Below are 57671 nucleotides of genomic sequence, written 5' to 3'. Positions count from 1 at the left end.
GAAATCGGACGGCAGACCTCAAATGCTTGTCTATGCTGGCTGGGCCGAAGCTGAGCCAGAGTTGCAAGGGCGGGCTCACAGGTTGACCACTACTCAAGGAGAGTTCATATGGCACTGCACCGTATCAAGCGCAACAAGGACGTCGACCCCGTGTTTGGTTCTTCCGCGCTGGCTCATGCCGCTGCGATCAAGCTGTTCCCCGAGTCTGAGCAAGCGCCGGGGGAGGTCTATCAGCTGGTTCACGATGAGTTGTATCTGGATGGTAACTCCCGGCAGAACCTGGCGACCTTTTGTCAGACCTGGGAAGAGGACGAGGTCCACAAGCTGATGGATCTGTCGATCGACAAGAACATGATCGACAAGGATGAATACCCGCAGTCTGCAGAGTTGGAAAACCGCTGTATTCATATGCTGGCGGACTTATGGCATTCGCCGGCGGCAGCCACCACCATCGGTACTTCCACTGTTGGCTCCAGCGAAGCCTGCATGTTGGGGGGGCTGGCTGCATTGTGGCGCTGGCGTGCGGTGCGCAAGGCGGCAGGCAAACCGACCAGTGCACCGAATATGGTGTGCGGCCCGGTACAGGTGTGCTGGCACAAATTTGCCCGTTACTGGGACGTAGAAATTCGTGAAGTGCCGATGTCCGAAGGGCATTGGTTTATGACGCCTGAAGACATGCTGGAGCGGGTCGACGAAAACACCATCGTCGTAGTACCGACCTTTGGCCAGACGTTCACCGGCTTATATGAAACCGTAAAACCGTTATCCGATGCCCTGGATGATCTGCAAAAAAGTACCGGCCTGAACGTTGACCTGCACGTCGACGGCGCCAGTGGCGCGATGTTGGCACCCTTTTGTGCACCGGACATTCTTAGGGATTTTCGCGTGCCGCGGGTCAAGTCGATCAGTACCTCCGGGCACAAGTTCGGCCTGGCGCCACTAGGTGCGGGCTGGGTGGTGTGGCGCGACGAGAAGGAGTTACCTGAAGGGCTGGTGTTCCATGTGAATTATCTGGGGGGCGACATGCCGACTTTCGCCCTGAACTTTTCACGTCCAGCCGGGCAGATCATCTCGCAGTACTACAACTTCTTGCGCCTGGGGCGCGAAGGTTATGAGCGTATTCATTCAGCCTGTTACCAGACGGCGCAGTTTCTCGCGGCTGAACTGGTCAAAGTCGGACCGTTCGAGATGCTCTATAACGGTGACCCGCAGTTGGGGATTCCGGCGTTGACCTGGCGTTTGAAACCGGGGGCGAAAACCTCTTACTCGCTCTATGACCTGGCAGACCGGTTGCGCACGCGTGGCTGGCTGGTGCCAGCCTACAGCTTGCCGGCGAACGTCGAGAATGTAGTGGTGCAGCGGATTCTGGTGAAGCAGGGCATGTCGATCGACATGGCCAAGCTGTTGTTGGAGGACTTTGTGCGCGCGGTGCAATTCTTTGACGAGCATCAGCCCCACGGCTTTAAAGGCCGTGAAGCCGAGGCGGGTAATCACGCAGGGCGCTGATTACGCGCCCCAGTAGTCGCACTTAGTGCAGTTTCAGGCGCGGCTCGGTGCCGCGTCCGATTCTGCTGCCCAGCATCAGCATCAAGGTGCGGAAGGTGCCGTACAGCGCCATTTGGTGCATGCGGTACAGCGAGATGTAAAACATGCGCGCCAACCAGCCTTCCAGCATTACGGTACCCATCAGGCTGCCCATCAAGTTACCCACAGCCGAAAAACTCGACAGGGAAATCAGCGAGCCGTAATCGCGGTAGGTGTAGTCCGGCAGCTGATTTTTACCTTCAATACGCAATTTCAGCGACTTGGCCAGCAACGACGCCTGCTGGTGAGCGGCCTGGGCGCGAGGCGGCACCAGCTTGTCGGTGCCAGGTTGCGGGCAGGCCGCACAATCGCCGAAGGCAAAGATATTGTCGTCACGGGTGGTTTGCAGGGTAGGGCGTACCACCAACTGGTTGATGCGGTTGGTTTCCAGCCCGGCAATTTCCTGCAAGAAACCTGGAGCACGAATGCCCGCAGCCCAAACCTTCAAACTTGCAGGAATCACCTGACCATCTTTGGTTATCAAACTGTCAGCTGTGACTTCGCTGACGGCGGAGTTGGTCAGCACCGTGACTCCGAGTTTTTCCAGGGTTTTATGCACAGGCCCGCCGATACGGTCCGGCAGGGCAGGCAATACCCGTGGGCCCGCTTCGATCAGGGTGATATGCATGTTTTCCGGCTTGATCCGGTCCAGGCCGTACGCTGCCAGTTCGTGGGCGGCATTGTGCAGTTCGGCAGCCAGCTCGACTCCAGTTGCGCCTGCGCCGACAATGGCCACGCTGATCTGTTCGAGCGTATCACTTTGCCCAGCGTGGGCACGCAGGTAGTGATTGAGCAGTTGCTGATGAAATTTCTCGGCCTGCTTGCGGGTATCGAGGAACAGGCAGTGTTCGGCCGCGCCTTTGGTGCCGAAGTCATTGGTGGTACTGCCCACCGCGATCACCAGGGTGTCGTAACCCAACTCGCGGGCAGGCACCAGTTCCTCGCCGTTTTCGTCGAGGGTTGCCGACAATGAGATCTTTTTCAGTTCACGATCCAGCCCGCTCATGCGCCCCAGCTGGAATTGAAAGTGATTCCATTTGGCCTGGGCGACGTAGTTGAGCTCGTCTTCCGATGAGTTCAGCGAACCGGCGGCGACTTCATGCAGCAGCGGTTTCCAGATGTGGGTCAGGTTGGCATCGACCAGCGTGACGCTGGCCTTGCCGCGCTTGCCCAGAGTCTTGCCCAGGCGGGTCGCCAACTCCAGGCCGCCGGCGCCGCCTCCGACGATAACAATACGATGGGTCATGGGTATCACTCACAAGGCTTGAAAAGAATTCTGTGCCTGAGCGCACTTGGGCGAGCGCAATGCAGCTCATAGCGCCAGGTAACTCAGGAGGCGGCTCAAAAGGCCCATGCCGATTACCGCGATCACCACCACCCCAAGGAGCAGCCAGGGCCTGAATGGCCGGCGCTCAACCTGGTTTTGCGGCAGTTGAAGGTACTCTTCGACACGCTTCAGATCATCGGGGTTCAGACGGCTGGGCATATTTTTGGCCTCGTCAAATAGACGTTGCAGGGTGTGTAAAAGCTACAGCATTGATCAACCGGGATGAAAAGAAGCATAGCCGTGCGGCCCCAATGGCTCGACCCGCAGTTCGTCGTTTAGACGAATGATCCCGCTTTCGATTACCCGGGCCGTGATCCCGCCATGGCCACGTACCGCCTGAAAAGTCCCCGGGCCCAGGCGTTGTTCCAGTCGCGCGCAAGGCTGACACCAGCCCGTGGTTTCGAGGATGGCCTGGCCAACTCTGAAGCGCCGGCCTTTGAGGCTGAACAGGTTAATCCCGCTGACCACCAGATTGCGCCGCAAATCCTGCGCCAAGATCGGTTGATTCACCGTGCGCCCCAGCAGCGAGCTGATAACAGCCAGATGTTCCCATTGTATCAGTGTCACCTGGCGGGCATTGCGGGCGCCGGGCCGGGCATGATCGCCGGTCAGTCCGGCTTCGCGGCGGGCTTCAACCGCTTCGAGTTCGAGCATGTCTGCCCGGGACTCGGGGCGCACGCCGATCCAGCACACGCGGCCGGTTTGTGGCACATCGGCAATAAGCGCCTGCAGCGGGCTCACAGGCTGATGCCCACATCAAAAATAATGCTGCGCCCCAGGTTGTTGCGTAAAAAGTCCGGTGCATCGGGTTGTGCAAACAGCACCCTGGCAAAGGTCGGGCCTACCAGCGACAGCGAACGCCAGCCCTGGCGCAGATATTCAGTCGGCGGTGGAAAGTGGCTGTTAAGGTCCAGTACCTCGCGCTTGAGGCTGGAAAACGCAATGATATCCAGCTGCCCCAAGTCGATATCGCGTTCTTTGTAGTTGGTGGCTTTTTTATGCAGGGTGGGGCCCAGGCGCTGCAACAGCTTGCTCGCCGGGATCCGTTTGGGCCGCGCTTCACGACGGACCAGCTGGCTCAGGGAATAGGCACTGCGCCTGCGCTGCAGTTCTGCGCGCCATTCATCGTTCAGGCGTCGGCCTTCATCGAGCACAAAGAACACTTCAAAGCGTGCATCGCCGAACAGCACGTCGGGAGGTTCCTGACCCGCCTGCAGGAAATCTTCACTGTGGTAGGGGATATTCAGGCCTTGCAGCAGGCGCTGGCAGACCCAACGCTCACGCTCCCATTTGCGGGCATTGGATAAAAAGGCATTGGCTTGCTCGGCCTGGATGGTGAGCAGGCGTAAATAATCTGAGTCGTCCATGCACGCAGCTTAGCCTTGAAACAGGTGTTACTGAAAGTCCGGGTGTAGACTCTGGCGCATTCAACAGGGAGGGTTGAGCGGTGTGTTTTAAACAGGCAGGGCAAGGCAGATGATAAGTACCCAGGTGTTATCCACACAAACGCTGGTGATCGGCTGGCTGATCTATGTTCCCGTTGTGCTGTGGGCCATCTGGCGCGCGCCCTGGGTTGAACTGTTTAGCGACACGCGTCGCCAGCACCTGTTGTTTGGCACGGTATTCGGGCTGTTTTTGCTGTGGCTGGTACGGCGCGACTTTGAAGGTGGGGTGTCGTATCACTTTATAGGCCTGACGGTGGTCACGTTGCTGCTCGACTGGCCGCTGGCGGTGGTCGGTGCACTTCTGGCGCAAGCCGGGCTGGTGTTGTTGGGTCGTCAGGATCTGACCGCCATGGGCGTCAATGGCGTGTTGCTGATTTTGTTGCCAATCGCCGTGACCGAAGGTTGTGCGCGCATGGTCGAACGGGCGCAGCCGCGTAATCCCTTTATCTATATCTTTTGTTCGGGTTTTTTTGCCGCAGCATTGGCGGCGTTGCTGTGCGTAGGGGCGGTGCTGGGTGTGTTGTGGCTGGACGGGTTGTTCGTCATGCCGTTCTGGCTGGAGGACTTTGTCGGCTATCTGTGGCTGATCATCTTTCCCGAAGCGTTTATCAACGGGATGCTGGTTACGGCACTTGTGGTGTTCTGCCCGGAGTGGCTTGAGACCTTTAACCGCACTCGCTACCTGGCGGCGCCATGGAAGGATGAAAACAAAGACCTGTAGTCGCTGCCGAGGCACGAAGGCTGCGAGCTCTTTTGCTCCGGTATCAGCATAAAGAGCTCGCAGCCTTCGTGCCTCGGCAGCGACTACGAAAGCTTGTCAGTGCAGGCGTTCGCTCAGGTCTTCCGAGAACAGATCATCTTCAGCATCTGGGCTGACCGGAATCTTGTGTTCCTCGCTGGCCCAGGCCCCCAGGTCGATCAGTTTGCAGCGGTCCGAGCAGAACGGGCGAAAAGCATTGGTGGTATCCCATTGCACGGCTGTGCCACAGGTAGGGCAGTCGATGGTCATGGGTTTGGTCATGGTTGGCCTCCACGTAAAGTTAAATAAAAGTGATGCAGGCGCTCGACTTCAGTCTGCAGCGTCTTCAGATCCTTGTCATTGACCAGCACATCGTCAGCGTGGAGAAGGCGGTCTTCGCGGCTGGCCTGTGCCTTGAGAATGGCCTGGACTTGCTCTTCGCTGGTGTTGTCGCGCAGCAGGGTGCGCTGCATCTGCAATGCTTGTGGTGCATCGATCACCAGTACACGTTGGGTTGTGGTGTACTGGCCGGACTCGATCAGCAGCGGCGAAACCAGAATGGCGTAAGGCGATTGTGCCTGCGCCAGATTGTTCGCGATCTCTTCACGAATCAGCGGGTGCAGCAGTGCCTCAAGCCAGCGTCGTTGCTCGGGGTCGGTAAAAATCAGGTGGCGCAATGCGCCGCGATTGAGTTGCCCGTTGGCTTGCAGCACCTGCGCGCCAAAGTGTTCGGCAATTCTGGCCAGCGCCGGGCGCCCCGGCTCAACGACCCAGCGCGCCGCATGATCGGCGTCCACCACATGTATGCCCAGCGCGGCAAAGTGCTCGGCAGCGGCACTTTTGCCACTGCCGATACCGCCGGTAAGCCCGAGAATCCAGGGTTTGGAGGGTGGAGTCATCACGTCAAACCGAAATCTGCCAATAGAGGCCGGTTATTTGACCACCCCAGAGCAATGCAATCCAGCCGGCAATTGCCAGATACGGTGCAAAGGGGATCGGCGTGCTGGTTCTGGCCCGCCGTAAGGCCAAAAGCCCAACCCCTGCAGCGGCCCCCAGCAGTGAAGACAGGAGGATGGTCAGCGGCAAAACCGCAACCCCGCCCCAGGCCCCGAGCACGGCCAGTAGCTTGAAGTCGCCGTAGCCCATACCGTCCTTGCCGGTGATCAGTTTGAACATCCAGAACACCGACCACAGGCTTGCATAACCCAGCGCCGCGCCCCATACGGCCTGCTCCAGAGTGGTGAACAGGGAGAAGCTGTTGAGCAACAAGCCCAGCCAGAGCAGAGGAAAAACCAGGAAGTCAGGCACGATTTGATGCTCGGTATCGATCAGGCAAATAGCGAATAACCCCCAGGTCAGCAGAAGCATCCAGCACGCCTGGGCGCCAAAACCAAAATGCCAGGCGACAAAAGCCGATAATGCCGCGCAGGTCAGCTCCGTCAGGGGGTAGCGCAGGCCAATAGCACTTTTGCAGTGCGAGCACTTGCCACGCAAAAACAGGTAGCTCAGTAGCGGAATGGTTTCCCGGGCGCGCAACGAATGTCGGCAATTGGGGCAGTGGGAGCGCGGGTGCAGCAAGTTATACACAGGGCCCTTGGTCAGCTCGGGCAAGTCCAGCACATCGCGGGCCTGGGCCTGCCAGTCCTGTTCAAGCATTTTGGGCAAGCGCCACGCCAGCACACTTATAAAACTGCCTGCCAGCAAGCCGAGTATCAGGGCGCAGACGATAAAAGCGTCGGGGTGACGGTTCAGCAAGTCAATCATGCTCAGATTACCCGGCCCAGGTTGAATATCGGCAAGTACATGGCGATGACCAGTCCGCCAACCATGACTCCAAGTACCACCATGATTATCGGCTCCAGCAACGTTGTCAGGTTGTCGACCAGTGTGTCGACCTCGCTTTCATAATAGGTGGCAACCTGCTCAAGCATGCAGTCCAATGTGCCGGATTCTTCGCCAATTGCTGTCATCTGAATTGCCATGCCCGGGAATACTCCGGCAGCGGCCATGGCCACATGGATCTGGCTACCCGTTGCAACCTGCTTTTTCAACCGTAGCACTGCGTCTTTGTACAGGCTATTGCCAGTGGCGCTGGCTACGGAGTTCAGTGCTTCGAGCAATGGCACTCCGGCAGCCAGGGTCGTTGATAGCGTGCGGGCAAAGCGGGCCATGGCTGACATATGTAGCAGATTGCCCATGACGGGCAGCTTTAGCAGCCAGCGATCAATGCGCTGGCGCCAGGTTGCGCAGTGTTTGTAGCGATGGCGAAGACCGGCAAGGGTAATGCCGCAAAATAACAGCAGCCACAGGCCATTTGCCTGGAGGCCATCAGACAAGCTGATCACCCATAAGGTAAGCACAGGCAGTTGCGCGTCGAATGAGCGGAAAACGCCCTGGAACTGCGGCACCACTTCGATCAACAAAATGCCGCACACCACTAGCGCCACTACGAGGACGGCGCTGGGGTAGGTCATGGCTTTTTTGATTTTCTTTTTCAGAGCGGCGGTCTTTTCCCTGTAGGTCGCCACCCGTTGCAGCAATACGTCCAGAGCCCCGGCCAGCTCGCCAGCTTCGACGAGGCTGCAAAACAGCGGATCGAAATATGCCGGTTTTTTGCGCAGCGCCGCCGACAGACTGGTGCCTGCGCCGATGTCCTGTTGGAGTTCCGAGACCTGCTGGCGCATGGCACGGCCCTCGAAACCGTTGGCGATAACCTCCAGAGCTTGCTGCAAGGCAATACCCGCGCTGATCAGGGTCGCCAGCTGGCGGGTGAACAGGGTGATATCCAGTGCCGTGACAGATTTGCCCGCATTGAATGTGTGACCGCAATGGCGGCGGATTTTACTAACGGTAATACCTTGGCGGCGTAGTTGGACCCGAATCATGGCGTGGTTGTCAGCCGTGATTCGCCCGCAGGTTTTAATGCCATTTCGATCGGTACCCTCCCACCGGTAAAGGTTGTTTTTAACGGCCTGTGTTGCCATGCATCGATCCTTGGAGCGCTACGCGCCCGGCTGTGCTGTAAGCCCAAAGACTAGATGCACCGAACCTTGGCCCGGCAAGTTGAGAGTGACCAAAAGTGTCAGCGATGCAGTTGTGGAGCAACAGCCCACTAACCTTGATAGCCTGTGCGCACTTTTTTGCCTGCACAGCACTGCCTGGCACCAGTGGGTGCCCCTTTTCAGGAGACTTCATGTGAAACAACAACAAGGCTTCACCCTGATCGAACTGATGATTGTGGTTGCAATCATCGGTCTGATTGCTTCGTTCGCATTTCCGGCCTACCACGACCATGTGATGAAGACCCGTTTTGCCGAGGTGAACACCATCAGCAACACTTACAAGACAGCTGTCGCCCTGTGTTACAGCCAGACCAATGACCTGATGGCCTGTGATGCGGGCACCAATGGCATCCCGGGGCCGGCCGAAGCCACGGAAAACCTGGCAGCGGGCATGACGGTGGTCGATGGTGTGATTACCATGGCGGGGACCCAGGCAGCAGGCGGTTGGGTCAGCGTATTGGTGCCTACCCCGGGCAATTCGGGTAGCACCCTGATCTGGACGCAAAACGGCACTTGCCTGGCCAGCGGTGCTTGCAAATAGCCAGTAGTTGTTGCAATGCCGAGTGTGTGGAGCCTGCTCGCCAGAGACTTGAGAGCATCGCGATGAGCTAACGACTTTCGTGATCAGGCTCGCTCCCCAAATGGCACGCATGGGGCAATTGCCGGGTTTTGCCTGCGGTGCTAGTTTTAAAGGTACCGCCGGTGTAGCTCAGTCGGTAGAGCAGCGCACTCGTAACGCGAAGGTCGCAGGTTCGATTCCTGTCTCCGGCACCATTTCTAAAGCCATCCGGTCAATGCCGGGTGGTTTTTTTCGGTTCTGGCGCAGCGCCAGGCACATTGACGTCCGAAAATGGCGAGAATCGGCCAAAGCGCGATGCTATTCTGCGGCCCATGACCCCAGATAACAGCCTGTCCACACCCAGCACCGCAGCCTGCGAAATCGCTCGCCTGAGCCGCGATGCGCGATTTGACGGGGTGTTTTTTACTGCCGTGCTCAGCACCCGGATCTACTGCCGTCCCGTGTGCCCGGCCCGTGCGCCAAAAGCCGAAAACGTGGTCTATTACCCCAGCGCAGCAGCGGCTCAGGCCCAAGGCTTTCGCCCCTGTTTGCGTTGTCGGCCCGAGCTGGCACCGGGCAATCAGTTTTGGCTGCAGGGCGAGCATCTGGTGTCGCGAGCCTTGAAGCTTATTAACGAGGGTTACCTGGCCGAGCACTCCCTGGAAGGGTTGGCCGAGCGCTTGAATATCGGTACGCGGCAATTGCGCCGCCTGTTTGTTCAGTATCTGGGGGCGCCGCCGATGGCCGTGCATTCCACCCAGCGTCTGCTGTTTGCCAAGCAACTGTTGACCGAAACCGACCTGTCGATCACTGAGGTGGCAATGGCGTCCGGCTTTGGTAGCCTGCGTCGTTTCAATGCGGCCTTTGCCGAAGCCAATCATGCTGAACCCCGTGCCTTCAGGCGCAGCCCTAAAGCCCGGGAAGACAAGGCGCTGGTGTTGCGCTTGGGGTATCGCCCGCCTTATGACTTCGCGGCCTTGCTGGGATTTTTGCAGACCCGGGCCTTGCCCGGTATCGAACAGGTCGATGAGCACAGTTATCAGCGAGTGTTTGGCAGTGCGGATGCCCCCGGCTGGCTGAGGGTCAGTGCCTGGCCAGGTGAGCAACATGCATTGCAACTGGAACTGCGCAATGTGCCGCCGGGGCAGATGCTGGCGGTGGTCACGCGGATCCGGCGCATGTTCGATCTGGATGCCGACCCGCTGGCTATCGCCCGTACCTTGAGCGCCAGTTCGCTGCTGGCACCTGTGATCGGGCGTTATCCGGGGCTGCGCTTGCCGGGTGGCTGGGACGGTTTTGAAGTGGCGGTGCGGGCCGTACTGGGGCAGCAAGTCAGTGTGGCTGCAGCACGCACCCTGGCCAGTCGAATCGTGCAGCGTCATGGCATTGCCATTGAAGCCGACAAGGGCTCGGGGCTGGATCGGCTGTTTCCCGGCCCCGAGCAGCTGGCGCAAGCTGATCTTGGGCAAATGGGCATTACCCAGGCGCGGATCAACACGATTCAGGGCATAGCCCGCGCTCTTGCACAGGGACGCGTCGACTTCGCCGTGGAGCAACCCCTGGAACGTTTTATCGAGCGTTGGGTGCAATTGCCCGGCATTGGCGAATGGACTGCACATTACATCGCCATGCGCGTGCTCAAACACCCGGATGCGTTCCCGGCTGCCGATCTGATTCTGCGCCGCGAAGCCAACCCCCAGGGTGAGCCGTTAAGCACTAAAGCGCTGCAGGCACTGGCTGAAAGCTGGCGCCCGTGGCGGGCCTATTCCGTGATGTATTTATGGCGCGCAGCTACCGATTCGGCAACTGCCCGCAAGGGGTGAACATGACGCAGATTTACTACGAACAAATGCCATCACCGATTGGGCCGCTGTTTCTGGTCGCTGATGATGAAGGGTTGCGCGAAGTGCGTTTCGAGCTGGATCGCCGGCCCCATGCACCCCAGGATGGGTGGGTGCATTCGCCACAAAAGCTCGCCGAAGTTCGACGTCAGCTGGAGGAATATTTTGCGGGTGAGCGTCAGACGTTCGACCTGTTTCTCAAGCCGCTAGGCACCGATTTTCAGCAGTCGGTATGGCAGGCCCTGACCACCATTCCCTACGCGGTGACCACCAGTTACGGCCAGATTTCACAGCAGATCCATCGGCCCAAGGCGTCTCGGGCAGTGGGGGCGGCGAACGGGCGCAATCCGATCCCGATCATCATCCCGTGCCATCGGGTGATTGGCAGCAATGGCACCTTGACCGGTTTTGCCGGAGGTCTGGCAGCCAAGCAATGGCTGTTGGGGATGGAGGCAGCGACAAGTTTCAAGCTACAAGCAGCAACTGTGCGGTAACTCCGCCTTGCAGCTTGCAGCTCTGGCTAGAGGCTCAAGCGCATCGACAGATCCACGGCCTTCACATCCTTGGTCATGGCGCCAATGGAGATGTAGTCCACGCCGGTTTCGGCGATCGGGCGCAAGGTCGACTCGTTGATACCGCCGCTGGCTTCCAGCATGGCCTTGCCCGCATTCAGGCGCACCGCTTCGCGCATGTCCTCCATGCTCAGTTCGTCGAGCATGATGATATCCGCGCCTGCTGCCAGCGCTTCTTTCAGTTCTTGCAGGCTTTCCACTTCGATTTCAACCGGCTTGCCCGGGGCTATCTTGTGCGCGGCACTGATGGCTTGCGCGATACCGCCGCAGGCCGCGATATGGTTTTCCTTGATCAAGAATGCGTCATACAGGCCAATACGGTGATTGTGGCAGCCACCGCAGGTCACCGCGTATTTCTGCGCCATACGCAAACCCGGCAGGGTTTTGCGGGTGTCCAGCAGTTTGACCTGAGTGTCGGCCACCTGATCCGCGAGGTGCTGGGCATGGGTGGCGACGCCTGACAGCATTTGCAGAAAGTTCAGCGCGCTACGTTCACCGCTGAGCAGCGAGCGGGCCGGGCCTTCAAGGTGGAACAGTACCTGGTTGGGGCTCACGCGCTCGCCATCGGCGACCTGCCAATGCACGGCAACCCGTGGATCAAGCTGGCGAAACACAGTGTCGACCCAGGCTGTACCGCTGATCACAGCCGCTTCACGGGTAATGATCGTGGCTTTGGCCAGGCGCTCGGCCGGGATCAGCCGTGCAGTGATATCGCCGCTGCCAATGTCTTCGGCTAACGCACGGCGTACGTTGGCTTCGATTTCGGCAGTGAGGTCGGCCAAGCGTAAATTCGGCATAACGAGCTCCACAAACAAAGTGCGCCGATTATAGGGGCATGCCACCGGTGAACCCAAGGTGTGCGAAGAGTCACATGCAAATACCTGCAATGTGCTGTTTTCGGCACTTTGAGCATTAATTTGCACCTGCATTCATTCAAATGAAGAGTCCGCTGGTACAAGCGCCATCTTTTACAAGATAATCCGCCTTGCAATTGGCGCCATAGCTTTGACGTGATGCCATTGCCCTAAATTTCGATTTACCGGCCGGTGCCCAATGCACTCGCTGGTTTCTGTTAGTGAGCGGCAAAAATGGCTCTGACCACGCGCGTTCACTGGCAAGCGAAGAAACCCTTCAGGGAGGCCAGGATGCAAAATGACGGGAAAGTGGGGCCTGCGCACAGGACCGCCACGGAGTTGGCGATGCACTCGCCGCTTGCCCGCCTGCCTGTGATCCTGCTGCAGGTTCATGACAAGGCTGCCCAGCAGCTCAGAAACGATCTGCAGGTGCTGTTTGAAAACGCTGACGCCACCCTCTTCAAAATGGCAGACAAGGCGCAGAACAATACCGAGCAAAGTCTTTTTTTTGAGGCCATGCGTGATGTGCGGCTTAAACGCAAAAGCATTGAGCGCGGGTTTCTTGAACGTCTGTTTGAAGCCTTTGTCCGGCTGACCCAGCCCGATGTGAGTGAGCCAGCCCTGCCGGGAATTGCTCCGGTGCAAGCGGTGTTCTCGTTGATGGCCAATGATCTTGAGCGCACTCAAGTCACTCATGCGATGGTGACGCGGGTGCTGACCCGCAGCCAGTTGGCCTTGTGCCAGTTGAGCACGCGCCTCAATACCCTCAGCTGTGTGCCGCTGGATGAGCACAACAACCCGCTGGGCCCGGCGATGCTATGTGAGTATTTTTTGCAGGCCAAGCGCGACCGGGGCATGGATATCAAGGTCAAGCTGATCATGATGCGCTTGTTCGAAAAGTACCTGCTTGACCAGACCGGGCAACTGTACGCCGATGCCAACCAGCTATTGATCGCCACGGGGGTGCTGCCTGATCTGTCTGACCGGGCTTCGTGCTGCGCCGCCAAAGTGGGCGTCCATGCGCAAGCATTGCCGGAGGCCAGCGAAGACGCGAGCAAGCTGGTGGGGCTTATATTTGAGTACATCCGCGATGACAGCAATCTCTCGCAACCGTTGCGCAATTTGCTGGCGCTTCTGCGTGAGCCGATGCTGCAGATCGCCCAATGCGATCAGAATTTTTTCAGCTGTGACAGCCACCCGGCCCGACGCCTGCTCAACGTGATGGCCGATGCTGCCATCGGTTGGGATGCCTGTACCGATAGCCGCAACGACCCGCTCTATCGCAAGGTCGAGCATGTAGTGCTGCAGTTGACCCGCTATGCGGGCAATAACCCGGCGTTGCTTGAATCCTTGTTGCATGACTTTTCGATATTTACCCGCGGTGAGCGCAGTCGCGCCGAGTTGCTTGAACAACGCACCCGCGACGCCGAGCAGGCGAGCCGCCGTTTGGCGCAGCAACCCGATCCGGTACAGCCCTGGCCATTGCCTGCACTCGACGAACAGGGGCATCTGGGCTTGCTGTTGGTCAGCCAGTTACGTATTGGCAGCTGGATCGAGTTGCAGGAAGAGGACAGCACGCGCCTGCGTTGCAAGCTGATTACGATTCTGGAGCCGGACGGAACGCATATTTTTGTAAACCGTATCGGGGCCAAGGTACTGGAAAAGAGCCGCAACGATTTAATCGTGCAACTGCGCAATGGCACTATCCTGCTGGTCGATGACCGCCTGTTGATCGATCGGGCGCTGGAGTCGGTGATAGACAGTTTGCGTCAGGCTGGCGGGGAGTAATCGCGCAGAGCGCAGATTGCTCCCCATCGATGCGCACATCGCGGCATACTGGGCCTTTGGTTTTGCCTGTTGAAGGAGCCTGTATGCAAATGGACCCCGCGAGCGGCTGGTTTCAAGGCGTGCGCCATTGCCCGTCACCCAACTTCAATGCGCGCCCGGGCGATGAAATCTCCCTGCTGATCATTCACAACATCAGCTTGCCGCCGGGGCAGTTCGCCACCGGCAAGGTTCAGGCGTTCTTCCAGAATCGACTGGACGTCACAGAACATCCTTTTTTTGAAGGCATCAGTGCCCTGCGCGTGAGTGCACATTTTCTGATCGAGCGTGACGGCACGGTTACCCAGTTTGTCTCCTGTTTTGATCGCGCATGGCATGCTGGCGTTTCGACCTTCGAAGGACGTGAGGCCTGTAATGATTTTTCTCTGGGCATTGAGCTTGAGGGCACCGATGAGCTGCCTTTTACGGATGCCCAATATCAGGCCCTGACAGCCTTGAGCCGGCAGTTGCAGATACAATTCCCTGCGATTACCCGGCACAGGATCTGTGGCCATAGCGACGTGGCGCCAGGGCGCAAGACGGACCCGGGGCCGGCTTTTGACTGGATGCGTTTTCGCAGCGCGTTGCAGCACACAGGAGAGAAGCAATGAGTTTTGTGGTGTTACTGCTGGCGATTCTGGTCGAGAAATTCTCGGGGTTGCGTCAGCGTCTGCAGCGTGATGGCGGCTGGTTGCGCGAGCTGCACAAGCTTGAAACCAGCCCAAGGCTTGGCAGCAAGCCATGGTGGGTGCTGTTTATCCTGATTGCCTTGCCTGCGGCAGTGCTGGGTTTGCTGCTGGTCGTACTGCATCCGGTGGCTTATGGCCTGCTGGCATTGCCGATCCATCTGCTGGTGGTGATCTACAGCCTGGGCCGTGGAGATTTGCTGGGTGGACTTGGGCCGTTTCGTGATGCCTGGCGTCGTGGTGATTTGCAGGCCGCAGCCCATGTTGCCGAGCGTGACCTGAGCATAAAAGCGGACAGCGGCGAGCAATTGCTGGAGAACGTTCAGGGGCATTTGTTGTGGCAGGCCTACCAAAGCTTCTTTGCGGTGATTTTCTGGTACTTCCTGCTGGGGCCGGTGGCGATCTTGAGCTATCGCCTGCTGGCCCTGGCGCAGGAGCACAGCCAGAACCCGGCGCTGGTTGAACGTGCCGGGCAATTGCGCCATGCCTTTGACTGGTTGCCGGTGCGGTTGCTGGCGGCGAGTTTTGCCCTGGTGGGTAATTTTGCGGCGGTCAGCCGGGTGATGTTGCATGAGTTGCTGAGCTGGGACATCAGCGCTGCACAGTTGATCAACAAGGCCGGTTGTGCGGCCGCAGAAATTCCTGCACCCCAGGTCGGGCCTGAGGGCGTGAGCAGCCTCGACACCCTGTGGGCTTTGCTGTTGCGGGCGGCGGTGCTTTGGTATGCGTGCTTCGCGGTGTGGGCGTTGTTGCTCTGATAGCAAACGATCCCTGTGGATGTTCTGTAGCCGCTGACGAGCCGTGCGAGGCTGCGTTCGAGCGCGAAGCGGTCGCAAACCCTGTAAACGCGGTATGACCGAATCACCGGGGTGGCATGGTTTTACGACTGCTGCGCAGCCGAACGCAGCCTCGCACGGCTCGTCAGCGGCTACAGGTCTGGGGCCAGCCAAAGACTTCGCAGGCATTGGCTGTTGTCGCCTTTGCCAATTGCTCGGGGCTGATGCCCATTAGCTCGGCCAGCGCCCGGCAAATATCGGGCAGGTGTTGCGGGCTGTTGCGCTGGTTGGGGTACATGGCCGGGGCCATGTCGGGGGAGTCGGTTTCCAGCACTATGGCGTCCAGTGGCAGGTCGGCGATCACTTTGCGCAGACGCAAGGCCTGTGGCCAGGTCGCGGCGCCCCCCAGGCCCAACTTGAAACCCAGCTTTATATATTCGCGGGCTTCCTCTCGACTGCCGGCAAATGCATGCACAATCCCGCCGCGCTGTAGCTTGAAGCGCTTGAGGGTGGCAATCACCTGCGCGTGGCTGCGTCGAACATGGAGCAGGGCGGGCAGCTTGAAATCAGCAGCCAATTGCAATTGTGCGTCGAACAACTGTTGCTGGCCCTCGCGGTCAAGCTCGGGCAGAAAGTAGTCCAGGCCGATCTCACCCACGGCACACACCTGCGGGTGCCCTGCCAGGCGGCTCAACCATTGCTCCAGTTCCAGCACATGCGCCGGGCAATGCTCGTTGAGGTACACCGGGTGCAGGCCAAACGCGGCATATAGCTGGCTGTCGGTTTGGACCAGATCCCACACGCGCTGCCAATTGCTCTGATAGACCCCCAGCACCACCATCTTCTCAACTCCCAGCGCCCGGCTGCCTGCCAGTAGTTGCGAGCGGTCGGCGTCAAAGTCCGGGAAGTCGAGGTGGGTGTGGGTGTCGATCAGTTGCATACTCAGGCCTGATGGATGCGCTGTTTGAAGTTACGGGCAATGGCATGGATGCCGGGCACGTAGATCTGCTCTTCAATCGCTGCCAATGCCAGGTTAAGGGCTGTTTCGGCGATCAGCTTGTGTTGCTGGCCCATTGCATTGACAGGCAGCGGCAGGAAATCCAGCAACTGTGTGTCACCAAAGGTGGCCAGGCGCAATGGCGGGCGCTGGGTCGGGTGCTCCAGCAACGCGTCGAACATACCCTGCAGCAGTACATAGGAGGTGGTGATCAAGGCCTCGGGGAAGTGACCCTGGCGTGCCAGCAGATCATCAATGATGCGTCGCCCGCATTCGCGGCTGAATGCGCTGCCGTGTTCGATCAGGACTTCGCCCTTGAACCCTTCAACCGCTTGTTTGAAGCCCGCTTCACGGGCCTGGCTGACGCTCAGTTCAGGGCGCGCACCAATCAATACAATCTGGCGCGGCAATGGCTGCAGCAGGCTGCGGGTCAGTTGCAGGCTGGCTTCGCAGTCGTCACTGATGACCGAGCAAAAACGCTCCGGCTCCAGGGTCCGGTCAATGGCAATGATCGGCATGCCCAGGTCTTGCAACTGGCGGTAGCTGTCATCGTCTGCAGGCAAGCAACTGGCCACGAACAGGGCATCGCAGCGACGGGCGCGGAACAGCTTGAGCAATTGGCGCTCGCTGTCGGGCGCATCGTCGGAGCTGGCGATCAGCAGCTGATAGCCGCGGGCACGGGCACCTTGTTCAAGCTGCTTGGCCAGGCGCGCATAACTGGGGTTTTCCAGATCCGGCAGGATAAACCCCAAGGTGCGCGTATGTCGGCTGCGCAGCCCGGCTGCCTGCGGGTTGGGCGTAAAGCCGTGCTCCTCAACCACCGCACGTACGCGCTCGACCGTGCTGCTGCTGATGCGCTGCTGTTCGGCTTTTCCATTGATGACATAGCTGGCAGTCGTTACGGAAACACCTGCCAATTGAGCGATATCACTGAGTTTCACGCCGAAAATTCCTTATTTTTTGTAGTACATGTCGACATTCTGGCCAATCCTAACCGATAAAGGCAGCCGACCATCGTCTGCCATGGGTGTGCTGTATTTATTTGCGACATCTGCCCGCTGCCGCCAGGCAATACGACACGTTGGACTTCAAGCGCGGGCAATTATGCAGTAACGTGCCGGGTATTCTTGATTAAACGTTTCAGCCTTCGTATTTAAAGGCCCTGATCCCGGTAGTGATGTGCTTGCCACGCCTTCAACTGACGCAGTCCGGGATGAGCGACCTAAGCTGACTTAATTCAAAACAATACCGGGTGCCATTGAGCGCCGGAAAGGAGAATGCATGCTTGAGCTCACCATAGAGCAGATATCCATGGGCCAGACGGCTGTGGACAAGTCTGCGGCGCTGCAATTGCTTGCCGATAAACTGGTTGCCGACGGCCTGGTGGCCGAAGGTTATCTGAGCGGCTTGCAAGCGCGTGAGGCTCAGGGCTCGACCTTTCTGGGCCAGGGCATCGCCATCCCCCACGGCACTCCTGAAACCCGCGAGCTGGTATTTACCACGGGCGTGCGTTTGCTGCAGTTCCCCGAAGGGGTGGATTGGGGCGATGGCCAGATGGTGTATCTGGCGATTGGTATTGCGGCCAAGTCCGACGAACATTTGCGCTTGCTGCAACTGCTGACCCGTGCCCTGGGCGAAACCGATCTGGGCGAGGCCCTGCGCCGCGCGAGCTCTGCCGAGGCTTTGCTCAAATTGCTGCAGGGCGCCCCGCAGGAGCTGGCGCTGGATGCGCAGATGATTGGCCTGGGCGTTTCTGCCGACGATTTTGAAGAGCTGGTATGGCGCGGCGCACGTCTGTTGCGCCAGGCCGATTGCGTGAGCAATGGCTTTGCTGCCGTGTTGCAACAAGTCGATGCGTTGCCGCTGGGTGATGGCCTGTGGTGGCTGCACAGCGAGCAAACCGTCAAGCGTCCGGGTCTGGCGTTTGTGACCCCGGACAAACCGATGCGTTATCTGGGCCAGCCGCTGAGCGGCCTGTTTTGCCTGGCCAGCCTGGGCGAAGCGCATCAGGCCTTGCTGGAGCGTTTGTGCGCGCTGCTGATTGCCGGTCGCGGCCATGAGCTGGGCAGTGCCACCAGCCGTCGCGCGGTACTGGAAGTGCTGGGCGGTGAGCTGCCTGCTGACTGGCCAAGTGCCCGTATTCCCCTGGCCAACGCCCACGGTCTGCATGCGCGGCCGGCCAAGGTACTGGCGCAGCTGGCAAAAAGTTTCGACGGCGAAATTCGCGTGCGGATCGTCGATGGCCAGGATTCGGCCGTCTCGGCCAAGAGCCTGAGCAAACTGCTGAGCCTGGGCGCGCGTCGCGGTCAGGTGCTGGAATTTGTTGCCGAGCCGAACATCGCCAATGATGCGCTGCCTGCCCTACTGGCTGCGGTCGAGGCCGGCCTGGGCGAAGAAGTCGAGCCGTTGCCGGCGTTAGCCGACACCGTGCCAGCGGTGGCCGACATTGCCACGGTACTCACCGCTCCTGCGGCTGGCAGCACGGTGCAGGCGATTGCCGCCTCGCCCGGCATTGCCATCGGCCCGGCTCATATACAGGTGTTGCAAACGTTCGATTACCCGCTGCGTGGCGAGTCTTCCGTGGTCGAGCGAGAGCGCCTGCAAAAAGCCCTGAGCGAAGTGCGCAAGGACATTGAAGGCCTGATTACGCGTAGCCAGTCCAAGGCCATTCGCGAGATTTTCATCACCCACCAGGAAATGCTCGATGATCCGGAGCTGACCGATGAAGTGGATTCGCGGCTCAAGCAGGGTGAAAGCGCTGAAGCGGCGTGGATGTCGGTGATCGAGGCCGCTGCGCGTCAGCAGGAGTCCTTGCAGGATGCGCTGCTGGCCGAGCGGGCAGCCGACCTGCGGGATATTGGCCGCCGTGTGCTGGCCCAGTTGTGTGGTGTCGAAACCCCGGCCGAGCCTGATGAGCCTTATGTGCTAGTGATGGATGAGGTCGGCCCTTCGGATGTGGCACGCCTTGATCCGGCACGCGTGGCGGGCATCCTGACTGCCCGTGGCGGTGCGACGGCGCATAGCGCGATTGTCGCCCGCGCGCTGGGCATTCCGGCCCTGGTCGGCGCGGGCGAAGCCGTGCTGTTGCTGGCTCCGGGCACGGAGTTGTTGATCGATGGTCAGCGCGGTCGTCTGCATGTGTCCCCTGACGCAGATGCCTTGCAGCGCGCCACGCAAGAGCGCGACAGCCGTGAGCAGCGTCTGCTGGCAGCCTCTGCCCAGCGCCACGAGCTGGCCGTGACCCGGGATGGCCACGCGGTTGAGGTATTTGCCAATATCGGCGAAAGCAAAGGCGTCGCCACGGCAGTGGAGCAGGGTGCCGAAGGCATTGGCCTGCTGCGCACCGAACTGATTTTCATGGCCCATTCGCAAGTGCCGGACGAGGCGACTCAGGAAGCCGAATACCGTCGAGTCCTCGATGGTCTGGCCGGTCGCCCGCTGGTGGTGCGCACGCTGGACGTGGGCGGCGATAAACCGCTGCCGTACTGGCCGATCGAGAAAGAAGAAAACCCGTTTCTGGGTGTACGTGGCATTCGTCTTACCCTGCAACGTCCGCAAGTCATGGAAAGCCAGTTGCGTGCCTTGCTGCGCTCGGCTGACAACCGTCCGCTGCGCATCATGTTCCCGATGGTGGGCAGTGTTGCTGAATGGCGTGCCGCACGCGACATGACCGAGCGCCTGCGCCTGGAAATTCCGGTGGCTGACCTGCAATTGGGGATCATGATCGAAGTCCCGTCCGCCGCCTTGCTGGCGCCAGTGCTGGCCAAGGAAGTGGACTTTTTCAGCGTCGGCACCAACGACCTGACCCAGTACACTCTGGCCATCGACCGTGGTCACCCGACCTTGTCGGCCCAGGCCGACGGCCTGCACCCGGCGGTGTTGCAACTGATCGACATCACCGTGCGTGCCGCCCATGCCCACGGCAAATGGGTCGGCGTATGCGGCGAACTGGCGGCCGACCCGCTGGCTGTGCCGGTACTGGTCGGTCTTGGGGTGGACGAGCTGAGCGTTTCGGCGCGTAGCATCCCCGAGGTCAAGGCGCGGGTGCGCGAATTGAGCATGGAACGTCTGAAAACCCTGGCCGCCGAGGCGTTGAGCGTTGGCAGCGCGGATGACGTGCGTGCATTGGTGGAGGCGCTCTGATGGCCCGTATTCTGACCGTTACCCTTAACCCGGCACTGGATTTGACGGTGTGCCTTGGTCATCTGGAGCCGGGCGAGGTCAATCGCAGCCCGCAGATGCTGACCCACGCCGCCGGCAAGGGCCTGAACGTCGCCCAAGTGCTGGCTGATCTGGGCCACACGCTGACCGTCAGCGGCTTTTTGGGCGAGGACAATGCGCAAGCGTTCGATGCCCTGTTCAAGCGTCGCGGCTTTGTCGATGCCTTTGTCCGCGTGCCGGGTGAAACCCGCAGCAATATCAAGCTGGCCGAAGACGATGGCCGCGTCACCGACCTTAACGGGCCGGGGCCGCAGGTGGGCGCACAGGCGCAGCAAACCTTGCTCGATACCCTTGAACGCATTGCTCCCGGCCATGACGCGGTGATCGTGGCCGGCAGCTTGCCCCGAGGCGTCAGCCCGCAATGGCTGCACAATCTGCTGCTGCGCCTTAAGGGCATGGGCCTGAAAGTGATCCTGGACACCAGCGGCGAGGCCTTGAAACAGGGGCTGGCAGCGGGGCCATGGTTGATCAAGCCCAACACCGAAGAACTCAGTGATGCCCTGGGCAGCGATATCAGCAGCCTTGCTGCGCAGATTGCTGCGGCGTCGCGCTTGCAGGCACAGGGCGTTGAGCATGTCGTTATTTCCCACGGTGCAGAAGGCGTGAACTGGTTCAGCCGCGCACCAGCCTTGCAGGCGTTGCCGCCCAAGGTCAGCGTTGCCAGCACGGTGGGTGCAGGCGACTCGCTGCTGGCGGGCATGGTCCACGGTTTGCTCAGCGGCCATAGCCCCGAGCAGACCCTGCGCACCGCCACGGCCATTGCGGCAATGGCCGTTACCCAGATTGGATTTGGTATCAGCGATGCGGCGCGATTGGCGACGCTCGAAAGTGGCGTTCGCGTTCGCCTCCTGACAGAAGAATAAAAGGAAATCACATGAAATTAGCCATTGTGACGGGCTGCCCCAACGGCATGGTGACCAGCGTGCTGTGTGCCCGCCTGCTTGATGCTGCGGCGCAGCGTCAGGGCTGGAGCACCAGCGTTGAAGTCCACGACCCCAAGCACCCTGAGCGTCAGTTGTCGGCGGCGACCATCGACGAAGCCGAGTGGGTGCTGCTGGTCAGCAGCACGCCGCTGGATATGCAGCGTTTTATCGGCAAGCGTGTGTTCCAGAGCACCCCGGCCCAGGCCCTGCAAGATGTAGAAGCGGTGTTGCAGCGTGGCGTGCAGGAGGCCGAGGTCTACGTTGCACCTGCGCCAACGGCTGCAGTTGAAAACACGCAGAAAGCTCCAAAAATCGTCGCCATCACCGCTTGCCCGACAGGTGTGGCCCACACCTTTATGGCAGCCGAAGCCTTGCAGCAAGCGGCCAAGCGCTTGGGCTACGACTTGCAGGTCGAGACCCAGGGCTCGGTAGGGGCGCGCAACCCGTTGAGCGCCGAAGCCATCCGCGATGCCGATGTGGTGTTGCTGGCGGCAGATATCGAAGTGCCGACCGAGCGTTTTGCCGGCAAGAAAATCTACCGTTGCGGCACCGGTATCGCCCTCAAACAGGCCGAAGCCACGCTGAACAAGGCGTTGAGCGAAGGCCGGGAGGAGAGCGCTGCCGCTGCGGGCGGGGCGCCTGCCAAGCAAGAAAAGACCGGCGTCTACAAACACCTGCTGACGGGCGTGTCCTTTATGCTGCCGATGGTGGTGGCGGGCGGTTTGCTGATCGCGCTGTCCTTCGTGTTTGGCATTGAAGCTTATAAAGAGCCTGGCACGCTGGCGGCGGCGCTGATGCAGATCGGTGGTGACGCTGCCTTCAAACTGATGGTGCCGTTGTTGGCGGGTTACATCGCTTACTCGATTGCCGACCGCCCAGGCCTGGCGCCGGGGATGATCGGCGGGCTGTTGGCGAGCACCTTGGGGGCCGGGTTTATCGGCGGGATCATTGCCGGATTTATCGCCGGTTACTGCGCCAAGGCGATCAACCGCTATGCGCGCCTGCCGCAAAGCCTTGAAGCGTTGAAACCGATTTTGATCATCCCGTTGTTCGCCAGCCTGTTTACCGGTCTGGTGATGATTTACGTGGTGGGCAAGCCGGTTGCCGGAATGCTTGAAGGCCTGACCCACTTCCTTGACAGCATGGGCACCACCAACGCCATCCTGCTGGGTGTATTGCTGGGCGGGATGATGTGCGTTGACCTGGGCGGGCCGATCAATAAAGCCGCCTATGCGTTTTCGGTGGGGCTGCTGGCCTCGCAAAGTTATGCACCGATGGCGGCCACAATGGCGGCTGGCATGGTGCCGCCGATCGGCTTGGGCATTGCCACATTCCTGGCGCGCCGCAAGTTCGCCCAGACTGAGCGCGAGGCTGGCAAGGCTGCGCTGGTGCTGGGGCTGTGCTTTATTTCTGAAGGTGCAATCCCGTTTGCTGCCAAAGACCCGCTGCGGGTTATTCCGGCGAGCATCGTCGGTGGCGCGTTGACGGGGGCATTGTCGATGTACTTTGGCTGCAAGCTGATGGCACCGCACGGTGGTTTGTTTGTGCTGTTGATCCCGAATGCGATCAACCATGCGCTGCTGTACTTGCTGGCGATTGTGGCAGGTAGCTTGCTGACGGCGGTGGTGTATGCGCTGATCAAGCGGCCGGAGCCGGTTGAAATGGCGCTGGAGACGGCCAAAGCCGCTTAAGTCAAGAGCCCCTCACCCTAACCCTCTTCCGGAGGGAGAGGGGACAGACCGAGTTGATGCCGGATTCACCTTGATAGCTTGAAGACCGCCGATATTCTCAAATATCCCCCGCTCGGCCCCCTCTCCCTCCGGGAGAGGGTTGGGGTGAGGGGCTCTTGAGTAACTGCTGCGATTTAACCCATATCGCCTACAAAACCCCGCCCATCTCCTGCAAAACCTGGCGGTTATCAAACCGCAGTACGACAATTCCAAGCCCTGCCAGATACAAGCTTCGACGCCGGTCATAAACCTGTTGCTCAGCTGTGAAATGCTGACTGCCATCCAGCTCGATGGCCAGTTGTAGCTCAACACAATAGAAGTCGATGACATAGGGCGGGCAGGGATGCTGTCTACGAAACTTCAAATCGAGCAATTGGCGGGCGCGCAGCTTTTGCCATATCAGCCATTCGCAGTCGGTTTGCCTGGCCCTCAATTGTCGGGCGAATTGACGGAGCTCTGCCGTGGGGCGAGTCATGGGCACGCTTCACGTCCTTGTGAAAATGAGTGTCCGACTCAGATTAGTTGCGGGAAATGGGCAAGCCCGAGGCTCAATGGTTAAACGATATTACCGAGCATCACGCGATCAGCCCCCTCTCCCATTGGGAGAGGGTTGGGGTGAGGGGAAAAAGGATCAATACACATCCCGTCGATAGCGCCCTTGCTCGATCAGCATCTCTACCGCTTCAGCCCCCAGCATGTCGATCAGCGCCTGATCCACACCCGCCGCCATCCCCTGCAAACTGCCGCAGATATAAATCGCCGCGCCCTCGTCCAGCCATTGGCGTACTTGTGCGGCAGATTCGCGCAAGCGGTCCTGCACATACACTTTCTGCGCCTGATCCCGTGAAAACGCCAGATCCAGCCGCGCCAGGTCACCGCTGGCCAACCAGCCCTGCAGCTCATCGCGGCAATAGAAGTCGTGTGCAGCATTGCGCTCGCCGAAGAACAGCCAGTTGCGCTGCTGGCCTTGGGCAATTCGTGCCTTGATCAAGCTGCGCAGCCCTGCCAGGCCAGTGCCATTGCCGAGCAGAATCAGCGGCACCGGATCAGCCGGCAGGTGGAAGCTACTGTTGCGCCGCACGCGCAGGCTGATCGCCGAGCCGACGGCGGCATGCTCTGTGAGCCAGCCCGAACCTATCCCCAGGCTGCCATCAACATGCCGCTCCTGACGCACGATCAACTCCAGCAGCCCGTCCTCAGGGATCGAGGCAATGGAGTACTCGCGCATGTTCAGCGGTATCAGCGCGTCTACCAGTGCCTGGGCATGCATGCCCACCAGATGGCCGCGATTTTCCGGCAACTGGCGCCCCGCCAATGCCTGGGCCAGGGTTTCTTGCAGACCATCGAGTTGCACCTGGGTGTCAGCCGACAGGCCCAGGCCCTCAAGGAAATGCTCAACGGCCCAGCTTGAGTGGCGCGGCATGACCTCCACCAGGTCACCGGCCTGCCATGAGTAGCTGGCATCGGGAGCCTGCAGCCCAAGCAGGTAGACCCCCGATCCGATGCTGTCAGGGTTGAGCAGTTCGCGCTCGACAAGTGTCCAGTTGTTGTAACTCGGTGCCTGCCAGTTTTTGCTCGGCGTGCCGCCGGTGAGCAGGCTGAGCTGTTGTTGCCACTGATGCAGGGCCTCGGCGTCGCCGCTGTCGACCTGCACCGGGCTGAACAGCGCTTGTGCGCCACGCTCGCTCAGCCATTGCTGGATACGTGTGGCAAAGCCGCAAAAGTGCGGGTACTGACGGTCGCCCAAAGCCAGTACGGAGTATTTGAGGGCATTCAAGCCCAAGGGCTGGCCGAGGATTTTGCGTTCAAAACTCCGCGCGCTGTCGGGCGCTTCACCATCGCCAAAGGTGCTGACCACGAACAGGGCATTACTGGCCTGTTGCAGATCATCTTCACTGAGCGCACCCAATGGCTGGACCCTTACTGGCAAGCCCGCGGCCTGCAATTGCCCGGCCGTTTGCCACGCCAGTTGCTCGGCAAAACCGCTTTGGCTGGCAAAGCCGATCAGCCATGACGATGCATCGCTGCCAGTGGCGGCAAAGCCTTGACGCGCCTGTTTGATCTGACGCTTTTTACGGCGACGGTCCAGGTACAGCAACCAGCCGGTAATGAAGAACAGCGGCATGGTGAGGCTGGCGACAGTCACCAGAACGCGTCCGGTGATACCCCAGTAGCTACCGGTGTGCAGCGCGTAAATGCTGGTCAGCAATTGCGCCTTGTAGCTCTTGTCGTCATAGCGCTCGACCTTCTTGACGGCGCCAGTCGCCGGGTCGAGCACGATCTGGTTGAAGGCGCGTTCGTGTGGCGAGGTATTCAGCAGGTAGAACACCGTTGCAGGCTGGCCGGCCACCGGCGGCATACGCACGTTGTACAGGCTCAGGTCCGGCCCGGCGGTTTTTTCAATGCTGGCCCAGATGGCGTCGTAATCGGCTACTGGAGCAGGCCCGGCCGGACCGCCCTGACCACGAGGGCCACGACCGCCGCCCTGGCGCTGTTCACCGCTCGGAGCGTCGGACAGGAGTTTTTGCAGGCCCTGGTTGTACCACTCGTACGACCACGACAGGCCGGTCAGAGCTGCCAGCAGATAAAAGACCATGCACCAGGTACCCGCCACAGCATGCAGATCCCAGTTGAAGCTGCGGCCTTTCTTGGCCCAGTCCAGGGTCAGCCAGGCGCGCCAGTTCAGCGCCTGGCGCGGCCAGCGCAGGTACAGGCCCGACAGGCAGAAGAACACCAGCATCAGGGTACAGGCGCCGGTGATCTGGCGACCGCTCTGGCCCATCGCCAGAAAACGGTGCAATTGCAGCATCAGGTCGAAGAAGCCCTGGCCATTGGCCTCACCTTGATAGGTGCCGGTATACGGGTCGACATAGCGCAACTGGCCGCGACGTTCGCCCGGTGGTGGAGTGAAGAAAATGCGTGCGGCGGTGCCGCTGTCCACGCCCACCCACAACATGGCGACTTGCTTGCCCTCGGTGGCCTCGACCCGGCGCACCAGCTCGGCAGGTGGCAGCACGCCGCTGTCGAGTTTCTCGACCTTGAGCACCGAAGGGTTGAGCAAGTTCAGCAACTCGTCCTGAAACGACACCGTGGCACCGGTTATCCCCATCAGGGCCAGAACCAGCCCGGCGGTTATGCCGAAAAACCAGTGCAGCTGAAACAGTGTTTTCTTAAACACGACGCCCGCCTTGCTTGCTCAATTGAATTCATCACGGCGCAGTATGCCGTGTACCTCAGTCATACATTGTTCAGAGTCTGTAGTCGCTGACGAGGCACGAGGCTGCGATGGGCTGCGCTGCGGCCTGCATCGCAGCCTCGTGCCTCGTCAGCGACTACACACAAAAGCCCCGACCATCAGATGGGCGGGGCTTTTGTTCAACTCAACTTCTGGTTAGAAGTGGAAGCTGGTGGTCAACAAGGCAGTACGGCCTGCGGCCTGGCTGGCAAAGTGCGCAGCGTAGGCTTTGTCGTAGTAAGTCTTGTCGGTCAGGTTTTGTACGTTCAGTTGCAAGTCGATGTTTTTGGTCAACTTGTAGCTGGCCATTGCGTCGTAGCGAGTGTAAGCCGGCACGTAAACGGTGTTGGCCGTGTCGCCGTAAACTTCGTCAACATAGAACGCACCGCCGCCGATGGTCAGCTTTGGCATTACTTCATAGGTTGTCCACAGGCTGAAGCTGTTTTTCGGGGTGTTCGGCATTTCGTTGCCTTTATCCGAAATGGCTGCGGTGTTTATGCTGCCGTTACGGTTGGCTTTCTGGCCCGGATCAACCAGTTCGCTTTTCAGGTAGCTGTAGCCTGCAAATACTTGCCACTTGTCAGTGATTTTACCGCTGGCGGACAGTTCCAGACCGTCAACGCGGGATTCACCGGCGTTTTCGTAGGTGAACGAGTCAGTCAGAACGCGAGTGTTTTTCTTCTCGGTACGGAAGATTGCAGCCGTCAGCGACAGACGATCATGGAACACGTCCCACTTGGTGCCCAGTTCGTAGTTAACGGTTTCTTCCGGCTTCAGATCGCTGGTGATGGTGCTGCCAGGAGCAACCAGGCCGTTGCCTTCAACGCCTTCACCCACCACGCCGCCTGGCGGAGTAGCCGAGGTCGCGTAGGACAGGTAAACGCTGCCGTTATCCAGTGGCTTCCAGACCAGGCCGGTCTGCCAGTTGAAGAAGTGGCTGTCGTTCGAGGCCTTGGTACGGCCAGTCGCCGCATTGGTGTTGGCGGTGGTGCTGAAGGCGTCGTAACGCAGGCCGGCGTTCAACAGCCACTTCGGGTCCAGCTCGATGGTATCGAACACATAGGCGGCTTTGGTCACGCCCACGGTGTTGGTGCCGTAGTAGTTGCGCGCTTCAGTACCGGTCCACACATCGTTCGGGTTCGGGTTGGACAGCGAGGTGCACTGGCCGCCGCTGTTACCGACTTTGTCCGGTGTGCAGTTGGGGTTGCTGTTCGGGGTCACGGTGTAACCGCTGGCACGGGTTTCTTCACGAGTGAACTCAACACCTGTGGAGTAGTTGTTCTTGAAGCCCATGACCTGGAAGTTGCCAAACAGATCAGTCTGGTTGGTGGTGGTTTCGGTGGTCGAAACACGGGTGTTGGCGCGACGCCATACGGTACCGTACTGGTTGACGTTGTGCTGGCTGTCATCCGGCTGGGTGAGGATGTAGTCCTGGCCGGTGTTGCCGTGACGGAAGGTGTTTTTCAGGGTCATCGCATCGTTGAAGTCATGCTCGAACGAGATGGTGCTGATATCCACACGGGTCTTGCGGAAGTCACGGTCTTTGAGGCCGTAGAAGTTTTTGCTGTCGCCGCCATCGTCCGGTTTGTCATGGACGTGAACAGCGGTCTTGGAGCTGTTGCTGTAGCCGTAAGGAATGCCCGAATCCGGCAGGTCGTTGCTTTCCAGGTGGTAGTAGCTGACGTTCAGACGGTTTTCAGTGCCCAGGCCGAAGGTCAGCGATGGTGCTACGCCCCAGCGGTCGTAGTTGACCGATTCGCGGCCAGCGACATTCTGTTCGTGGCTCATCAGGTTCAGGCGGAACGCTGCGGTGTCCAGGAACTGACGGTTTACATCCAGAGTGTAGCGACGGGTCTGGTCGGAGCCGTAGGTGAAGCCGCCGTTGAGAAAGTCACCCGCCTTGGCGGTCTTGCTCACCATGTTCAGGCTGCCGCCAGCCGAGCCACGCCCACCAAAGGTGGAGTTCGGGCCTTTGCTGACTTCGATCGATTCGATGTCGAAGATTTCACGGGTCTGGCCGCCAGCATCGCGAACACCGTCCAGGTACATGTCGGACTGTGCGTCGAAACCACGGATAAACGGACGGTCACCCTGTGGGTTGCCGCCTTCGCCTGCGCCGAAGGTGATACCCGGAACGGTGCGCAGGGCGTCTTGCAGCGAGGTGGCTGCGGTGTCCTGCAGCACTTGCTGCGGGATCACGGTAACAGAGCGTGGCGTATCAACCAGCGGTGCGGTGTACTTCTGGGAGCTGGCTTTCTCGGTTTGATAAGACTTTTCGGTCTGTTCGCCGGTAACTGTGGTCGCGCCAAGGGAAATACTGCTGCCCTGTGCCTTGCTGTCAGTGCTTTCAGCAGCCTGAACCATATGGCCTGCAGAGGTCGCAGTAATTGCGACACCGATGGCCGAAGCCAGTAAACGCGGTGAGCTGACGGGTATTTTTAATTGTTGGCGCGACATTTGAAGATCCCTTCCCCCAGAATTTGAGCCGCGAAATATATGGCAAACAATTCTGACTATCAATTGAGAGGCATTACTATTTGCGCTGAATTTACATTCTTTACAAATTGGCTTTACGGTTTTTTCACACTCGTTCGTCTACGGGGGCCTTAACAGGGTTTTACACATTCAATAAGAATCAATACCATTGCCATCCCTTTGCTATCAGGTATTGCGTCATGTTGCTGCATATCCCCGGCTTGTTCTCGCGTGAAGAGGTGCTGCGCATCCGCGAGGCACTGCAGCAGACGGAATGGGCTGACGGCAAAATCACCGCCGGCTTTCAATCGGCCAAGGCCAAGCACAATCTGCAGTTGCCTGAAGACCATCCGCTTGCCAAGGAAATCGGCGCGGCGATGATTAATCGGCTGTGGAAAAATCCGCTGTACATGTCAGCGGCCTTGCCACACAAGGTGTTTGCGCCATTGGTGAACTGCTACACCGGGGGCGGCAGTTTTGATTTCCACATCGACAATGCCGTACGCCAGCCCAAAGGCAGCCCCGAGCGGGTGCGTACGGACCTGTCGGCGACCCTGTTTTTCAGCGATCCAGAGGATTACGACGGCGGCGAGCTGGTGATTCAGGACACCTATGGTGTGCAGCAGGTCAAACTGCCTGCTGGCGATATGGTGTTATACCCCGGCACCAGCTTGCACAAGGTCAATGCCGTTACCCGTGGGGCGCGTTTTGCGTCGTTTTTCTGGACGCAGAGCCTGGTTCGCGAAGACAGCCAGCGCACGTTGCTGTTTGAAATGGACGGTGCGATCCAGCAACTGACCCGCGATGTTCCTGATCATCCGTCGCTGATCCAGCTCACCGGCACTTATCACAACCTGTTGCGTCGCTGGGCCGAGGTGTAACTCATGAGTTTTCAATTACGCCGTGAGGAAGTGCTCGATGGTGACCAGCTAAGCGTCATGCTGGCTGAGAACCCTGCAAAAGCGGCCCAGGCTATTTTGATGGCAGCCAAGGCAGGTATCGTTGATGGCCAGGCGTTGCTGGGGCAGATCCTGCTTGACGGCCAGGGCATTGAACGCGACCCGGTGCTGGCCAAACGCTGGTTTCAAATTGCGGCCAATGCCGGCCACCTGATGGCCCGCAACATGCTGGGTCGCTGCTGGGAGCATGGCTGGGGCGGGCCCGTCGATTGCACCTTGGCCAGCCTGGAGTATCGCCAGGCCGCCGAAGCAGGGCTGGACTGGGCGCTTTACAACTATGCCAACTTGCTCGCTACTGGTCGCGGTGTGGTGCAGGACCAGAAGGCGGCATTCAAGTTGTACCGGGTGGCGGCACAGGCGGGTCATGCCAAGTCGATGAATCTTGTGGGGCGCTATCTTGAAGAGGGCGTGTATTGCCCTGTGGATAAAGACGCGGCCTGTATTTGGTATGAGCGTTCGGCCCGGGGCGGCGACTTTCGTGGTCAGTTCAGCCATGCTTCGGTACTGGCCGAGGGAGGCAATGTTGATGATGCATTGCTATGGTTTGAGCGCGCCCTGGCCGGTGGCAATCTGAATTTCTTGCGGGTAAGCCTGGGTGCCTTGCTTGAGGCCCGCGAGCCTCGTATCCGGGCACTCAGCGATGTCTGGCAAGCGCGAATCAATGCCTTGCAGGGCGACGACTTCTGATCGTGATTACACCGTCAAGGGTAATGCTCGTACGCGGCTTTCAAACCCGTCCGAGTCAGTAGCGGTTTATTCGGGTAATTATTCATTTTTGTTTTTATCCGGATCTTACATTAAGTCGAGTAGCCCTGATATTGATTGATATTCTTTGAAGTATGATGCTGTTCGAACAGGATCATTCTTTAAAGGGAATTAATATGCAGGATTACAATGACGCGCTCAGCGAAAGTGCTGGATATACCAGGTCGCTTGAAAAGATGAACGCTTTGCAAGCGGCCATAAACATACCCTCGCAATATATTCAGATTCTCGCGGGCGAAAAAAATGTCGCTGTATCAAAAGACGACTTGGGTTTTATTATTCGTCGTAGCGATATCCACAGTGTTCGGGCCTATGTGCGCGAGTCGCGAATGCTGCCAGTCGATTACAAACATATAGTGGCCTGGTTTGGCCTGGATACAACCAGTGTTCCGGGGCTTGAGCCCGCCAGTATCCAGTCTTTTCATCAACGTGTTGTGCAGCATGCCACAAGCTGGTCAGTACTGGAGCGGGAAACAAAGGAGCTTGCTCGCCAATTGAACCGGTTCTCGGACAGTTTCATCAGCCATGCCCACGGCATCATTGAGTTAATCAATCGACTGGATTCTGATCGGCTTTTTTCTGGCATGTTGGACGACTTGACAGTGGAGGAAGCCGCGGAGCTGGGGGGCGTGCTCAGCTCAACAGAGCTTAAGGCAGTCCATATCATGAGGGAGCATGTACAGTCGATTAAAAGTAATACCGAAGATTATATAAAAAGGGCCTATGCGGTGGGCGCACTGGCGGCCGAGTTCGAGCGTGTCCTGTCCGATGAGTTGACTCACGAGGTCAATGCCAAGCTGGAAGCCTATGCGAAGGCGGGCCTGTCAAGAGAACGTGAAATACTGACTGCGCGCATTAAGGAGCTGGACAGTGAAATCGAACAGTTGATAAGGGACTACAGATCTCAGGTGTTGTACGGACACTCAGGGATTGTTCTGGGGCCAATCGGTTTGGCTGTCACAGGCGGGATATTCGGGGTAAAGGCCGAAGCAATACGCGCCCGAAAAAACAGGCTGATTGCAGAGCGCGATATTGCAAGACGCAGCAGCCAGGAGCAAGAGCAACTCGCGATGGTACTGGATGCCACCCAGCAGCGATTTATAGATTTGCGCAGTCGCATGCTTGGAGCAGAAGAGGGTGCCAAGCAACTGGCGCAAGTATGGAGTTATATCAGTAACTACCTGGATGAAGTGGATGACGATTTGGAGAAAGTGGATTCTTTTGGTCGGTTGTACAAGTTGAAAATTGACTTTTCACAATTGTTGAACCCGTGGACGCGTGTGAAGGATTACAGCATACAGATATCCAATGCATTTAATGAAATCATTGATCAGCGGTTTTGAAAAGGAGTTCAGGTATGAATAGAGATGTAGATGTAATGGGCTATGACAGTCCTGATATGCCGGGTGTTTTAAACGGGCTGAAAAAATTCAATGCAGTGGCGGTTAATCGTGAATACGATTTTATCCCGTCGTTACAGGAGCGCCTGAGCCTGGCAGCCAGATGCTTGAGTCATGCTGCACGCAATGTTGTCGACAGGGTTCGTAGTCTTGAAGTAATGGTGGACAGTGCCGGACTTGATGAGCTGGCTGAACAATGGGCAGCCATCCACACCTTGGATCAATTAACGGCTGAAGCACAAGCCTCGGCAATCAATATTCTAAAAGACACATTTATTCAGCGTACCCAACGTATTGTCAGTGCTGCTACAGCTGCCAAGGCACAGATTGAAGTGCGCGCGGTAGAAGGTGAAGGGTTAAATTTGGAGCATTACTCTGATCCTTTGCTGGCCTATGACGCTGCAAGGCTTGATGAACTGGAACAAAAGGCCGTTACGCTGCAACTGGAAGAGGATCAGTTGCATGCGGACAAACAGGTTGTTATCGCAGCGGGGACAATCCTGCAATCCAGATCCTGGCTTGGTCTTATAAGCGACCTTTTGCCTACAGCAGAGCAAATTCAGACACTTGTAATGGCAGCTTCGGTGGGAAAAGCGGAGGCTGATGTAGTGACTGCTGCCCTTGAGCGTGTTACGCAGTACCTGGGCTTTGTCGACAATGGGTACAGATTGTTTTCGCTGACTGAAGCACGCAACAAAATAACCGACAAACTGGCTGATTTGAACATACATAAATCAAGAAACAAGGCTGACATGCGAGAGCTCAAGGGGCGCGCCGAAAAAATAAGGCGTCACGCAGAGCTGGTTGAAGCGCGAGGGTATTGGGTCGACAACATCAGGCGGATTGCCAACGGGTTGGCCGTTTTTTTGACTCGACTTAATGCAGTCATTGTTATAAATGAACACACGCTGGTGCAAGCTTCGGCAGAGCTGGCGGGTTTTCAGCGCTTTTTGCGGCGCATCAGCCGCTAAGCCACAGGGCTGCCCCCCGCACGCTTGCGCGGGGGGCAAATTGTTACAGGTAGAACGATTTCAACGGCGGGAAGCCGTTGAATTCAACGGCGCTGTAGCTGGTGGTGTAGGCGCCGGTGGACAGCCAGTACAGGCGGTCACCGATAGCCAGGTTCAGTGGCAGGCCGTACTTGTAGTTTTCGTACATGATGTCGGCGCTATCGCAGGTTGGGCCAGCGATGACGACTTCTTCCATTTCGCCTTTTTTCTCGGTCCAGATCGGAAACTTGATGGCTTCGTCCATGGTTTCGATCAGGCCCGAGAATTTGCCCACATCGGTGTACACCCAGCGCTCGACTGCGGTACGCGACTTGCGCGCAACCAATACCACTTCGCTGACCAGAATACCGGCGTTGGCAATCAGCGAGCGGCCTGGCTCCAGAATGATTTCCGGCAGATCGTCACCGAAATCCTCCTTAAGGAAACGGATGATTTCTTCTGCGTAGGTTTCCAGGCTGTTGGTGCGGGTAATGTAGTTGGCCGGGAAGCCGCCGCCCATATTGATCAGCTTGAGAACGATGCCGTCTTCTTCTTTCAGGCGCTCGAAGATCACCTTGACCTTGGCGATGGCTGCGTCCCACACGCTGATATCGCGTTGCTGCGAACCCACGTGGAACGAAATACCGTAAGGCACCAGGCCCAGATCACGGGCCAGGATCAGCAGGTCCATGGCCATGTCGGTCTGGCAGCCGAATTTGCGCGACAGTGGCCAGTCCGCCGTGGTCGAGCCCTCGGTCAGAATGCGCACGTAGATTTTCGAGCCTGGAGCGGCCTTGGCGATGTTGCGCAGGTCGGCTTCAGAGTCGGTGGAGAACAGGCGCACGCCTTTCTCGTAGAAGTAGCGAATGTCTTTGGATTTCTTGATGGTGTTGCCGTAGCTGATGCGATCCGGGCCAACGCCTTGGGCCATCACCTTGTCCAGCTCATAGATCGAGGCGATGTCGAAGCTCGAGCCTTTGTCGCGCAGCAAGTCGATGATTTCGACGGCCGGGTTGGCTTTGACGGCGTAATACACCTTGGCGAACTCGAAGCCTGCACGCAGGTCATCGTATGCCTTGCTGATCATGGCGGTGTCGATCACCACGAACGGGGTTTCCTGGGTGTCAGCGAAGGCCTTCATTTTCTGGAAGGTATCGCGCGCGTAATAGTCTTCGACCTGAATCGACATGCTGGGGGACTCCTGTGGCAAACGTAAAAAATAAATGGGTGCAGCTGAACATCCTCCGTATCCCCACTTTGGTTCGCCTACTTCCCAAGGCATGTCCGCCGAAAGCAAAAAAGGTAAATGGACCTTGCTGTCTCGTCGTCAGTACTTGAGCCGGATGGATCGTTTCCAGCATGGATGTTCGGCGCGAACTTTAGGGGTTGAGTGGCCATTGATCAACAACAAATGTCGCGTTTTTGCACGAATTGGTCGTGGGGGGAGAGACGGCTATTTATGTAACCGACTGTGATGACAGCGCAGAGTTCACGCAGGAGAAAATCAAAGGCCCTTCACCCCAGCCCTCTCACGGAGGGAGAGGGGGCTGATTGGCGGCGTTGCCTTTAGTCCCCTCTCCCTTTGGGAGAGGGCTAGGGAGGGTAGCGATCAATCAGGCCAGAGCGATATCAGCCGGCGACACAATACTGGTCTTGGCCCCACGGGAACGGCCCGAGCTCAGGTAGGCGGCAATCGATTCCTGGGTCACTTCACCGAGGAACACCCGCTCTGCATCCATCACTGGTAGCCATGAACGGTTGAACTCGTACATGCGCGACAACAGGATGCGCAAGTGTTCGTCATATGCCGCCGTGGCGTTGAATTCACGCAGGTACTGACCACAGGTGCCGCTCTGGCGATGCAGGTCGCGACGACGCACATAGCCCAGCGCCTTGTTGTCGGCACAGGTGACCACCACGTAGCGACGGTCCAGTTCATCCATCAGTTCCAGCGCTTCGGCCACCGGGGTTTCCGGGCTCACCGACGGTGCGTTGTCTGCCGCGTCTTCAGCCTTGACCAGTAGCAGACGCTTGAGGGTGCTGTCCTGGCCGACAAAGTTGCTGACAAATTCGTCAGCCGGGTGGGCAAGCAGGGTGTCCGGGTGATCCATTTGCAGCAGTTTGCCACCGCGGAAAATCGCAATCTTGTCACCCAGCTTGATCGCTTCGTCGATGTCGTGGCTGACCATGATCACGGTCTTGTTCAGCGCACGTTGCATTTCGAAGAATTCGTTCTGGATCATCTCGCGGTTGATCGGATCGACCGCGCCAAATGGCTCATCCATTAATAGCAGCGGTGCGTCGGCAGCCAGGGCACGAATTACGCCGATACGCTGTTGCTGACCACCCGACAGTTCGCGCGGATAACGGTTGAGGTACTGCTTGGGTTCAAGCTTGATCATGCTCATCAGCTCGCGGGCACGGTCATGGCACTTTTGCTTGTCCCAACCCAGCAGGCGCGGCACGACGGTGATGTTTTCCTCGATGGTCATGTTGGGGAACAGGCCGATCTGCTGGATCACATAACCGATATTGCGACGCAGTGTCACCGGGTCGAGGTCGGTGGTGTCTTCGCCGTTGATCAGGATCTTGCCGGAGGTGGGCTTGATCAGGCGGTTGATCATTTTCAGCGTGGTGCTTTTGCCGCAACCCGAAGGCCCGAGGAACACGCAGATTTCGCCTTCGTTGACGGTCAGGCTTACCGAGTCGACGGCTTTGACGTCTTTGCCGTTGCTTTGGAAAGTTTTGCTGAGGTTTTGAAGTTCGATCATTTGAGCAGTCCTTTTGGAGTCAGCGAGCGTTGCAACCATTGCAGAAGCAGGTCGGCGATGATGGCCAGAACACTGACCAACACGGCGCCGACGATCAGCATCGACATGTCGCTACGGCTGATTGCAGCAAGAATAAGTACACCCAGACCGCCAGCACCGATGGTGGCAGCGATGGTCATTACACCGATGTTCATCACTACGGCGGTGCGCACACCGGCGAGGATCACCGGCACCGCAATCGGCAGTTCAACCATGCGCAGGCGCTGGCTGAAGGTCATGCCGATGCCGCGTGCCGCTTCGCGAATACCCGGCTCCACGCCGGTCAGGGCGAGGAAGGTGTTGCGCATGATCGGCAGCAGTGAATAAAGGAACACGGCGGTGATGGCCGGCATCGGGCCCAGACCCTGGCCGAACTTGGAGTAGAACGGCAGCAGCAGGCCGAACAGGGCGATCGACGGAATGGTCAACAGCACCGTGGCGCTGGCTTGCAGCGGGCCGGCCAGTGACGGGAAACGGGTCATCAACACGCCCAGTGGCACGCCGATCAGGATCGCCAGAATCACTGCGATACCGACCAGAGTGATGTGCTGCAAGGTCAGATGCAGGACCAGCGACCAGTCCATGTGGGAAAAGGCGTTTAAAAATTCCATGTCTTCTCCTCTATTCAGTTCAGTGGATGCTGGCGCAGGAAATCTGCAGCGACTTTGGACGGGCTTTCGTGGTCCACGTCGACCCGGGCGTTGAGCTGGCGCATGGTTTCGTCGTCAAACAGATCAGCCAGCGGCTTGAGCAGACCTTCAAGGTCCGGGTGGGCGTCCAGGTAGTCTTTGCGTACTACCGGGGCTGCGGTGTAGTCCGGGAAGTAATGCATGTCGTCATCAAGCAGCTTGAGGTTAAAGGCGCTCAAGCGACCGTCCGTGGTGTAGACCAGCCCGGCGAAAACCTGGCCGTTCTTCAGTGCGGTGTAGACCAGACCGGCGTCCATTTGGCGGATATTGCGACGCGTGAGGTCCATGTCATACAGCTTGACCATGCCCTGCAAACCGTCGGAGCGGTTGGCAAACTCGGTGTCCAGGGCCACCAGCGCTTTTTTGTTGTCCGGTTCGCGCAGTGCCTTGTTCAGGTCACTGACGCTGTTGATGCCCGGAAACTCCTCGGCCACTTTTTGTGGCAGGGCCAGTGCGTAGGTGTTGCTGAACTTGGACGGGTGTAGCCAGATCAGTCCTTTTTTTGCATCGAGCTCTTTTACCCGGTCGTAGGATTGCTGACTGTCGAGTTTGTCGGTGATGTGGTTGTAGGCCACCAGGGATACGCCGGTGTATTCCCACACCATATCCAGTTGCCCGGATTCATGGGCCGAGCGCGCCAGGCTGCTGCCCAGCCCGCCGGTGACCTGGGCGTTGTAGCCCTTGCTGTTGAGGTATTGCGAGGTGATTTCCGCGAGCAGGGTTTGCTCGGTAAACACCCGCGCCCCAATGCGAATCAAGGGTTTTTCTGCTGCCTGGGCAATTCCTGCACACAGCAGGATGCAGCCTAGTAAAAAGCTAATTTTTTTCATGGGTATTCCTTTGCTCAGCCAGACCTTAAGCAGGTCGCAGACCGCGTTCCAACCACCGGCGGCTGACAAGTATCACCAGGCCGTCGAGCAGCAATGCCAGCAGCGCAGTACAGGCTGCGCCAAGGATCAGTTGCGGCTGATTGTTGAGGGCGATGCCGGGGAAAATCAGGCTGCCCAGGCTGTTGGCGCCGATCAGGAACGCCAGCGGTGCCGTACCGACGTTGATCGCCAATGCCACGCGTACACCGCCCATAATGATAGGCACGGCGTTGGGCAATTCGACCCGCCACAGTACCTGGCGCGGGGTCATGCCGATGCCGACGGCGGCTTCCTTGAGCGAACCCTGGACGTTTTTCAGGCCTTCGTAAGTGTTGCGCACAATGGGCAGCAACGAGGCGAGAAACAGGGCGAAGATGGCAGGGCCGCTCCCGATCCCCAGGAAACCCAGGGCAATGGCCAGTACGGCCAGCGGCGGGACGGTGTTGCCGATGTTGAAGATTTGCATGAAGCGTTCCGCACGTCCGGCCATAGTCGGTCGGCTGAGGAAAATGCCGGCGGGTATCCCTACAAGGAGGGCCGCGAACATTGAAGCGAGTACCAGGTACAGGTGGGCTTGCAGGTAGAACAACAAATCATCTTGATAGTGTTCGATAGTGCTGATGCCGATCCAGTGGACCAACAGGGCCAGGAGCGCGATAACAACCGCACATCCTATAAGCCCTTTTCCATAGCGATTAGCCACAGACGGACTCCTTTTTTTCAGTCGGCGGACACATCGTCGTGTGGCAATGCCATTCCTGGCTGCCGACAATATGTTCGCGAAGAGCAACAGGCGGTGGCGAAATAGCGCCCTCATCACCTGTCATTAGCGCAGCCTCGTCAGGCTAACTTGCTGATATTTCAGCCCCTGACGGTTTGTCGTATCAGGAGAGTGGACGCCTCCACTGTTTAAAAGGTTCACATTTTTTACGGCACATTGCCACCCTTGTCCGACGAGCCACGGTTCCAACGGTGGCTGCAAGCACCTGATTTGGGCTATAATCCGCGCCCTTTTTTGAATCAATCGTCAGGCGATTTCCCATGACCAACCAGGCCGCCGAAGTCGCGAAACGCCGCACTTTCGCTATTATTTCCCACCCCGATGCGGGTAAGACCACCATCACCGAAAAGCTCTTGCTGATGGGTAAGGCGATTGCTGTCGCCGGTACGGTGAAATCGCGAAAGTCCGACCGCCATGCCACCTCCGACTGGATGGAAATGGAGAAACAACGGGGTATTTCGATTACCACGTCGGTCATGCAGTTCCCGTATCGCGACCACATGATCAACCTGCTCGACACCCCGGGCCACGAAGACTTCTCTGAGGACACCTACCGCACATTGACGGCGGTCGACTCGGCACTGATGGTCCTCGACGGCGGTAAGGGTGTTGAGCCACGTACCATCGCCCTGATGGACGTTTGCCGTCTGCGCGACACGCCGATCGTCAGCTTCATCAACAAACTCGACCGCGATATTCGCGACCCTATCGAGTTGCTGGACGAGATCGAAGCGGTCCTGAAAATCAAGGCAGCGCCGATCACCTGGCCGATTGGTTGCTACCGTGACTTCAAGGGTGTTTACCATCTGGCAGACGACTACATCATCGTCTACACCGCAGGTCACGGTCACGAACGCACCGAGACCAAAATTATCGAAAAGCTCGATTCCGATGAAGCTCGCGCCCACTTGGGTGACGAGTACCAGCGCTTCGTCGATCAACTGGAACTGGTTCAGGGGGCCTGCCATGAATTCAATCAGCAGGAATTCCTCGATGGTCAGTTGACTCCGGTGTTCTTCGGTACTGCACTGGGCAACTTTGGTGTCGACCACGTGCTTGATGCCGTTGTGAACTGGGCGCCCAAGCCATTGGCCCGTGTTGCCAACGAGCGCACCGTTGAGCCGGTTGAGGAGAAATTCACCGGCTTCGTGTTCAAGATTCAGGCGAACATGGACCCAAAACACCGTGACCGTATCGCCTTTATGCGCATTTGCTCGGGTAAGTACGAAAAGGGCATGAAAATGCGTCACGTGCGTACCGGCAAGGACGTACGAATCGGCGACGCGCTGACTTTCTTCTCCTCGGAGCGTGAACAGCTCGAAGAGGCGTTTGCGGGCGACATCATCGGTTTGCATAACCACGGCACCATCCAGATCGGCGACACCTTTACCGAAGGCGAGAGCCTGAGCTTTACCGGTATCCCGCACTTCGCCCCGGAATTGTTCCGTCGCGTTCGTCTGCGCGATCCGCTCAAGTCCAAACAACTGCGCCAGGGTCTGCAGCAGCTGGCCGAAGAGGGCGCCACTCAGGTGTTCTTCCCGGAGCGCAGCAACGACATTATCCTGGGCGCTGTGGGTGTGTTGCAGTTCGATGTGGTCGCGAGCCGCTTGAAAGGCGAATACAAAGTGGAATGCTCCTACGAGCCGATCACCGTATGGTCTGCGCGCTGGATCGATTGCAGCGATAAGAAAAAGCTTGAAGAGTTCAAGATCAAGGCTGTGGAAAACCTGGCTATTGATGGCGGTGGTCACCTGACCTACCTGGCGCCGACGCGGGTTAATCTGGCGTTGATGGAAGAGCGCTGGCCGGATGTGAAATTCCGCGCTACCCGCGAGCATCACTAAACACTTCGGTGTCTGGTTGAAAAAAAGCGAAGCCCTTTGGCTTCGCTTTTTTTTGCCCGCGAATCCTGTAGGCCCTGGTTGAGCCGCGAGAAAGCATCGACGACAGCGGTGACTTTAGTCCGAATGGGTATATCGCAGGCTGCGTGTTTCTGGAAAAACTGAGTGTGGCGAACTAGGTTTAAAGGGTGTTTTCCCACAACAGGATGGAAATCTCCATGAAGCTTTTTCAACGCATTGTGCTGTTGCTCAAGGTGCTGGTGCTGCTGACGGTGAGTGCCTCGGCCGCTTGGGCGAGCAACCCACTGAGCAGTGCCGGAGCCGGCTACTCCGCGACGGGCGTGCCGGGGCCGACGATTCATGCCATCTATAAATCGGATTCGGAACCGGGTGATCAGGGGCAGGGCGGCAGTTCGGGGGATGATGACCAGACCGATGGTGATGGCGGCGCAGATGGCGGTGGTAGCGGTGACGGTGGGGATAACGGCGATGAGGGTGACGCGGGTGACGAAGGCGATAGCCAGACGTAGTTTCTGAACGGTGGGAGCGAGCAAGCCCGCTCCCACATAAGCATCAGTTAGTTAAGAACTGCTCCGCGTGATGACAGGCAACCTGGCGGTTGTCGAGCACCCGCAAGATCGGTTCGTCGGTGCTGCACAGTTCGGTCGCATACGGGCAGCGCTTGTGGAAGGCGCAACCCGATGGCGGGTTAAGCGGGTTGGGCAGTTCGCCGACGATCTTGATTTTCGGCTTGAGCGGGTCTGGGTGAATAGTCGGGGTCGCCGACAGCAATGCCTGGGTATAGGGGTGCAGCGGCCGGGTGTAGATCTCTTCCTTGGGGCCCATTTCTACCGGGCGGCCCAGATACATCACCAATACCGTGTCAGCGACATGTCGCACCACCGCCAGGTTGTGGGAAATGAACACGTAGGCGGTATTGAACTCCTGCTGCAAATCCATAAACAGGTTGAGCACCTGCGCCTGGATCGATACATCGAGAGCGGAGGTCGGTTCGTCCGCCACCAGCACCTTGGGTTGCAGCATCATGGCGCGAGCCAGGGCGATACGCTGGCGCTGACCGCCCGAGAACATATGCGGGTAGCGATGATAATGCTCAGGCCGCAGGCCGACCTGTTTCATCATGGCCTGGACTTTTTCGCGACGTTCGCTGGCGCTCAGCTTGGTGTTGATCAATAGCGGTTCAGCCAGCTGGTCGCCGACTTTTTGCCGTGGATTGAGGGACGCGTAGGGGCTCTGGAATACCATCTGTACGTCTTTGCGCAGTTGCTTGCGCTCGGCCTTGTTGGCCCCGGCAACTTCTTGCCCGGCAATCTTCAAGGAGCCCGAGGACGGCTCTTCAATCAGGGTCAAAGCGCGGGCCAGGGTGGACTTGCCACAACCGGACTCTCCCACCACAGCCAGGGTTTTGCCGGCCTCCAGTTCAAATGACACGCCGTTGAGTGCGCGCACCAGTGCATGGCCTTTGAACATGCCACGGGATACTTCGTAGTGACGGGTTAGGTCGCGGGCGGTAAGAACAACAGTCATTACGCCACCTCCTGATTCAAGGGGAAGAAGCAGCGCACCTGGCTGTGAGCTTGTTGCTCCAGCGCAGGACGTTGTTGACGGCATTGCTCTTGTACATATGGGCAGCGCGGTGACAGCAGGCAGCCTTTGGGCCGGTCATAGCGACCGGGCACGATGCCGGGCAAGGTCGACAGACGGGCAGCGCCCATGCTGTGTTCCGGGATCGCGGCCAGCAGCGCTTCGCTGTACGGGTGCGCCGGCACATCAAACAGCCCCGGCACGTTGCCGACTTCCACCGCCTGGCCGGCGTACATCACGCATACCCGCTGGGCGGTTTCGGCCACCACTGCGAGGTCGTGGGTGATCAGCACCAGGCCCATGTTCTGTTCGCGTTGCAGGCTGAGCAGCAGGTCCATGATCTGCGCCTGGATGGTCACGTCCAACGCGGTGGTCGGTTCGTCGGCGATCAGCAGTTTGGGTTCGCCGGCGATGGCCATGGCAATCGCCACACGCTGGCTCATACCGCCCGACAATTGGTGCGGGTAGGCATCCATACGGCTGGCGGCACCCGGAATTTCAACTTTTTCCAGCAGCTCGATGGCACGTTTACGGGCAGCCTTGCCGGACATTTTCAGGTGCAGGCGCAACACTTCTTCGATCTGGAAACCCACGGTGTAGCTGGGGTTCAGCGCGGTCATGGGGTCCTGGAAGACCATTGCCATGTCTTTGCCGACGATCTGGCGGCGCTGACGGGCGCTGAGGGTCAGCATGTTCTTGCCGTCGAAGGTCAGCGCGTCGGCGGTGACGATGCCGGGGTGCTCGATCAGCCCCATCAACGCCATCATGGTGACCGATTTGCCCGAGCCCGATTCGCCGACAATGGCCAGGACTTCGCCTTTATCCACAGACAGGCTGAGGCCGTCGACGACTGGTACGGCCGTAGTGTCGCCAAAGCGGACGTTGAGATTCTTGATTTCTAACAGTGACATGGGAATCTCCTCAGGCGGCGTTTTTGAGTTTCGGGTCCAGCGCATCGCGCAGACCGTCGCCCATCAGGTTGATTGCCAGCACGCTGAGCAAAATGGTCAAGCCGGGCAGGCTGACGACCCACCACGCACGTTCGATATAGTCGCGGGCCGAGGCCAGCATGGTGCCCCACTCAGGGGTTGGCGGTTGCACGCCAAGGCCGAGAAAGCCCAGGGCCGCAGCGTCGAGGATCGCCGAGGAGAAACTCAGGGTGGCCTGCACGATCAGCGGTGCCATGCAGTTGGGCAGCACGGTGATAAACATCAGGCGCGGCAAGCTGGCGCCGGCCAGGCGGGCAGCAGTTACGTAGTCGCGGTTCAGCTCGCCCATGACGGCGGCACGGGTCAGACGTACGTACGATGGCAATGACACCACGGCAATGGCGATCACGGTGTTGATCAGGCCAGGGCCGAGGATGGCGACAATCGCCACGGCCAGCAGCAGGGAAGGCAGGGCCAGCATGATGTCCATCAGGCGCATGATGCCCGGGCCCATAAAGCGCGGGAAAAACCCGGCAATCAGGCCCAGGATCACGCCCGGAATCAGCGAGATCACTACCGACGACAAACCGATCAGCAGCGACAGGCGCGAGCCTTCGATCAGGCGTGACAGCAGGTCACGACCCAACTCGTCGGTGCCGAGCAAAAACTGCCACTGGCCGCCCTCCAGCCACACTGGCGGGGTCAGCAGGAAGTCACGGTATTGCTCGCTCGGGCTATGGGGCGCAACCCAGGGAGCGAAGATCGCGCAGAACACGATAAGGGTCATAAACATCAGGCCCGCGACGGCGCCCTTGTTCCGGGAAAAGGCGTGCCAGAATTCTTTGTAAGGCGATGGATAAAGCAGGCTTTGATCCACTTCGGTCGTGCTTGGGGAGTTGCTCATGGTCAGGATCTCAGCGCTGGTGACGGATGCGTGGGTTGGCAAAGCCGTAGAGGATGTCGACTACGAAGTTGACCAGAATCACCAGGCAGGCGATTAGCAGGATGCCGTTTTGCACCACGGGATAGTCCCGGGCACCAATGGCTTCGATCAGCCATTTACCGATACCGGGCCACGAAAAGATGGTTTCGGTCAGTACGGCACCGGCCAGCAGGGTGCCCACTTGCAGGCCGACCACGGTCAGTACCGGGATCAGGGCGTTGCGCAGGCCATGCACAAACACCACGCGGGCGGGCGACAGGCCCTTGGCGCGGGCAGTACGGATGTAGTCTTCGCGCAGCACTTCGAGCATGGATGAACGGGTCATCCGCGCGATCACGGCCAGCGGGATGGTGCCCAGCACAATGGCCGGCAGGATCAAGTGGTGCAGTGCGTCCCAAAAAGCTTCGGGCTGGTCGCTGAGCAGGGTGTCGATCAACATGAAGCCGGTCTTTGGCTCGATGTCGTACAAGAGGTCGATACGCCCGGAAACCGGGGTCCAGCCCAGGCCCACGGAGAAGAACATGATCAGGATCAGGCCCCACCAGAAGATCGGCATCGAATAACCCGCCAGGGAGATACCCATCACCCCGTGGTCAAACAATGAGCCTCGTTTGAGTGCCGCGATCACTCCCGCCAGTAGCCCGAGGATGCCGGCGAACAACAGGGCGGCGCTGGCCAGTTCCAGTGTGGCGGGGAACAGCGCGGCAAATTCGCTCCATACGCTTTCACGGGTGCGCAATGACTCGCCCAGATCGCCATGTGCCAGCTTGGTGATGTAGTCGATGTACTGCTCGTGCAGCGGCTTGTTCAGACCCAGGCGCTCCATGGCCTGGGCGTGCATTTCAGGGTCTACCCGGCGCTCACCCATCATGACTTCGACCGGGTCGCCAGGGATCATGCGAATCAGGGCAAAGGTGAGCAGGGTGATGCCGAAGAACGTGGGGATCAACAACCCCACTCGGCGGGCAATAAAACTAAACATCGCGGTGTTCCTTATCAGCCGGTTAGGCAAGTCCGCCAGGGTTGAGATAAACCCCGGCGGGTATTTATTGTTCTACTTCACCTGGGTTGTGGCGAAGTTGTTGTTGGTCAGGGGGCTAAGGGTATAGCCCTCGACATTTTTGCGCATCGCAGTAAACAGCATAGGATGGGTTACGTTGATCCAGGGTTGGTCCTGATTAAAAATCACCTGTGCCTGTTGGTAGAGCGCAGCGCGTTGCGAGGGTTCAGTGATGCCGCGGGCCTTGGTGATCAGGGCTTCGAAGTCCTTGTTGCACCAGCGTGAGTAGTTTTCGCCGTTCTTGGCCGCCTCGCAGCTGAGCATCGGCGTGAGGAAGTTATCCGGGTCGCCGTTGTCGCCACCCCAGCCGGCCGATACCAGGTCATGTTCGCCATTTTTGGCGCGCTTGAGCATTTCACCCCATTCCATGACCCGGATATCCAGCTTTAGGCCGATTTGCGCCAGGTCGGACTGCAGCAACTGCGCACCCAGCATCGGGTTGGGGTTGGTCGGGCCGCCGCCATTGCGGGTGAACAGGGTCAGCACCGTACCTTCGGGTACACCGGCTTCCTTGAGCAGCGCGCGGGCCTTGTCCAGGTCGCGGGGCGGCCGCTGGATGTCGGTGTTGTAGCCCAGCATGGTCGGCGGATAGGGGTTGATGGCAAGCAGGGCATTGCCTTCGCCGTGTACGGAGTTCAGATAGGTCTGCTTGTCAAAGGCCATGTCGATGGCTTTGCGCACGCGCACATCGCTCAGGTACTTGTGACTGGTATTCATGGAGATATAGCTGGTCATCAGGGCGGACAGTTCATCGACCTTGAGGTTGGGGTCTTTGCGGATGTTCTTGACGTCATCGGGTTTGGGATACAGCGCGATCTGGCATTCGTTGGCCTTGAGTTTTTGCAGGCGCACGTTGCTGTCGGTGGCGATGGCGAAGATCAGGTTGTCGCTGGGCGGCTTGCCGCGAAAGTAATCCGGGTTGGCCTTGAAGCGTACCTGGGCGTCCTTGTTGTAACGCACGAAAATAAACGGCCCGGTGCCGATCGGCTTGTTGTTGAGGTCGGCGGTTTTGCCGGACTTGAGCAACTGGTCGGCGTATTCGGCGGAGTAGATGGAGTTGAACGGCATGGCCACGTCGCGCAGAAACGGCGCTTCAGGGTGGTTGAGGGTGATCTTCACCGTCAGGTCGTCAACTTTCTCGACGCTTTTGAGCAGGTCCTTGAAACCCATACTTTCAAAATAGGGGTAACCGACCAACGACAGTTTGTGCCACGGGTGATTCGGGTCCAGCTGGCGCTGGAAACTCCAGACCACGTCGTCGGCGTTCAGGGTTCGGGTCGGTTTGAAATAATCGGTAGTGTGAAACTTCACGCCGGGGCGCAGGTAAAACGTGTATTCAAGCCCGTCCGGGCTGATGTCCCAACGCTCGGCCAGGGCAGGTTCCACATCCGTGGTGCCGGGGGCAAAGTCGGCCAGGCGGTTGAGGATGGTCTCAGCCGACGCATCGGCGGTAACGGCAGTGGTGAACTGGACGATGTCGAACCCTTCAGGGCTGGCTTCAGTGCAGACCACCAGGTTTTTCGCGCTCACACTGACAGCGGTGCTGAGCAGTGCCGCGGCCAGGGCGGTGCGTAATGGAAGTCTCTTCATAGCAACCCTCTCCAAATCGGGTGAGCCAGCATAACGACAGCGGCTGATTCGTCGAATCAGCCGCTGTCTTCGGGTTTGAGCAGTTTTTTACAGAATGTTGAACGGGATGGTGGTCACCAGGCGGAACTCGTTGATGTTGCCGTCAGACTGGTTTTTGCTGGCGCGGTGCGTGGTGTAAGTCGCGCGAATCGCGGTGGCTTTCAGCGGGCCACTCTGGATTGCATAGGACGTGCCAACGCTGTACTCGTAATGGGTTTCGCCGTCCATGTTCTTCACGTCGTAGGCGGTGCCCGTGTACTTGGTGCCGTCGATATCCCAACCGCGAGCGTGGTAGGCGTTGAACTTGAGGCCTGGAATACCGTACTGCGCCATGTTGATGCTGTAGGCCAGTTGCAGGGATTTCTCGTTCGGGCCGTTGAAGTCCGAGAGCAGGGAGTTGGCCAGGTAGATGCCGTTGGTTTCGTGCAGGTAGTCGAAGTATTCGTCGCCGACGATCTGCTGGAATGACAGGCTGACCGTGTGAGCCTGATGATTCAGGGCGAAGGCCAGGCTGTAGGCATCGTTGTTGATGTTGCCCAGGGCCTTGCTGCCGGTGTCCAGGGTCTTGTAGTAGTTGAAGTTGGTATTCAGGGCCAGTGTGGCGCTGTCGCCCATGTCGTGTACGGCGCCGAAGTAGTACTGATTCCAGAAGTCTTCAACGTGGGTGGCGTACAGCGTGGTCTTCAGGCTTTTGAGCGGCTGGTAGTTGAGGCCGGCGACGCTGGCGCGATCGGTTTCAACCCCGGTTGCGCCGTATTCGCTGCGAAACTTACTCAGGCTCGACTCGGTACGCGGGGACACGCGGTCAAAGGAGCCTGCATCGAACGACAGGTTGTTGAACTCTTCACTGTGCAGGCCCACCCCTTGAAAGCTGGAAGGCAGTGCGCGGTTTCCGATCACGTCGATGGTCGGGCTGCTGAAGTTCTGTCGGCCTACGGTCAGCGTGGTGTTGGAGATGCGGGCGCTGAGGTTGGCCAGGCCCAGCTTGCTCCACTGGCCGACTGCGTCGCCGTCACTGTGGGTCAGGGTGCGGTTGTTTGGCCCTGCGATGTCCTTGGCGTCGCGATCCAGTGCTACGGCGTTGTACGCCGCTACCTGGGTGCTGAAACCGACGGTGCCTTCAGTGAAGCCCGACTTGTAGTCGAGAATGGTGCCCTGCACCCAGTTGATCCTGCGCGGAGTGGACTCACGGGTGCCGTGGTTGTTGTAGCTGAAGCGGTCATCGCGACGCTTGAGTTCGTTGGCGTACCAGTTGCGGGTAGTGCCGCCCAGGGTCTGGTCTTCGATAAAGCCCTTGGTCTCGCTTTGAGCACTGGAGGCTTTCAATTCGGTTGGCATAAATTCATCGGCATTGGCCATCGCGGTGATGCTGCTGATGGACAAGGCCAATAACGCGCTGCTGGTGAGTTTCATGGTTGAGGCTCCTCTTTGGTTTCTTCTTTTTATGGCCGGTCTTTTTTGTGTTGACTCGGCTGTTGTGAAGCGATTTAAAGCATTGCAAACGTTTGCCTGAAACACGATTGGCGAAGTTTCTGCGGGCCACCTGAAAAGTGGCCTGTTGATGCAGCTTGTGGTGTTTTTGGTATGTGTTGTGGGAGCGAGCCTGCTCGCGAAGATCGTTAGCGATAACGCGCTGCTCTTGAGGACTTCGCGAGCAGGCTCGCTCCCACAGTGGCACTGTTCTATTGGAGTACTCAGTCCTTGAGGCTGACACCTGAGAAGGCATTACGGCCAAAGGGGCTGACCGTGAAACCTTCGACCTTGGCGCTCAGCGGCTGGTTGACCGTAGAGTGCGCAATAGGGGTGATCGGCACCTGTTGCTTGAGCAACTGCTGGGCCTGTTTATAGAGCACTGTGCGCTGGTCGCGATCGGTCACGACCTTGGCATTCTTGACCAGGGTGTCGTACTCCTTGTTGCACCACATGGAGTAGTTGTTGCCGCCGATTGCGTCGCAGCTGTAAAGGGTGCCGAGCCAGTTGTCCGGGTCACCGTTGTCGCCGGTCCAGCCGATCAGGCTGATGTCGTGTTCGCCATTTTTGGTGCGTTTGATGTACTCGCCCCATTCATAGCTGACGATCTTGACCTTGAGGCCGATTTTGGCCCAGTCCGATTGCAGCATTTCGGCCATGAGCTTGGCGTTCGGGTTGTAAGGCCGCTGTACGGGCATGGCCCACAGGGTGATTTCGGTGCCGTCCTTGACCCCTGCGGCCTTGAGCAGCTCCTTGGCTTTTTCGGGGTTGTAGGGGGCGTCGGTAATGGTCTCGTCGTAGGACCATTGGGTCGGCGGCATGGCGTTGACGGCTTTCTGGCCTGCGCCCTGGTATACAGCCTTGAGGATCTCGTCCTTGTTGACCGCCATGTCCAGTGCCTGGCGCACTTGCAGCTGGTCAAAGGGTTTGTGTTGCACGTTGTAGGCGATGTAACCGAGGTTGAAACCGGGCTTTTCGATAACCTGCAACTTCGGGTCGGCCTTGAGCCCGGCAACGTCTGCAGGCCGCGGGTTCAGCGAGACCTGGCACTCGTTTTTACGCAGCTTTTGCATGCGCGCCGAGGCATCGACACTGATCGAGAAAATCAGGTTGTCGAGTTTGACCTGGCTCGGGTCCCAGTAGTCCTTGTTGGCGGCATAGCGAATGTTGGAGTCTTTTTGGTAGCGCTGGAACACGTACGGGCCGGTGCCGACGGGTTTCTGGTTGATATCGCTGGGCTTGCCGGTCTTGAGCAACTGGTCGGCGTACTCGGCCGACAGGATCGCGGCAAAGCTCATGGCCAGGTTCTGGATAAAGGCGGCGTCCACCGTGTTGAGCTTCATGACCACGGTCATCGGGTCGGTTTTTTCGACGCTGGCGATGTTCTTGTCCAGGCTCATCCCGGTGAAGTACGGGAACTCGGTCGGGTAGGCCTTGCGGAACGGGTGTTCGGGGTTGAGCATGCGGTTGAACGTGAAGAGCACGTCATCGGCGTTGAAGTTACGGGTCGGGGTGAACCATTTGGTGGTGTGGAATTTGACCCCGTCACGCAGATGGAACGTCCAGGTCAGGCCGTCTTCGGAAACATCCCAGCTCGTCGCCAGGGCCGGGACGGCAGCGGTGCCGCCCTTTTCAAATTCGGCGAGGCGGTTGTAAATCGGCTCGGACGCATCGTTGTCGGTGGCGGTGGTGTATTGCGCGGTATCAAAACCGGCCGGGCTGCCTTCGGAGCAAAACACCAGGCTGTTGGCAGCACTGGCGAGCGGGCTGCCGGCAAGTACGCCGGCGCTGATAAGTACAGATAAAACCAGAGGGTTGCGCATGGCGTTCCCTATCCTTCTTCTTGTTTTTGAGTCCTGAACGCGCCTTGATCGAAGGCGTACGGTTCAGGGCGTCGATTTCATCAGCTACGGTGCCCACCCGCGGCTATAGACTGGCTGGAGGTCGACGTTAAGTAGCCGGCGTTCAGCAGTAAATACGCGGGATCCGACAACCTTGTAGGAATTGTCTTGGCGTCCTATAGCCTCTGATGTAGTCAGAAGTGGCTATAGGCTGTAGGTGATTTCCACCGTCCTGGTAGATAAGTGAATGCAGCTTTGTAGCCGCATTCACCGGTCCTTGTTATTTGCCGACGCTGACGCCGTAGAAGGAGTTCAGGCCAAACGGGCTGATCTTGAAATCTTCTACGTTTTTGCGCATCGGTTGATACACCGTCGAGTGTGCGATAGGTGTCATCGGAACCTGGCTTTTGAGTCGTTGCTGCGCCTGTTGGTACAGTTTTGTGCGCTCTGCAATATCAGTGGTGGCCTTGGCGGCTTTGACCAGTTTGTCGAACTCCGGGTCGCACCATTTGGAGAAGTTGTTGCCTTCCAGCGAGTCGCAGCCAAACAGGGTGCCGAGCCAGTTGTCCGGGTCACCGTTGTCGCCGCTCCAGCCAATCAGCATCGCGCCGTTTTCGCCGCCTTTGGAGCGTTTGATGTATTCGCCCCATTCGTAGCTGGTGATCTTGGCCTTGATGCCGATCTTGCTCCAGTCCGACTGGATCATTTCAGCCATCAGCCTGGCATTGGGGTTGTACGGGCGTTGTACCGGCATGGCCCACAGCACGATCTCGGTACCTTCCTTGATCCCGGCTTCCTTGAGCAGTTGCTTGGCTTTTTCCGGGTCGAAAGGTGCGTCCTTGATGCTGGTGTCATAGGACCACTGGGTCGGCGGCATGGCACCCACGGCCAGTTGGCCGGCGCCCTGGTAGACCGAATCGATGATCTGCTGTTTGTTCACCGACATGTCCAGGGCCTGGCGGACCTTGAGCTGGGACATCGGGTTTGGCTCGTTGCTGCCCTTGATCTTGTCCATCACGTTGTAGGCGATGTAACCGAGGTTGAAGCCCGCTTGATGGGGCATCTTCAGATTCGGGTCGTCATTCAGGGCCTTGAGGTCGGCCGGACGCGGGAAGAGGGTGACCTGGCACTCGTTCTTCTTGAGCTTCTGGACGCGTACCGAGGGGTCAGTGGTGATGGCGAAGATCAGGTTGTCGATCTTGACGTCTTCAGGCTTCCAGTAATCCTTGTTGCCGGTGTAGCGGATGTTCGAGTCTTTCTGGTAGCTCTTGAACACAAACGGGCCGGTGCCGACCGGCTTCTGGTTGATATCGGCAGGCTTGCCTTCCTTGAGCAGTTTGTCGGCGTACTCGGCGGACTGGATGGATGCAAAGTGCATCGCCATGTTCTGGATAAACGCGGCATCGACCGAGTTCAGGGTGAACTTGACGGTCTTGTCATCGATTTTTTCCACCTTGGCGATGTTTTTATCCATGCCCATGTCGGTGAAATAAGGGAATTCGGTGGGGTAGGCCTTACGGAACGGCATGTCTTTGTCGAGCATGCGGTTGAACGTGAAGAGCACGTCGTCGGCGTTGAAATCGCGGGTCGGCTTGAAGTACGGCGTGGTGTGGAACTTGACGCCATCACGCAGGTGGAAGGTCCATGTCAGGTTGTCCGGCGAAACATCCCAACTGGTCGCCAGGCCGGGCTCAACCTTGGTGCCGCCACGTTCGAACTGGCTCAGACGGTTAAAGATGGTCTCGGCCGACGCATCAAAGTCAGTACCGGTGGTGTACTGGCCCGGGTCAAAACCTGCCGGGCTGCCTTCAGAGCAAAACACCAGGTTGGAGGCAGCGTGGGCGAAAGGTGCACTTGCCAACAGGCTGGCGCCTACTAAAAACGGAATGACCGCGTGTTTGAACATGGTGGCCTCATGATTTTTGTCATTTTTGGTTTGAGGGCGACCTTATGAGTCGACCCGGCGATACTTATGCACAGCCCATACCCAATGCAATATCTGGAAGCAGTTGAAGCTTGAATATGTGGAACGATCGTACAGGAATGTCGCTTTTATATAACTTATGACGCATTTGATCGTTTGCGAGCGTGTTTTTTACTCATTTTCTTACGTGTTTTGTTTCTTCAATAACCCGGGTTGCACTGTTTCAGGTCAGCGTTGTTACTTATTCAGACCCCAACCCAGGAGACTGCCGATCAGTGGCAACCTGCCTGGGGTCTTGTTAATACTAGGACGGCCTGGCGTTTTTTCCCGTCGCATAAAAAAGCCCCTGGAGCACGGAGGCGCCAGGGGCTTGTACGGCTAAGCCAGGTTTACTGCATCAGCACTTCAATCACGCCATCGGCACTCATGCTGACTTCACTGGTGCCGGCTTCGACTTCAGGGGTAGGCGCCGAGTCCATCGCCGGGGCTGCGGCCTTCATCATCATTGCGCTGCGCATGTAAGGTTGCGGGTAGCCGTTGGTGTTGAGGTTCAGGTTGACGATCTTGTAACCCTTGCCGCCCAAGGCGTCGGTGGCCAGTTGGGCGCGGGCCTTGAACGCATTGACAGCGTCCTTGAGCAGGGCGTCTTCGCTGGTTTTGCGCGTGGCATTGGCGACGGTGAACTGCATGCTGCCCATTTTCAGGGTTTGCATCAGATCGCCGGTGAGCTTGGACAGGGCTGCAAAGTCAGTGCTTTCAAGGCGCAATTCTGCGCGTTCACGCCAGCCGGTGATCTTCTGGGTCTTGTTGTCGTATATCGGGTAGCTGTTGCGATTGCCCTGGCGCAGGGTGACTTCCTTGACGGATTTGGCCTGGCCGATGGCTTTGTTCATCGACGTGGTGATTTCTGCGGCCAGCTTGGCGGCGTCGGTGTTTTGCGCTTCGGTGTAAAGCGTCACGATCATCAAGTCGCGAGGCACTTCCTGGCTGGCTTCGGCGCGCAGGGAAATCTGGTTGTAATGAATGTCGTCAGCCAGGGCCGGCAGGCTGGCAAGTGCGCCGATGCTCAGGGTCAAAAGGGCAGCGGTGCGTTGGAAATGGGACATGGGAGCTCCTTGAATGAGGACAGCAATGGCAATAAGACTCTAGTAAGTGGCCATCAGTTCGCCCAATTACATTTTCGATACATTTGCACTGGCCATATTTTATTGGCGCGGGTACTGACCTGTAGTCGTTGAGGAGCGTAGCGAGGCTGCGTTGCGGTCGCAGAATCTGAACGCAAGACTTGCCTGAAATACCGGATGCCCTGTCTTGACGACTGCTGCGCAGCCGATCGCAGCCTCGCTGCGCTCCTCAGTGACTACGCATTGCAGACAGCTAGTCCTTTTTTCACAAAAAACACTGTGGCTCTTTGCCGCACTTTTGCCTGTCAGGCCGCCTGCTTGGTTATACTCCCGGTGATCCGCCTGGAGCGCTCATCAGGAGAGCTCATGCTCGCCCCCGTTCAGTTATTGTCCGCGACTCGCCAGAACCTCTGGCGTCTTACGTTTATCCGCATGTTGGTGCTGGCCGCGCAAGCGGGTTCAGTGGGCTTTGCCTATCTGTTCAACCTGCTGCCGCTACCCTGGTTCCAGCTGAGTATCACCCTCGGGTTTTCCATGCTGTTGTGCGCGTTTACCGCAATCCGGTTACGCACCACCTGGCCGGTCACCGAGCTGGAATACGCTCTGCAACTGGCCTGCGACCTGTTTATCCACAGTGCCCTGCTGTACTTTTCGGGTGGCTCGGCCAACCCGTTCGTGTCGTATTACCTGGTGCCGCTGACCATCGCCGCAGTGACGCTGCCGTGGCGCTATTCGCTGGTGTTGACCGGGATTGCGCTGGCGCTTTACACCTTGTTGCTGTCGCAGTCCTTCCCGATAGATACGGTGCCGTTCTTCCGCGAAAAGCTGCAGATTTATGGCATGTGGTTGAGTTTTGCCCTGTCTGCGGCAGTGATCACGTTCTTTGCTGCCAAAATGGGTGAAGAACTGCGCCGCCAGGAAGAACTGCGCGCCCTGCGCCGTGAAGAGGGCCTGCGCGACCAGCAATTGCTGGCCGTGGCCACGCAGGCGGCCGGTGCCGCCCATGAACTGGGCACGCCGCTGTCGACCATGAGCGTGTTGCTCAAGGAGATGCGCCGCGATCACCTTGATCCCGAATTGCAGGACGATCTGAGCGTGCTGCAGGATCAGGTCAAGCTGTGCAAGGAAACCCTGCAGCAACTGGTGCGTGCCGCCGAGGCCAACCGTCGGCTGGCGATTGAAGTTCAGGACGTCACGCAATGGCTGGATGAAGCCCTGAACCGCTGGCATTTGATGCGCCCCGAAGCCACCTATCGCTTCCAGTGCCTGGGCCACGCGCCGGTACCGCGCCTTGCGCCGCCACCGGATTTGACCCAGGCGCTGCTCAACCTGCTCAACAATGCCGCCGATGCTTGCCCGGAAGGGCTGGAAGTGACAGTGGACTGGGATGCGGTTGATCTGACCATCAGTATCCGTGACCACGGTCCGGGTGTACCGTTGGCCATCGCCGAGCAAATCGGCAAACCCTTTTTTACTACCAAGGGCAAAGGCTTCGGTCTGGGCCTATTCTTGAGCAAGGCCAGCGTGACCCGCGCTGGCGGCTCGGTAAAACTCTACAGTCATGAGGATGGCGGTACGCTCACTGAGCTGCGCCTGCCACGTGTCGCCCGAGGAAATGAAAATGAGTGAAGAAATTCAGGTCGAAGGCGAAGAACTGCCGCATTTGTTGTTGGTAGATGACGACGCCACTTTTACCCGCGTGATGGCTCGCGCCATGAGTCGCCGCGGTTTTCGCGTGAGCACGGCAGGTTCCGCCGAAGAGGGGCTGATCCTGGCACAACAGGATCTGCCTGATTTTGCCGCGCTGGATCTGAAAATGGACGGCGATTCCGGCCTGGTCCTGCTGCCCAAGCTGCTGGAACTCGACCCGGAAATGCGCGTGGTGATCCTCACTGGTTATTCGAGCATCGCCACCGCTGTCGAAGCGATCAAGCGCGGTGCCTGCAATTACCTGTGCAAGCCGGCGGACGCGGATGACGTGCTCGCCGCCTTGCTGTCCCAGCATGCCGACCTCGAAACCCTGGTGCCGGATAACCCGATGTCGGTTGACCGTCTGCAGTGGGAACATATCCAGCGCGTGCTGGGTGAGCATGAAGGCAATATTTCGGCCACAGCCCGCGCCCTGGGCATGCACCGCCGAACCTTGCAGCGCAAATTGCAGAAGCGTCCGGTACGACGCTGAACGGGAGCTGTAGGCGCATGCAATGCACCTTGCATGCTGACGGCTACAGCTTCTAACCTGTAACAAGACGTGTCCCAGCGTCGTGGGCCGGTCGTCCTGACCGGCTTGCAGGTTGCTCTTTACTCCCAACGAGCCTGAACGATGAATCAGAACGCTGAGCCTTCTGTCGTGAATGATGCTGTGCGTGGGAATTTCATCCCTCGGGTCTGGCGCCTCATAACCCCTTACTGGCGCAGTGAAGAACGCGCCAAGGCGTGGTTGCTGCTGGTCGCCGTTGTCGCCTTGTCGCTGGTCAGCGTGGGCATCTCGGTGTGGATCAACCACTGGTACAAGGACTTCTACAACGCGCTGGAAAACAAGGATGCCAAGGCGTTCTGGAGCCTGATCGGCTACTTCGGCATCATTGCCGCGGCGGGTATTGTCGGTGCGGTGTATCGCCTCTATTTGACCCAGATGCTGACCATCCGCTGGCGTCGCTGGCTGACTGAACAGCACTTTGCCCGCTGGCTGGCGCACAAAAACTACTACCAGTTGGAGCAGGGCGGTTATACCGACAACCCTGACCAGCGCATCAGTGAAGATATCAACTCGTTCACCGACAGCACGCTCACCCTGGGCCTGGGGTTGATCCGCAACGTGGTCAGTCTGGTGTCGTTTTCGATCATCCTGTGGGGTGTATCGGGCAGCATTGAAGTCTTTGGCATCACCATCCCCGGTTACATGTTCTGGTGCGCGCTGTTGTACGCCGCCGTGGGTAGCTGGTTGGCCCACTTGATTGGCCGACGGTTGATTGGCCTGAGCAACCAGCAACAGCGCTTCGAAGCTGACTTGCGTTTCTCGATGGTGCGGGTGCGCGAAAATGCGGAAAGCATTGCCTTGTACAACGGCGAAGCCAATGAGCATGAGCGGCTGAGCACGCGTTTCAACAAGGTCTGGAAAAACTTCTGGACGCAAATGAAGGTACAAAAACGCCTGACGTTTTTCACTGCCGGATACTCGCAGATTGCCATTATCTTTCCGTTTATCGTGGCTGCGCCGCGGTACTTTTCCGGCAAGATCGAGCTGGGCGAGCTGATGCAAATCAACTCGGCCTTCAGCAATGTGCAAGAAAACTTCAGCTGGTTTATCGATGCCTACGTGACCCTGGCTGCATGGCGTGCCACCTGCGATCGTCTGCTGAGCTTTCGTCAGGCCATGACCGACAACGAGCAGCGTTTGCCGGCGATTGATGTACAGCAGCAGGGCAAAGAGTTGCAGATCAATGACCTGAGCCTGGATCTGGCCGATGGTCGGCCGCTGTTGCAGGGCGCCAGTTTGCAGGTGCTGGAGGGTGAGCGGCTGATGCTCAGCGGTCGCTCCGGCAGTGGTAAAAGCACCTTGCTCAGGGCGATGGGTGGCTTGTGGCCGCAGGGTGGCGGGGCGATTCGTTTACCGCGTGAGCGTGCGCTGTTTTTGCCGCAAAAACCCTACTTGCCCATCGGCACCCTGCGTGATGCCCTGAGTTATCCACAGAGCGGTGATACCTACGCGCCGGAACGTTATGAACAGGTGCTGCACACTTGCCGCCTGGAGCATCTGATCCCCAAACTCGACGAGGTTAACCACTGGCAACGGCTGTTGTCGGGTGGTGAGCAGCAGCGCCTGGCTTTTGCCCGGGCGCTGCTGTATCGCCCGCAATGGCTGTATATGGACGAATCGACCTCGGCAATGGATGAGGAAGACGAGGCCATGGTGTACCAGGCCCTGATCGATCAACTGCCGGGCTTGAGCATTGTCAGCGTGGGCCATCGCAGCAGCCTTGCGCGCTTTCATCCTCAGCATGTGCGGATCGTTGAGGGGCAACTGGTTGCGCAGTAGAAGAGGCGGGCAAGCATCATGCTAGAGTGCTGCTTCCCGCTTTCTGGAACCTGATATGAGCCTTCTTTTTCGCAGTGCTGCGCTGAGCCTGCTACTGGCCAGCCTGCCTCTGGCGGCGGCACCTGTTGCTACGCCGTTGTTGCATGGGCAGTTTCTGCCTGCCGATGACCTGCAACTGCGTAGCGAGGTGCCCGAGCAGCAACAACTGATGCTGGTAACCTCGTATTCGGTGGTGGTGGGTAGCCAGCGTCAGTCCAACCAGCAGCCGATCCCGGTCACGTCGCCCTTGCTGGTTCGCCTCAAGGGCAAGCCGATGAGCCAGGGTGCGACGGTGCGCCAGGTGCTGATTTCGTTCGATGGTGAAAGCAAAAGCCTGAAAAAGCCGGCTTTTGACAGCAAGACGCGAACCCTGAGCCTGTCTTATCCACAGAGCCAATATCGGGTTGTGATTGATTTGCTGCGCAACGACACGCTTTATGTACAATTTTTGACCTATGCCAATGGCCATATTTGGGCCGACTTGCACACCGGCAGCGTGCGCGCACGATAAGCCTTGGGTAAACTGCGGGCCCCGTGACGTATCAGCAGGCTGGAGCCGGATATGCGTAAAGACAAGAAGCAGTTGATTGGTGATGAAATTGGCGACGAGCAGATCAAGTTGTTCCTGGACTTTGAGCCCGTGGACGCCACTTCGCCGTCGCTGCACAAACTGATCAAGGCTTACCGTGGCCTGCGCATCGATGACTTCGGGCGCTTCCTGACTTTCTTCAAGGAAGCCGGCTACGACCTGGATGGCAAAGACGAACAGGGTCAGACATTCGTGGACATCATCAAGGACCAGCGCAATGCTGACGAGTACATCGAGCTGATCGACCAGGCTCGCGGTTGACTAAGCAATGACGTGTAGTCGCTGACGAGCGGAGCGAGGCTGCGATCGTCGGCGTAGCCGTCGTGCAACCTGAGTGCGCAGTTGCCTGAAACACTGTTTACTGCGGCTTTGACGGAGATCGCAGCATCGCTGCGCTCGTCAGTGACTACGGGATGAAGGTTTGCCATCCTTTGCAGTGCCCCGAATCAGGTGTCCCGTCCTGAATAAGGTTTACACCTTCTGACCTATTTTCAGGAGGAATCAATGGATACGGGCAAAAGGCGCA

Annotated in this window: 50 protein-coding genes and 1 tRNA gene; 23 read left to right on the top strand and 28 right to left on the bottom strand. The window is 58.4% G+C overall.

Features of this window, described 5'->3' with window-relative positions:
• The first annotated feature begins 108 nt into the window (after nt 1-108).
• On the top strand, nt 109-1506 hold the full coding sequence (locus tag CJU81_RS21050; RefSeq protein WP_095038107.1) for a glutamate decarboxylase: 1398 nt from the start codon (nt 109-111) through the stop codon (nt 1504-1506).
• Nucleotides 1507-1528: 22 nt separating this feature from the next.
• Here the strand turns inward: CJU81_RS21050 and CJU81_RS21045 are convergent, their stop codons facing one another.
• From CJU81_RS21045 to CJU81_RS21030, 4 genes are all read right to left on the bottom strand, one after another.
• The gene (locus CJU81_RS21045) at nt 1529-2830 is read right to left on the bottom strand and encodes an NAD(P)/FAD-dependent oxidoreductase (RefSeq protein WP_095038106.1); all 1302 of its coding nucleotides are present in this window, start codon (nt 2828-2830) and stop codon (nt 1529-1531) included.
• 66 nt (nt 2831-2896) lie between these two features.
• Nucleotides 2897-3070 (bottom strand): DUF3094 family protein, encoded by a 174-nt coding sequence (locus tag CJU81_RS21040; RefSeq protein ID WP_095038105.1) that lies wholly within the window; start codon nt 3068-3070, stop codon nt 2897-2899.
• Between the two features lie 54 nt (nt 3071-3124).
• Nucleotides 3125-3652, bottom strand: coding sequence for an MOSC domain-containing protein (locus tag CJU81_RS21035; RefSeq protein WP_095038104.1), 528 nt, complete (start codon nt 3650-3652; stop codon nt 3125-3127).
• Complete coding sequence (locus tag CJU81_RS21030) at nt 3649-4278, bottom strand: DUF1780 domain-containing protein (protein ID WP_088378953.1); 630 nt, start codon at nt 4276-4278, stop codon at nt 3649-3651. The genes CJU81_RS21035 and CJU81_RS21030 overlap by 4 nt, the downstream gene beginning before the upstream one ends.
• A 109-nt stretch (nt 4279-4387) precedes the next feature.
• Here CJU81_RS21030 and CJU81_RS21025 point away from each other — a divergent pair, with 109 nt between their 5' ends.
• Entirely contained in the window at nt 4388-5077 is a 690-nt protein-coding gene (locus CJU81_RS21025) for an energy-coupling factor ABC transporter permease (protein ID WP_095038103.1), read from the top strand.
• 96 nt (nt 5078-5173) lie between these two features.
• On the opposite strand, the gene yacG is transcribed toward CJU81_RS21025, so the two are convergent.
• Genes yacG through CJU81_RS21005 form a run of 4 tightly spaced genes read right to left on the bottom strand, consistent with a single transcriptional unit; the run spans nt 5174 to nt 8079 of the window.
• On the bottom strand, nt 5174-5377 hold the full coding sequence (gene yacG / locus CJU81_RS21020) for a DNA gyrase inhibitor YacG (RefSeq protein ID WP_016779444.1): 204 nt from the start codon (nt 5375-5377) through the stop codon (nt 5174-5176).
• Nucleotides 5374-5997, bottom strand: a complete 624-nt coding sequence (gene coaE, locus CJU81_RS21015; protein ID WP_095038102.1) for a dephospho-CoA kinase — start codon at nt 5995-5997, stop codon at nt 5374-5376. The genes yacG and coaE overlap by 4 nt, the downstream gene beginning before the upstream one ends.
• A gap of 1 nt (nt 5998) precedes the next feature.
• Nucleotides 5999-6859: a prepilin peptidase gene (locus CJU81_RS21010; RefSeq protein WP_095038101.1), complete on the bottom strand. Its 861-nt coding sequence runs from the start codon at nt 6857-6859 to the stop codon at nt 5999-6001.
• 2 nt (nt 6860-6861) lie between these two features.
• Entirely contained in the window at nt 6862-8079 is a 1218-nt protein-coding gene (locus CJU81_RS21005) for a type II secretion system F family protein (protein ID WP_095038100.1), read from the bottom strand.
• A gap of 211 nt (nt 8080-8290) precedes the next feature.
• Here CJU81_RS21005 and CJU81_RS21000 point away from each other — a divergent pair, with 211 nt between their 5' ends.
• The 4 genes from CJU81_RS21000 to CJU81_RS20985 all read left to right on the top strand — a co-directional run bounded on the left by CJU81_RS21000 (nt 8291) and on the right by CJU81_RS20985 (nt 11051).
• The gene (locus tag CJU81_RS21000) at nt 8291-8698 is read left to right on the top strand and encodes a pilin (protein ID WP_095038099.1); all 408 of its coding nucleotides are present in this window, start codon (nt 8291-8293) and stop codon (nt 8696-8698) included.
• 157 nt (nt 8699-8855) lie between these two features.
• Nucleotides 8856-8931: transfer RNA gene (locus CJU81_RS20995), tRNA-Thr, on the top strand.
• A 117-nt stretch (nt 8932-9048) separates the two neighbouring features.
• Nucleotides 9049-10539: a DNA-3-methyladenine glycosylase 2 gene (locus CJU81_RS20990; RefSeq protein WP_095038098.1), complete on the top strand. Its 1491-nt coding sequence runs from the start codon at nt 9049-9051 to the stop codon at nt 10537-10539.
• Nucleotides 10540-10541: 2 nt separating this feature from the next.
• Entirely contained in the window at nt 10542-11051 is a 510-nt protein-coding gene (locus tag CJU81_RS20985; RefSeq protein ID WP_095038112.1) for a methylated-DNA--[protein]-cysteine S-methyltransferase, read from the top strand.
• A gap of 26 nt (nt 11052-11077) precedes the next feature.
• Here CJU81_RS20985 and nadC read toward each other — a convergent pair whose 3' ends face one another.
• Nucleotides 11078-11926 (bottom strand): carboxylating nicotinate-nucleotide diphosphorylase, encoded by an 849-nt coding sequence (gene nadC, locus CJU81_RS20980; RefSeq protein ID WP_095038111.1) that lies wholly within the window; start codon nt 11924-11926, stop codon nt 11078-11080.
• 402 nt (nt 11927-12328) lie between these two features.
• Between nadC and CJU81_RS20975 the strand changes: the two genes are divergently transcribed.
• From CJU81_RS20975 to ampE, 3 genes are all read left to right on the top strand, one after another.
• Nucleotides 12329-13771, top strand: coding sequence for a DUF1631 family protein (locus CJU81_RS20975; protein WP_441007426.1), 1443 nt, complete (start codon nt 12329-12331; stop codon nt 13769-13771).
• A gap of 83 nt (nt 13772-13854) precedes the next feature.
• Nucleotides 13855-14418 carry a 1,6-anhydro-N-acetylmuramyl-L-alanine amidase AmpD gene (gene ampD, locus CJU81_RS20970; protein ID WP_095038096.1) on the top strand — a complete coding sequence of 188 codons (564 nt, stop codon included), beginning with the start codon at nt 13855-13857 and terminating at the stop codon, nt 14416-14418.
• Nucleotides 14415-15251 (top strand): regulatory signaling modulator protein AmpE, encoded by an 837-nt coding sequence (ampE, locus tag CJU81_RS20965; protein WP_095038095.1) that lies wholly within the window; start codon nt 14415-14417, stop codon nt 15249-15251. Before ampD ends, ampE begins: the two co-directional genes overlap by 4 nt.
• A 163-nt stretch (nt 15252-15414) precedes the next feature.
• Here the strand turns inward: ampE and CJU81_RS20960 are convergent, their stop codons facing one another.
• Nucleotides 15415-16209 (bottom strand): TatD family hydrolase, encoded by a 795-nt coding sequence (locus CJU81_RS20960; RefSeq protein WP_095038094.1) that lies wholly within the window; start codon nt 16207-16209, stop codon nt 15415-15417.
• A gap of 2 nt (nt 16210-16211) precedes the next feature.
• On the bottom strand, nt 16212-17207 hold the full coding sequence (gene cra / locus CJU81_RS20955) for a catabolite repressor/activator (RefSeq protein ID WP_095030416.1): 996 nt from the start codon (nt 17205-17207) through the stop codon (nt 16212-16214).
• Nucleotides 17208-17547: 340 nt separating this feature from the next.
• On the opposite strand from cra, the gene ptsP reads away from it, so the two are divergent.
• Genes ptsP through CJU81_RS20940 form a run of 3 tightly spaced genes read left to right on the top strand, consistent with a single transcriptional unit; the run spans nt 17548 to nt 23101 of the window.
• The gene (gene ptsP / locus CJU81_RS20950; RefSeq protein ID WP_095038093.1) at nt 17548-20409 is read left to right on the top strand and encodes a phosphoenolpyruvate--protein phosphotransferase; all 2862 of its coding nucleotides are present in this window, start codon (nt 17548-17550) and stop codon (nt 20407-20409) included.
• Nucleotides 20409-21350: a 1-phosphofructokinase gene (pfkB, locus tag CJU81_RS20945; protein WP_095038092.1), complete on the top strand. Its 942-nt coding sequence runs from the start codon at nt 20409-20411 to the stop codon at nt 21348-21350. Before ptsP ends, pfkB begins: the two co-directional genes overlap by 1 nt.
• Nucleotides 21351-21361: 11 nt before the next feature.
• Nucleotides 21362-23101: a PTS fructose-like transporter subunit IIB gene (locus CJU81_RS20940; protein ID WP_095038091.1), complete on the top strand. Its 1740-nt coding sequence runs from the start codon at nt 21362-21364 to the stop codon at nt 23099-23101.
• A gap of 187 nt (nt 23102-23288) precedes the next feature.
• Here CJU81_RS20940 and CJU81_RS20935 read toward each other — a convergent pair whose 3' ends face one another.
• From CJU81_RS20935 to CJU81_RS20925, 3 genes are all read right to left on the bottom strand, one after another.
• A complete protein-coding gene (locus tag CJU81_RS20935) occupies nt 23289-23615 on the bottom strand; it encodes an endonuclease domain-containing protein (protein ID WP_095038090.1) in 327 nt (108 codons plus the stop codon).
• A 156-nt stretch (nt 23616-23771) separates the two neighbouring features.
• Nucleotides 23772-26318, bottom strand: coding sequence for a PepSY domain-containing protein (locus tag CJU81_RS20930; protein WP_095038089.1), 2547 nt, complete (start codon nt 26316-26318; stop codon nt 23772-23774).
• 213 nt (nt 26319-26531) lie between these two features.
• Complete coding sequence (locus tag CJU81_RS20925) at nt 26532-28832, bottom strand: TonB-dependent receptor (RefSeq protein WP_095030411.1); 2301 nt, start codon at nt 28830-28832, stop codon at nt 26532-26534.
• 218 nt (nt 28833-29050) lie between these two features.
• Here CJU81_RS20925 and CJU81_RS20920 point away from each other — a divergent pair, with 218 nt between their 5' ends.
• The 4 genes from CJU81_RS20920 (at nt 29051) to CJU81_RS20905 (ending at nt 32945) form a co-directional block, all read left to right on the top strand.
• Nucleotides 29051-29731, top strand: coding sequence for a Fe2+-dependent dioxygenase (locus CJU81_RS20920; RefSeq protein WP_095038088.1), 681 nt, complete (start codon nt 29051-29053; stop codon nt 29729-29731).
• Nucleotides 29732-29734: 3 nt separating this feature from the next.
• A complete protein-coding gene (locus tag CJU81_RS20915) occupies nt 29735-30496 on the top strand; it encodes a tetratricopeptide repeat protein (RefSeq protein WP_095038087.1) in 762 nt (253 codons plus the stop codon).
• 152 nt (nt 30497-30648) lie between these two features.
• Nucleotides 30649-31917 (top strand): alpha-xenorhabdolysin family binary toxin subunit A, encoded by a 1269-nt coding sequence (locus CJU81_RS20910; protein WP_254924905.1) that lies wholly within the window; start codon nt 30649-30651, stop codon nt 31915-31917.
• Between the two features lie 14 nt (nt 31918-31931).
• A complete protein-coding gene (locus CJU81_RS20905; protein WP_254924904.1) occupies nt 31932-32945 on the top strand; it encodes an alpha-xenorhabdolysin family binary toxin subunit B in 1014 nt (337 codons plus the stop codon).
• Nucleotides 32946-32988: 43 nt separating this feature from the next.
• Here CJU81_RS20905 and CJU81_RS20900 read toward each other — a convergent pair whose 3' ends face one another.
• The 5 genes from CJU81_RS20900 to CJU81_RS20880 form a co-directional block, all read right to left on the bottom strand.
• Entirely contained in the window at nt 32989-34152 is a 1164-nt protein-coding gene (locus CJU81_RS20900) for a type III PLP-dependent enzyme (protein ID WP_095038086.1), read from the bottom strand.
• A 424-nt stretch (nt 34153-34576) separates the two neighbouring features.
• Nucleotides 34577-35734, bottom strand: a complete 1158-nt coding sequence (locus CJU81_RS20895; protein WP_095038085.1) for an osmoprotectant ABC transporter ATP-binding protein OsmV — start codon at nt 35732-35734, stop codon at nt 34577-34579.
• On the bottom strand, nt 35731-36384 hold the full coding sequence (locus tag CJU81_RS20890) for an ABC transporter permease (RefSeq protein ID WP_095001584.1): 654 nt from the start codon (nt 36382-36384) through the stop codon (nt 35731-35733). Before CJU81_RS20890 ends, CJU81_RS20895 begins: the two co-directional genes overlap by 4 nt.
• Nucleotides 36385-36398: 14 nt before the next feature.
• Nucleotides 36399-37292 carry a glycine betaine ABC transporter substrate-binding protein gene (locus CJU81_RS20885; RefSeq protein WP_095038084.1) on the bottom strand — a complete coding sequence of 298 codons (894 nt, stop codon included), beginning with the start codon at nt 37290-37292 and terminating at the stop codon, nt 36399-36401.
• A 25-nt stretch (nt 37293-37317) separates the two neighbouring features.
• Nucleotides 37318-38034: an ABC transporter permease gene (locus tag CJU81_RS20880; RefSeq protein WP_095038083.1), complete on the bottom strand. Its 717-nt coding sequence runs from the start codon at nt 38032-38034 to the stop codon at nt 37318-37320.
• Nucleotides 38035-38372: 338 nt separating this feature from the next.
• Here CJU81_RS20880 and CJU81_RS20875 point away from each other — a divergent pair, with 338 nt between their 5' ends.
• Complete coding sequence (locus CJU81_RS20875; protein WP_019823908.1) at nt 38373-39956, top strand: peptide chain release factor 3; 1584 nt, start codon at nt 38373-38375, stop codon at nt 39954-39956.
• Between the two features lie 215 nt (nt 39957-40171).
• The gene (locus CJU81_RS20870) at nt 40172-40483 is read left to right on the top strand and encodes a hypothetical protein (RefSeq protein ID WP_088378976.1); all 312 of its coding nucleotides are present in this window, start codon (nt 40172-40174) and stop codon (nt 40481-40483) included.
• A gap of 43 nt (nt 40484-40526) precedes the next feature.
• On the opposite strand, the gene CJU81_RS20865 is transcribed toward CJU81_RS20870, so the two are convergent.
• The 9 genes from CJU81_RS20865 to CJU81_RS20825 form a co-directional block, all read right to left on the bottom strand.
• On the bottom strand, nt 40527-41501 hold the full coding sequence (locus CJU81_RS20865) for a peptide ABC transporter ATP-binding protein (RefSeq protein WP_095038082.1): 975 nt from the start codon (nt 41499-41501) through the stop codon (nt 40527-40529).
• Entirely contained in the window at nt 41501-42469 is a 969-nt protein-coding gene (locus tag CJU81_RS20860; protein ID WP_086795864.1) for an ABC transporter ATP-binding protein, read from the bottom strand. The genes CJU81_RS20865 and CJU81_RS20860 overlap by 1 nt, the downstream gene beginning before the upstream one ends.
• A 10-nt stretch (nt 42470-42479) precedes the next feature.
• Nucleotides 42480-43391 (bottom strand): ABC transporter permease subunit, encoded by a 912-nt coding sequence (locus CJU81_RS20855; RefSeq protein ID WP_095038081.1) that lies wholly within the window; start codon nt 43389-43391, stop codon nt 42480-42482.
• Nucleotides 43392-43401: 10 nt separating this feature from the next.
• On the bottom strand, nt 43402-44412 hold the full coding sequence (locus tag CJU81_RS20850; RefSeq protein WP_095038080.1) for an ABC transporter permease subunit: 1011 nt from the start codon (nt 44410-44412) through the stop codon (nt 43402-43404).
• A gap of 72 nt (nt 44413-44484) precedes the next feature.
• Nucleotides 44485-46080 carry an ABC transporter substrate-binding protein gene (locus CJU81_RS20845; RefSeq protein WP_095038079.1) on the bottom strand — a complete coding sequence of 532 codons (1596 nt, stop codon included), beginning with the start codon at nt 46078-46080 and terminating at the stop codon, nt 44485-44487.
• Nucleotides 46081-46167: 87 nt separating this feature from the next.
• Complete coding sequence (locus CJU81_RS20840; protein ID WP_095038078.1) at nt 46168-47532, bottom strand: OprD family porin; 1365 nt, start codon at nt 47530-47532, stop codon at nt 46168-46170.
• 281 nt (nt 47533-47813) lie between these two features.
• On the bottom strand, nt 47814-49412 hold the full coding sequence (locus CJU81_RS20835) for an ABC transporter substrate-binding protein (RefSeq protein ID WP_095038077.1): 1599 nt from the start codon (nt 49410-49412) through the stop codon (nt 47814-47816).
• Between the two features lie 298 nt (nt 49413-49710).
• A complete protein-coding gene (locus CJU81_RS20830) occupies nt 49711-51336 on the bottom strand; it encodes an ABC transporter substrate-binding protein (protein ID WP_095038076.1) in 1626 nt (541 codons plus the stop codon).
• Between the two features lie 407 nt (nt 51337-51743).
• Nucleotides 51744-52460 carry an SIMPL domain-containing protein gene (locus tag CJU81_RS20825; protein ID WP_095038075.1) on the bottom strand — a complete coding sequence of 239 codons (717 nt, stop codon included), beginning with the start codon at nt 52458-52460 and terminating at the stop codon, nt 51744-51746.
• Between the two features lie 384 nt (nt 52461-52844).
• Here CJU81_RS20825 and CJU81_RS20820 point away from each other — a divergent pair, with 384 nt between their 5' ends.
• The 5 genes from CJU81_RS20820 to CJU81_RS20800 all read left to right on the top strand — a co-directional run bounded on the left by CJU81_RS20820 (nt 52845) and on the right by CJU81_RS20800 (nt 57406).
• Complete coding sequence (locus tag CJU81_RS20820) at nt 52845-54107, top strand: ATP-binding protein (protein ID WP_088378983.1); 1263 nt, start codon at nt 52845-52847, stop codon at nt 54105-54107.
• Complete coding sequence (locus tag CJU81_RS20815; RefSeq protein WP_016779485.1) at nt 54100-54660, top strand: response regulator transcription factor; 561 nt, start codon at nt 54100-54102, stop codon at nt 54658-54660. Before CJU81_RS20820 ends, CJU81_RS20815 begins: the two co-directional genes overlap by 8 nt.
• 141 nt (nt 54661-54801) lie before the next feature.
• On the top strand, nt 54802-56517 hold the full coding sequence (locus CJU81_RS20810; RefSeq protein WP_095038074.1) for an ABC transporter ATP-binding protein/permease: 1716 nt from the start codon (nt 54802-54804) through the stop codon (nt 56515-56517).
• A gap of 55 nt (nt 56518-56572) precedes the next feature.
• Nucleotides 56573-57067, top strand: coding sequence for a hypothetical protein (locus tag CJU81_RS20805; protein WP_095005057.1), 495 nt, complete (start codon nt 56573-56575; stop codon nt 57065-57067).
• A gap of 51 nt (nt 57068-57118) precedes the next feature.
• Nucleotides 57119-57406, top strand: a complete 288-nt coding sequence (locus CJU81_RS20800) for a PA4642 family protein (RefSeq protein WP_016779488.1) — start codon at nt 57119-57121, stop codon at nt 57404-57406.
• Nucleotides 57407-57671: the final 265 nt, after the last annotated feature.

The organism is Pseudomonas fragi, assembly GCF_002269505.1.
In the GTDB taxonomy this organism is placed as follows: domain Bacteria; phylum Pseudomonadota; class Gammaproteobacteria; order Pseudomonadales; family Pseudomonadaceae; genus Aquipseudomonas; species Aquipseudomonas fragi_D.
Note: the sequence above shows the minus strand (reverse complement) of the source record. Positions and strands in the feature narration are given on the sequence as shown.

Bases quoted from the DNA above. Each gene is read 5' to 3' on its own strand.
- CJU81_RS21050 (WP_095038107.1), top strand. From the start codon at position 109: ATGGCACTGCACCGTATCAAGCGCAACAAGGACGTCGACCCCGTGTTT.
- CJU81_RS21045 (WP_095038106.1), bottom strand. From the start codon at position 2,830: ATGACCCATCGTATTGTTATCGTCGGAGGCGGCGCCGGCGGCCTGGAG.
- CJU81_RS21040 (WP_095038105.1), bottom strand. From the start codon at position 3,070: ATGCCCAGCCGTCTGAACCCCGATGATCTGAAGCGTGTCGAAGAGTAC.
- CJU81_RS21030 (WP_088378953.1), bottom strand. From the start codon at position 4,278: ATGGACGACTCAGATTATTTACGCCTGCTCACCATCCAGGCCGAGCAA.
- CJU81_RS21025 (WP_095038103.1), top strand. From the start codon at position 4,388: ATGATAAGTACCCAGGTGTTATCCACACAAACGCTGGTGATCGGCTGG.
- yacG (WP_016779444.1), bottom strand. From the start codon at position 5,377: ATGACCAAACCCATGACCATCGACTGCCCTACCTGTGGCACAGCCGTG.
- CJU81_RS21010 (WP_095038101.1), bottom strand. From the start codon at position 6,859: ATGATTGACTTGCTGAACCGTCACCCCGACGCTTTTATCGTCTGCGCC.
- CJU81_RS21005 (WP_095038100.1), bottom strand. From the start codon at position 8,079: ATGGCAACACAGGCCGTTAAAAACAACCTTTACCGGTGGGAGGGTACC.
- CJU81_RS20990 (WP_095038098.1), top strand. From the start codon at position 9,049: ATGACCCCAGATAACAGCCTGTCCACACCCAGCACCGCAGCCTGCGAA.
- CJU81_RS20985 (WP_095038112.1), top strand. From the start codon at position 10,542: ATGACGCAGATTTACTACGAACAAATGCCATCACCGATTGGGCCGCTG.
- nadC (WP_095038111.1), bottom strand. From the start codon at position 11,926: ATGCCGAATTTACGCTTGGCCGACCTCACTGCCGAAATCGAAGCCAAC.
- CJU81_RS20975 (WP_441007426.1), top strand. From the start codon at position 12,329: ATGCACTCGCCGCTTGCCCGCCTGCCTGTGATCCTGCTGCAGGTTCAT.
- ampD (WP_095038096.1), top strand. From the start codon at position 13,855: ATGCAAATGGACCCCGCGAGCGGCTGGTTTCAAGGCGTGCGCCATTGC.
- ampE (WP_095038095.1), top strand. From the start codon at position 14,415: ATGAGTTTTGTGGTGTTACTGCTGGCGATTCTGGTCGAGAAATTCTCG.
- CJU81_RS20960 (WP_095038094.1), bottom strand. From the start codon at position 16,209: ATGCAACTGATCGACACCCACACCCACCTCGACTTCCCGGACTTTGAC.
- ptsP (WP_095038093.1), top strand. From the start codon at position 17,548: ATGCTTGAGCTCACCATAGAGCAGATATCCATGGGCCAGACGGCTGTG.
- pfkB (WP_095038092.1), top strand. From the start codon at position 20,409: ATGGCCCGTATTCTGACCGTTACCCTTAACCCGGCACTGGATTTGACG.
- CJU81_RS20940 (WP_095038091.1), top strand. From the start codon at position 21,362: ATGAAATTAGCCATTGTGACGGGCTGCCCCAACGGCATGGTGACCAGC.
- CJU81_RS20935 (WP_095038090.1), bottom strand. From the start codon at position 23,615: ATGACTCGCCCCACGGCAGAGCTCCGTCAATTCGCCCGACAATTGAGG.
- CJU81_RS20925 (WP_095030411.1), bottom strand. From the start codon at position 28,832: ATGTCGCGCCAACAATTAAAAATACCCGTCAGCTCACCGCGTTTACTG.
- CJU81_RS20920 (WP_095038088.1), top strand. From the start codon at position 29,051: ATGTTGCTGCATATCCCCGGCTTGTTCTCGCGTGAAGAGGTGCTGCGC.
- CJU81_RS20915 (WP_095038087.1), top strand. From the start codon at position 29,735: ATGAGTTTTCAATTACGCCGTGAGGAAGTGCTCGATGGTGACCAGCTA.
- CJU81_RS20910 (WP_254924905.1), top strand. From the start codon at position 30,649: ATGATGCTGTTCGAACAGGATCATTCTTTAAAGGGAATTAATATGCAG.
- CJU81_RS20905 (WP_254924904.1), top strand. From the start codon at position 31,932: ATGAATAGAGATGTAGATGTAATGGGCTATGACAGTCCTGATATGCCG.
- CJU81_RS20900 (WP_095038086.1), bottom strand. From the start codon at position 34,152: ATGTCGATTCAGGTCGAAGACTATTACGCGCGCGATACCTTCCAGAAA.
- CJU81_RS20895 (WP_095038085.1), bottom strand. From the start codon at position 35,734: ATGATCGAACTTCAAAACCTCAGCAAAACTTTCCAAAGCAACGGCAAA.
- CJU81_RS20890 (WP_095001584.1), bottom strand. From the start codon at position 36,384: ATGGAATTTTTAAACGCCTTTTCCCACATGGACTGGTCGCTGGTCCTG.
- CJU81_RS20885 (WP_095038084.1), bottom strand. From the start codon at position 37,292: ATGAAAAAAATTAGCTTTTTACTAGGCTGCATCCTGCTGTGTGCAGGA.
- CJU81_RS20875 (WP_019823908.1), top strand. From the start codon at position 38,373: ATGACCAACCAGGCCGCCGAAGTCGCGAAACGCCGCACTTTCGCTATT.
- CJU81_RS20870 (WP_088378976.1), top strand. From the start codon at position 40,172: ATGAAGCTTTTTCAACGCATTGTGCTGTTGCTCAAGGTGCTGGTGCTG.
- CJU81_RS20865 (WP_095038082.1), bottom strand. From the start codon at position 41,501: ATGACTGTTGTTCTTACCGCCCGCGACCTAACCCGTCACTACGAAGTA.
- CJU81_RS20860 (WP_086795864.1), bottom strand. From the start codon at position 42,469: ATGTCACTGTTAGAAATCAAGAATCTCAACGTCCGCTTTGGCGACACT.
- CJU81_RS20855 (WP_095038081.1), bottom strand. From the start codon at position 43,391: ATGAGCAACTCCCCAAGCACGACCGAAGTGGATCAAAGCCTGCTTTAT.
- CJU81_RS20850 (WP_095038080.1), bottom strand. From the start codon at position 44,412: ATGTTTAGTTTTATTGCCCGCCGAGTGGGGTTGTTGATCCCCACGTTC.
- CJU81_RS20845 (WP_095038079.1), bottom strand. From the start codon at position 46,080: ATGAAGAGACTTCCATTACGCACCGCCCTGGCCGCGGCACTGCTCAGC.
- CJU81_RS20840 (WP_095038078.1), bottom strand. From the start codon at position 47,532: ATGAAACTCACCAGCAGCGCGTTATTGGCCTTGTCCATCAGCAGCATC.
- CJU81_RS20835 (WP_095038077.1), bottom strand. From the start codon at position 49,412: ATGCGCAACCCTCTGGTTTTATCTGTACTTATCAGCGCCGGCGTACTT.
- CJU81_RS20830 (WP_095038076.1), bottom strand. From the start codon at position 51,336: ATGTTCAAACACGCGGTCATTCCGTTTTTAGTAGGCGCCAGCCTGTTG.
- CJU81_RS20825 (WP_095038075.1), bottom strand. From the start codon at position 52,460: ATGTCCCATTTCCAACGCACCGCTGCCCTTTTGACCCTGAGCATCGGC.
- CJU81_RS20820 (WP_088378983.1), top strand. From the start codon at position 52,845: ATGCTCGCCCCCGTTCAGTTATTGTCCGCGACTCGCCAGAACCTCTGG.
- CJU81_RS20815 (WP_016779485.1), top strand. From the start codon at position 54,100: ATGAGTGAAGAAATTCAGGTCGAAGGCGAAGAACTGCCGCATTTGTTG.
- CJU81_RS20810 (WP_095038074.1), top strand. From the start codon at position 54,802: ATGAATCAGAACGCTGAGCCTTCTGTCGTGAATGATGCTGTGCGTGGG.
- CJU81_RS20805 (WP_095005057.1), top strand. From the start codon at position 56,573: ATGAGCCTTCTTTTTCGCAGTGCTGCGCTGAGCCTGCTACTGGCCAGC.
- CJU81_RS20800 (WP_016779488.1), top strand. From the start codon at position 57,119: ATGCGTAAAGACAAGAAGCAGTTGATTGGTGATGAAATTGGCGACGAG.